The organism is Stenotrophomonas sp. AR029 (assembly GCF_047520695.2).
GTDB lineage: Bacteria > Pseudomonadota > Gammaproteobacteria > Xanthomonadales > Xanthomonadaceae > Stenotrophomonas > Stenotrophomonas sepilia.
Window position 1 is genome coordinate 684,985 of the sequence record NZ_JAXBQQ020000001.1, and the last position, 53,647, is coordinate 738,631.

Here is a 53,647-nt window from a genome sequence, read left to right on the forward strand (position 1 = left end):
GGTGCGCCGCCTGCACGGGGTGATGGACAAGCGCCTGGCCCAGCACGCCTTCCTGGCCGGCGACGCGTACACCATCGCCGACATGGCCAGCTACCCGTGGATCGGCGCCTACGACAAGCTGCCGGTGGACTTCGCCGCGTTCCCGAACCTCAAGCGCTGGCACGAGACCATCGCCGCGCGCCCGGCCACCCAGCGCGCCTATGCGCTGCGCCAGCAGGTGAACCCGAACGCCGGCAAGCCGCTCAGCGACGAAGAGCGCAAGCATCTGTTCGGCCAGCGCTGACCCCGGCATCTGAAGGTGGGTGCCGACCGTTGGTCGGCACTCGTCCGCACTGCTTATGGGCAGAAGGTCATGCTGCCTTCCCGCACGGGCTTGGTTAGGATGGGGGCACGACCGTCCCGCGCCCCGCGTGGAGGCGGACCTGCCGTTTGCCGGGATCCTCCATGCGCCACCTGTTCGCTTCGCTTGCCCTCATGCTCGCCACCAGTACCGCCGCCCACGCCGAAAAGCTGACCCTGGAAGCCATCACCGGCCCCCTGCCGTTGTCCGGCCCGACCCTGATGAAGCCCAAGGTGGCGCCGGACGGTTCGCAGGTCAGCTTCCTGCGCGGCAAGGACAGCGACCGCAACCAGCTGGACCTGTGGACCTACGACATCGGCAGCGGCCAGACCCGCCTGCTGGTTGATTCCAAGGTCGTGCTGCCCGGCACCGAGACCCTCAGCGATGAGGAAAAGGCCCGACGCGAGCGCCAGCGCATCGCCGCGATGACCGGCATCGTCGATTACCAGTGGTCGCCGGACGCGCAGCGCCTGCTGTTCCCGTTGGGCGGCGAACTCTACCTGTACGACCTCAAGCAGCATGGCCAGGCGGCCGTGCGCCAGCTGACCCACGGTGAAGGCTTCGCCACCGACGCCAAGCTGTCGCCCCAGGGCGGCTTCGTCAGCTTCATCCGCGGCCGCAACCTGTGGGTGATCGACCTGGCCAGTGGCAAGCAGCTGCAGCTGACCCGCGACGGCAGCACCACCATCGGCAACGGCGTGGCCGAGTTCGTCGCCGATGAGGAAATGGATCGCCACACCGGTTACTGGTGGGCGCCGGATGATTCGGCCATCGCCTTCGCCCGCATCGACGAGGCGCCGGTGCCGGTGCAGAAGCGCTACGAGGTCTATGCCGACCGCACCGACGTGATCGAACAGCGTTACCCGGCCGCCGGCGACGCCAACGTGCGCGTGCAGCTGGGCGTGATCGCACCGGCCGCCGATGCGCAGCCGCGCTGGATCGACCTGGGCAAGGAACAGGACATCTACCTGGCCCGCGTCGATTGGCGCGATGCGCAGCACCTGAGTTTCCAGCGCCAGTCGCGTGACCAGAAGCAGCTGGACCTGGTCGAAGTGGCGCTCGACTCCAACCGCCAGCGCGTGCTCGCCCACGAGACCAGCCCGACCTGGGTGCCGCTGCACAACAGCCTGCGCTTCCTTGAAGATGGCAGCGTGCTGTGGTCGTCCGAGCGCACCGGCTTCCAGCACCTGTACCGCATCGATGACAAGGGCAAGGCCACTGCGCTGACCCATGGCAACTGGCCGGTGGACGAACTGCTGGCGGTCGATGAGAAGGCCGGCAAGGCCTACTTCCGTGCTGGCATCGAGACCTCGCGCGAAAGCCAGATCTATGCGGTGTCGCTGCAGGGCGGTGAGCCGCAGCGCCTGTCGAAGGCGCCGGGCATGCACAGCGCCAGCTTCGCCCGCAATGCCAGCGTCTACGTGGACAGCTGGTCCAACAGCACCACGCCGCCGCAGATCGAACTGTTCCGCGCCAACGGCGAGAAGATCGCCACGCTGGTCGAGAACGACCTGACCGATCCCAAGCACCCGTATGCGCGCTACCGCGATGCGCAGCGCCCGGTCGAGTTCGGCACGTTGATGGCTGCCGACGGCAAGACCCCGTTGAACTACAGCCTGATCAAGCCGGCCGGCTTCGATCCGTCCAAGCGCTACCCGGTGGCGGTGTACGTCTACGGCGGCCCGGCCAGCCAGACCGTCACCGACAGCTGGCCCGGCCGCGGCGACCATCTGTTCAACCAGTACCTGGCCCAACAGGGCTACGTGGTGTTCTCGCTGGACAACCGCGGTACTCCGCGCCGTGGCCGCGACTTCGGTGGTGCGCTGTACGGGAAGCAGGGCACGGTGGAAGTGACCGACCAGCTGCGCGGCGTGGCCTGGCTGAAGCAGCAGCCGTGGGTGGACCCGGCGCGCATCGGCGTGCAGGGCTGGTCCAACGGCGGTTACATGACTCTGATGCTGCTGGCCAAGGCATCGAACCAGTACGCCTGTGGCGTGGCCGGCGCACCGGTCACCGATTGGGGCCTGTATGACAGCCACTACACCGAACGCTACATGGACCTGCCGGCGCGCAACGAAGCGGGGTACCGCGAAGCGCGCGTGCTGACCCATATCGAAGGCCTGCGTTCGCCGTTGCTGCTGATCCACGGCATGGCCGATGACAACGTGCTGTTCACCAACTCGACCAGCCTGATGAGCGCGCTGCAGAAGCGCGGCCAGCCGTTCGAGCTGATGACCTATCCGGGTGCCAAGCATGGCCTGTCCGGCGCCGATGCCCTGCATCGCTACCGTGTGGCCGAAGCCTTCCTGGGACGCTGCCTGAAGCCCTGATGCACAAACGGGAAGGAGCCCGCCGATGACACTGCCGCCGCCGATTCCCACCCATGGCCCGAAGCCTGCCGGCTGGTGGTCCCGTCACTGGCGCTGGGCGATGCCGCTGGCCGTGCTGCTGGTGTTGGCCGGTGCCGGTGGCGTGGTGGCCTGGAGCGTGCTGCGCTGGAGCGAGGCCGCACGCGAGAGCCCGCCGATGCGCGAGGCGATGCGCCGCGCTGGATGCAGCATCGAACTGGTGGAAGCCTTCGGCGAGCCGCTGCGTGCCGAGTCGATGCCGCTGGGCAGCATGCAGACCGCGATCAACGGCCAGCGCGACGTCGGCCTGACCGTGGCCCTGGAAGGCCCGCGCGCGCACGGCCGGCTGTTCGTGAAGGGCACCCGCAGCGACGACGTCTGGGACTATCCGGTGATGTATGTGCTGGGCGAGAACAAGCAGACGTTCGACCTGACCGCGCTGGATGATGACGAGGCCGCGCAGGAATGCGAGCTGCAGGCCTGCCGCGAACGCGGCGAATGCCCGCTGGCCGGGGCGTTGTGACCTCCGGCCGATTGTCGCCACAGCGCTGAGCGCGTAGGGTGCGGGCAACCCTGTCCTGGAGTGCACCATGAAGCCGATCGCGTTGGCCGTTGCCCTGGCCCTGACTGCCGCCCCGCTGATGTCCGCACCGCCGGCGCTGGCGGCACCCGCCGCCAAGGCCGCTACTCCGGCCAGCCCGGCCTGGGTGGCCCGCAGCAACGCACTGGCGCAGATCCTGCTTGATGCGCAGGGCCCGTTCCAGCCGGAAGAAACCGGCTTCTTCGGCGTGCCCGGCTATGACGACAAGGTGGCCGACCTCGGTGCGGACAATGGCAAGCGCTACCGCGCCGCGATGGCCAAGGCCCGCGATGAACTGAAAGCCAAGCTGGCCACCGAGCAGGATCCCAACGTCCGCCAGGACCTGGAGATCATGATCCACGCCGCCAACCAGAACATCGAAGGCAGCGAGCTCAACGAGAAGTACCTGCTGCCATGGAGTGACGCGCCGCAGACCATCTTCAGCGGCCTCAACCTGCTGCTGTCCGACCAGGTGCCGGCCGAGCGCCGGGCCAAGGCGATCGACCGCCTCAAGGCCTACGCCGGGCTGCAGCCGGGTGGCACCGCGTTTACCACGCTGGCCCGCCAGCGTTACGAAGAGCGCTTGAAGGACGGCAGCCTGCTGCAGCCGACGAAGATCGAAGTGCAGCAATCGCTGGACAATGTCGAGACGTACATCACCGGCATCGAGTCGCTGCTGAAGAAGTACCAGATCGCCGGCGCCGATGAGGCGATGAAGGCCCTGGCCGGGCAGATGAAGGACTACGCCGCCTGGACCCGCAAGGACGTGCTGCCGAAGGCACGCACCGACGCGCGCCTGCCGGCGCCGCTGTACGCCTACCAGCTCAAGCAGGTCGGCATCGATATCGACCCGAAGCTGCTGATGCAGCGCGCGCAGCTGGAGTTCATGGAAACCCGCTCGGCGATGCAGCAGCTGGCGCCGCTTGTGGTGAAGGACAAGGGCCTGAAGGTGGCCGACCCGAGCGACCCGGTGGCGGTGATCCGCGCGCTGAAGGCCGACAAGATCGCCGACGACCAGCTGGAAGGCCACTACCGCAAGGTGATCGATGCGATCGATCCGCTGATCCGCGAGCATGCCATCGTCGACGTGCCCAAGCGCGCCATGCAGATGCGCCTGGGTTCGGCCGCCGAGAGCGCGGCCAGCCCGGCCCCGCATTTCCTGCCGGCGCCGCTGGTCAACAACACCGGGCAGCAGGGCACCTTCGTGCTGCCGCTGGGCAACCCGGCGGCGGGCCCGGGCGCACAATACGACGATTTCAACTTCGGTGCGGCGGCGTGGACGCTGAGCGCGCATGAAGGCCGCCCCGGCCACGAGCTGCAGTTCACCGCGATGGTCGAGCGTGGTGTCTCGCTGGCGCGCACCATGTTCGCGTTCAATTCGGTGAACGTTGAAGGCTGGGCGCTGTATGCCGAGGCCGAGATGGTGCCGTACGAGCCGCTGGACGGGCAGATGATCGCCCTGCAGTTCCGCCTGCTGCGGGCCGCACGCGCAATGCTTGACCCGATGCTCAATCTCGGCCTGACCGACCGCGCCAACGGCGAACGTGTGCTGATGGAGCAGGTCGGCCTGTCCAAGGCGATGGCCACCCAGGAACTGGACCGTTACATGGTGCGCATGCCGGGCCAGGCGGGCAGCTACTTCTATGGCTACACCCGCATCCTCGAACTGCGCATGCAGACCGAGCTGGCACTGGGCGCGAAGTTCGACCGCCTGGCGTTCAACAACTTCCTGCTCGACCAGGGCCTGCTGCCGCCGGACCAGCTGGCCGACGCGGTGAACAAAGTGTTCGTGCCGAAGTACAAGTGATGCCCGCGCCGGGGTCGGATCCCTTTCCGCAGGAAAGGGCTCTGACCCCGTGCGTCAATGTCCATCCACGCATGGCGTGGATCTACTGCGTCACCGCTGCGGTTGCGGCGTGATCACCTGGGTCGGCAACCGTGCCGGCGGTTCCGGATTGGGTACCCAGATCGCCACGCCGGCGGCGCGCTTCTGCGTGGTCGGAATACCGATGCCGACGCCACCCCCCACATGCGAGCCGAAGGTGCCGGCGCCCACCGACATGCCCACCGGTGAGCCGCTGCTGCCCACGCCCATCAGCACCACGCCATTGGCGCCCAGTGCCGCCGCTTCACGCTTCAGGCGTGCCACCGCGGCATCGGTCTGGCCCTGCGTGCCGAAGCCCACGGCAGATGCCGATTCCAGCTGCGCGATTTCCTGCGAGCCGGCCGGTGGCGTGGAATAGATCTGCACCAGTGCCGGATCGATCGGCGCGCGGGCGCGCCCCAGCATGACCTTGGAGGTGCTGGCACAACCGGCGGCGACCAGCAGGATGGCCGCCAGCGCGGCCCAACGGATGTTCATGGCACGACCCCTGTAGGACTGGTTGCGATCTTCGGTGGGCCACTCTGAATCGGCGCCAACACCCGGGCCCGGGCACCCACGGCAGCACGCTAGCACGCGTCGGGTGACAGCCCCGCCAACGGCAGTAGGCGGCGACCGCGTGAACGACTATGGTGGACAGACAGGAACCAACTGCGGGAGAGCGGAATGGGCGTGATCAGTCTGTTGTGGGGCGTACTGGCGCTGTTGTGGATGATCCTGGCGCTGATTCCGCTGCTTGGCTGGGGCAACTGGTTCCTGATCCCGTTCGCCGCCGTCGGCGCGGTGATCGCCGCGCTGGGCATCCTGTTTACCCACCCGACCAAGCGCGGTCGGGCCTGGGCCGGGCTGGTGCTGAACGGCATCGTGGTGGTGGTCGGCATCCTGCGCCTGGGCCTGGGCGGCGGCGTGATCTGAATCCCGGCACCCGGTGCGACCGGGCGTCGCAGGTACACGGCTGCTGGCCGGGCAGGGGCGTACAATGAGCGGCTGCGCGAGCCCCCCGCGTGCCTGTGATTCCGCGCCTGGCGCGGCTGCCCGATGATCATCCGACCCCGTCCCCACGGCTGGCAACTGCTGTACATCCTGCGCGGCTCGATCGTCAAAGCGATCGCGCCGAAGGTGCTGGCCATCCTGATCCTGTCCATTGCCGTGGCGGCCGTGGTGGAACTGGCCCCGCCGACCGGCATCGAACGCGTGTCGGTCACGCCGTTCACCCTGCTCGGCCTGGTCCTGTCGATCTTCCTCAGCTTCCGCAACAGCGCCTGCTATGACCGCTGGTGGGAAGGCCGCAAGCTGTGGGGCCAGCTGGTCTACGAATCACGTTCGCTGGCCCGCCAGGTGCACCTGCTGCTGGCCGATGACAGCGGCCGCCGTCGCCGCATCGCGTACCTCACCACCGCGTTCGCCCATGCGCTGGCCGCGCGCCTGCGTGGACGCATCGTGGCCCTGGCCGCCTTGCCATGGCTGGACAAGCCGCAACGCGAGCAGCTGGGCCAGCGCGAGAACGTGCCGGATGCATTGCTGTCGATGATCGCTGCCGAGCTGGCCCAGGCGCTGCGCGCCGGCGAGCTCGATCCGATTCTCTACACCCAGCTGGAGGAGCGCCTGCACGCGATGTCGTCGATCCAGGCCGGCTGCGAGCGCATCCTCACCACGCCGCTGCCGTTCGCCTACACCCTGCTGCTGCATCGCTGCGCATGGATGTTCTGCGTGCTGCTGCCGTTCGGCCTGGCCAGTTCGCTGGGCTGGGGCACGCCGGTGCTGTCGGCGGTGCTGGCCTATGCCTTCTTCGGCCTGGACCAGCTGGGCGAAGAAATGGAAGACCCGTTCGGCCTGGAGCCGAACGACCTGCCGCTGGACGCGCTGGTGCGCACGATCGAGATCGACCAGCTCGACGCGCTCGGCGAACGCCCCTTGCCCGAACCCCTGCTGCCGCAGGGTTACCTGTTGCAATAGCCACTCCTCGGAGCCTGCCATGTCCCATCCGCTTTACCGCCCGCGCCGCATGCGCCACGACGAGTTTTCGCGCCGCCTGATGCGCGAGAACACGCTGACCACCGACGACCTGATCTACCCGGTGTTCGTGCACGAACTGGCGGGCCGCACCGCAGTGCCGTCGATGCCGGGCGTGGAGCGGCTGTCGATCGAAGAGCTGCTGAAGGTGGCCGAAGAAGCGCTGGAACTTGGCATTCCGGTGATCGACCTGTTCCCGGTGATCGACCCGTCGCTGAAGTCGCTGGACGCGTCGGCGGCGTGGGCCGAGGACGGCCTGGCGCAGCGTGCGATCCGCGCGCTGAAGTCGCGCTTCCCGGAACTGGGCGTGATGACCGACGTGGCGCTGGACCCGTACACCACCCACGGCCAGGACGGCATCATCGACGACAAGGGCTATGTGCTGAACGACATCACGGTCGAAGCGCTGGTCAAGCAGTCGGTGTCGCACGCCGAGGCCGGTGTGGACATCGTCTCGCCGTCGGACATGATGGACGGCCGCATCGGCGCGATCCGCCGTGCGCTGGATGCCGACAACCACATCAACGTGCGCATCATGGCCTACTCGGCCAAGTACGCCTCGGCGTTCTACGGCCCGTTCCGTGATGCGGTGGGCAGCGCGGCCAGCCTCGGCAAGGCCGACAAGAAGACCTACCAGATGGACCCGGCCAACGGCGACGAGGCCCTGCGCGAGATCGCGCTGGACCTGGAAGAGGGCGCCGACATGGTGATGGTCAAGCCGGGCATGCCGTACCTGGACCTGGTGCGCCGGGTGAAGGAGACGTTCGGCGTGCCGACCTTCGCCTACCAGGTCAGTGGCGAGTACGCGATGATGAAGGCCGCCTTCGCCAACGGCTGGCTGGACGAGCGCGCCTGCGTGCTGGAGTCGCTGCTGGGCTTCAAGCGGGCCGGTGCCGATGGCGTGCTGACCTATTTCGCGCCGCAGGTGGCGCGATGGCTGCGCGAGCGCTGACAATAGCGCCACGATAGACGGAGGACTGCGCGATGGGACCCGAACTGGGATGGATGCAATGGCTGATCTGGGGTACCGGTGTCCTGGTGTTCGGTGCCATCATCGTCGGTGTCTTCATCGCCGCATGGCGCGCGGGCAAGCGCCCACCGGAGCAGCTCTCCGCCGCCCGCCACGTGGCCCGTGAGCAGGCCCTTCCGGACAGCGTGCAGGCCGAGCTGGCTGCGTTGAACCAGCGCAAGGACAACGGCCAGCTGAGCGAGATGGAGTACGAGCAGTTGCGCGCCAAGGTGCTGTCGCGCTGACGGGCAATGCCCGGGGTCGGATCCCTTTCCGCAGGAAAGGGCTCTGACCCCTTCGCGGGCGCCATCCACGCGCGGCGTGGATCTACCGCACGCACCCGGCCACCGCCGCCACCTTCGGCACCGCCAACCGGTACACGTCCACGCCACCGGCGCGCGGCGCCTTTGCCGCGCTGCTGGCCACCATCATCTCGCCGGGCCTGGCGTTGTCGATCACCGGCGTGCCGGTCCAGCCGCCGGCCTGGTTGAACGATAGTCCCAGCGGCTGCAGCGCCACACCGCTCCACGCACAGCCGCTGCTCCAGACCTGCGCGGTACTGCCGTGGCCGCGGCTGAACACCACGGCGCCGTCATGGCCCAGCCAGTCGCCGTCGGTCTCGTCGTCGGCGCTGTTCAGCGCGCTCAGTGCGGTGGCCGGGCCACGCAGGCCCTGCGCATCCAGCGTCGCTACGAACAGGTCCCAGCCGGCGCCATGGCCCTGCTGGCGGGCAAACAACAGCTGCTTGCCATCCGCGCTCAGGGCCGGTCCGCGCTCTTCCCGGCGCCCGCCGTCACCGCCCAGCGGCTGCGCTGGGCCCAGCCGGCCATCGGTGGCCAGCGCAGCGCGGTACAGCGCCAGCGCGCCCTCGCGGCCGGCCGCGAACAGCAGCCAGCGGCCATCACGGCTGAAGTAGGGATCACGGGCTTCACCGGCCACGCCGACCGGCAGTGCCTGTGCCTGCTGCCAACGACCGTCGACCACGCGTGCCTCCCAGAGGCCCCAGCCGGCTTCGTCGCGGCGGGCGAAAACGATGCGCTGGCCATCGGCGCTGATCGTGGCGCGACCCTCGTCTGCGCGGGTCGAGACCACGCCCATGCCTTCGATGCCGTACTCGTTCAACGCCATCGCCACGGGGGCAGAGAGTAGACTGGCGGCAAGCACCAGCAGGGGCGGGGTGATGCGCATCATCCGGTTCCATGCACGAACAGAGCATCAGTCTAGCCAGCTTGAGGATTCCATGACCGACCGTTACGCCGTCTTCGGACACCCCGTCGCCCATTCGAAGTCGCCGCAGATCCATGCGTCGTTCGGTCGCCAGGAAGGCATCGCCATCGACTATCGCGCGATCGACCTGGCCCCGGAGGCGTTCCTGGCCGGCCTGGAGGCCTTCGCTGCCGAGGGCGGTGTCGGTGCGAACGTCACCCTGCCGCACAAGGAAACCGCGTTCTCGGTGTGCACCACGCTGACCGCAAGGGCGCGCCGCGCCGGATCGGTCAACACGCTGCTGCGCAAGGGCGACCGTTGGCACGGCGACACCACCGATGGCATCGGCCTGGTGCGCGACCTGACCGACCGCCACGGCCTGGACCTGCGCGGCCGTCGCGTGCTGATGATCGGTGCCGGTGGCTCGGCGCGCAGCGTCGCCCCGGCGCTGCTCGATGCCGGCATCACCGAACTGGTGGTGGTCAACCGCACGCCGGAACGTGCCGACGAGCTGATCGATGCCATGGGCGAACCGGGCCGCGCGATCAGCCGCTACTGGGAGGACCTGCGCGACCTGGGCGACTTTGAACTGATCGTCAACGCCACCTCGGCGGGCCGCGACCGCGATGTCGAGTTCAAGCTGCCGCTGTCGCTGGTCAACTCGATGACCACCGCCGTCGACCTGAACTACGGCGAGGCGGCGATCGCCTTCCTGGCATGGGCACGCGCGGCGAACTGCCGCAACACCGTGGATGGCCTGGGCATGCTGGTCGAACAGGCCGCCGAGAGCTTCCTGCAGTGGCACGGCGTACGCCCGCAGACCGACGAGGTCTACCAGGCGCTGCGCCAGGGCCCGGCTGTGTTGGCCGGCGAGGACTGATCGATGGACGGCACGACCTTGATGGTGACCGTGCTGAGCATGGTCGGTGTGCGCCTGCCGGTGCTGATCGCGCTGTGCGTCGGCCTGGTCTGGGTGGTCGGTGCGCCGCGCGATGCGACCCGCACCGGCGCCCTGGTCGGCCTGCTGCTGTTGCTGTTGACCAGCCTCGGTGGGATGGCGGCGGGCATCCTGCCGATGTGGATGGTCCGCAGTGGTGATTTCAGTGCCGTGTCGAGCCTGAGCGCCATCCTCGGCGTGCTGCATTTCGCGCTGGCAATGGTCGAGGCCATCGGCGTGGTGCTGCTGGTGTGGGCGCTGGTGCGCCTGCTGCGGCTGCGCGGCAACGCGGTGCAGTGACACCGCGGTGACGGCCCAGGGCCGTCGCCAGCAGCGTCCGGCGTGTTCATCCAGCCGCCGGGCGTCGCCGCTGCCCCGTTCAGGTAGCCAGCGGCGGCGGACATGGCCGGCCATGCGACAATGACCGGCCCGATCCAGCCACGGTAATTCCCGGCGTGACCGAAACCGTCGCCGCTCCGCGCACGCTCGATGACCCCTTGAAGGACGCGATCCGCAAGGCGTACACGACGCTGCAGGCCAATACTCCCGGCTTCTCCACCCGCCGCTCGCAGAGCCAGATGATCGGCGTGGTGTCACGCGCGCTGTCGAAGAGCGGCGGCGTTGGCGTGGTCGAGGCGCCGACCGGCGTCGGCAAGAGCCTGGGTTACCTCACTGCGGGCGTACCGATTGCGCTGGCCAGCAAGAAGAAGCTGGTGATCAGCACCGGCACCGTGGCGCTGCAGTCGCAGCTGGTCGAGCGCGATATCCCGAATTTCCTCAAGGCCACCGGCCTGGAAGCAACCGTGGCGCTGGCCAAGGGCCGTACCCGCTACCTGTGCACGCGTAACGCCGCCGAAGCACAGGGCGAGGGCTCGCAGGGCGGCATGTTCGAGGATGATGCACCACTGTTCGACCGGCCGCTGGCGCCGATCGAGATGGACATCGCCAAGCGCCTGACCGATGCCTTCACCGGCGGCAGCTGGGACGGCGATATCGACAATGCGCCGGAGACCATCAGTCCCGGCCTGCGCAGCCGCATCACCACGCCGGCCTCGGGCTGCGCCGGGCGCCGTTGTGCGTATTCGGCGCAGTGCGCGGTGCTGCGTTCACGCAACACCGTGCGCGATGCGCAGATCGTGGTCACCAACCACGCGCTGCTGCTGTCGGCGCTGTCGATCGGCGACAGCGACAACGGCCAGCCGTTGATCGCGCCGCCGTCGGACATGCTGCTGGTGCTGGACGAAGGCCATCACATCGGCAACGTGGCGATCGACCAGGGCGCGGCCAGCCTGGCGCTGGATGAAATGGCCAAGCGCACCGGGCGCCTGCAGATCCTGATTGCCGGTGCCTACCGCGCGGTTGACAAGGACCGCCTCGGCAACCTGCTGCCGAACGAAGCGATCGAGGTCGCCAGCAACGTCGCCAAGCAGCTGCGCGCGTTCCGCGATCACATCGAGCGGGTGTGGATGCCGGCGCCAGCGGATGAGGAGCCGATGTGGCGCGCGGCCAACGGCCGTTTGCCGGAGGCCTGGCGCGAGCCGATCGAGGCACTGGCCGACGAGACCCGCAGCCTCTACAACTGGGCGCATGCCGCTACCGCGCAGGTGGCCAAGGGCAAGCCGGACGACGCCGCGCGCGAGCGCCTGCAGCGCAACCTGGGCATGGCGCTGGAAATGATCGAGCAACAGTACAACCTGTGGCAGGCCTGGCGCCGCGAGGACAAGGACGGCGCGCCGCCGATGGCGCGCTGGGTCACCGCCACCCGCGACGGCGACCTGGTGCTGCACGGCTCGCCGGTATCGGCCGCGCACGTGCTGCGCAAGCTGCTGTGGGATGAGGTGGACTCGGTGGTGATGACCTCGGCGACGCTGACCGGCGGTGGCGATTTCCAGTCGCTGGCGATCGACAACGGCATTCCGGAAGAGGCCGAGATGGTCTCGCTGTCGTCGCCGTTCGACCTGCCCAACCAGGCCGAGCTGATCGTGCCCAGGTTCCCGGTCACCCCCGACGACCGCGAAGGCCATCCCCGCGAAGTGGCGCGCTACCTCGACACCGAGTTGGATTGGGCCAAGGGCTCGATGGTGCTGTTCACCTCGCGCTGGAAGATGGAAAAGGTGGCCGGGCTGATGCCGGCCGCGCGGCGCAAGCAGGTGCTGGTACAGGGCGAGATGTCCAAGACCCGGCTGATCGAAGAGCACCTGCGCCGCGTCGCTGCCGGCGAAGGCTCGGTACTGTTCGGCCTGAACTCGTTCGGCGAAGGCCTCGACCTGCCCGGCGAAGCCTGCACCACGGTGGTGATCACCCAGGTGCCGTTCGCGGTGCCGACCGATCCGCAGACCGCCACCCTCAGCGAATGGTTCGAAGGCCGCGGGCTCAATGCGTTCAACCTGATCGCCATTCCGCACGCGCTGCGCACGTTGACCCAGTTCGCCGGCCGCCTGATCCGCACCTCCACCGACACCGGCCGCGTGATCATCCTCGATTCGCGGCTGCTGACCCGCCGCTACGGCAAGCGCATCATCGACGCGCTGCCGCCGTTCAAGCGCGTGATCGGCTGAGACGGGGTCGGATCCCTTCCGAAGGAAGGGCTCTGACCCGACCACGCCCTCTGTCGCTCAATCGCCCTCCGGATTCCGGCAGGCCTGGTTGCCCATCGCATTGTGGTAATCGCGATCAAAGCAGCGCAGGAAGCCATCGAGCACGTCCAGGTTGGGCGGCCACGGCACATCCACCTTCTGCCCGCCGGCGGTCGTGAAATGATAACGCCCATCCTTCAGCGCCTTGGCAATCTGCTCCGGCGCAGGAATCGCAATCAACCTTGCTCGCGCTTTCTCCAGCGCCGCACGATCACGCTGCAGGAAGGCGATCGTGCCGTCCACGTAGGCGTTCCAGTAACCGGGGTCGGTGGCGGTGGGCTTGTAGGTGCGCTGCATCAGCGCCACCGCCTCCGGGTACTGGCCCGCCTCCGCACGCATCTGGCTTTCATGCCACAGAATCATGGTGTTGCCCGCAGCCTTGGGCAGCACAGCATAGGCGGCGAGCAGATCAGCGGCTTCACGGTGGCAGCCACGGTCGGCCAGCGTGCGCCAGCCACCTTCCAGGTCCTGATCGAACGCATCCGGTTCCATCGCCAGCATCGCTGCACGGTCGTAGCTGCAGTCGGGTGCTTTGGGTGGTTCTGCTGACGTGCCCATGGCAGCGGCCAGTGCAAAGAAAAGCAACATCCTCTCAACCTCCGTGTTGATGACCTCCTGGCCACCATAACGGATCACGACGGGTAGTGCCGGCCGCTGGCCGGCAACCTCAATGATGTGGGACGCGGCGTGCAGATGCCGGCCAGCGGCCGGCACTACCGCGCAGGGATCAATCGCCGAGCAGGGCGGTGTTGCGTACGGCGCCCTTGTCGGCGCTGGTGGCGAGCAGAGCGTAGGCCTTCAACGCGCTGGTGACCTTGCGCGGGCGCGGCGCACGCGGTTTCCAGCCGCGTGCATCGGCCTCGCTGCGGCGCTGGACCAGCGTGGCCTCATCCAGCAACAGGTCGATGCGGCGGGCCGGGATGTCGATGCGGATGCGGTCACCGTCTTCCACAAGCCCGATCGCGCCGCCACTGGCCGCTTCCGGCGAAACGTGGCCGATCGACAACCCCGAGGTGCCACCGGAGAAGCGGCCATCGGTGAGCAGCGCGCACTGCTTGCCCAGTCCCTTCGACTTCAGGTAGCTGGTCGGGTACAGCATCTCCTGCATGCCCGGGCCGCCCTTCGGCCCTTCGTAGCGGATCACCACCACCTCGCCCGGCTGCACCTCGTCGGCGAGGATGCCGGCGACGGCGGCGTCCTGGCTTTCGTAGACGCGTGCGGGGCCTTCGAACACATGGATCGATTCGTCCACGCCGGCGGTTTTCACCACGCAGCCATCGACGGCCAGATTGCCGCGCAGCACAGCCAGGCCACCTTCCAGCGAATACGCATGCTGCAGCGAGCGGATGCAGCCCTCGGCGCGGTCCAGGTCCAGCGCGGGCCAGCGCGTGGCCTGGCTGAAGGCCTCCTGGGTGGGGATGCCGGCCGGGCCGGCCTTGAAGAAGGTATGCAGGGTGTCGTTGTCGCTGCGCGCCACGTCCCAGCGTTCCAGCGCTTCGGCCAGGCTGGCGCTGTGCACGGTCGGCACTGTGGTATCGAGCAGGCCGGCGCGATCCAGTTCACCGAGGATGCCGAACACGCCGCCGGCGCGGTGCACGTCCTCGATGTGGTACTTCGGTGTGTTCGGCGCCACCTTGCACAGCTGCGGGACGCGTCGCGACAGCGCGTCGATGTGGGTCAGGTCGAAGTCGACCTCCGCTTCCTGCGCTGCGGCCAGCAGATGCAGGATGGTGTTGGTGGAGCCGCCCATGGCGATGTCCAGGGTCATCGCGTTGGCGAACGCGGCCTGGGTGGCGATCCCGCGCGGCAGCGCGCTCGGGTCTTCGCCGCCGTACCAGCGATGGCAGAGCTCGACGATCAGGCGGCCGGCGCGGCGGAACAGCGCCTCGCGGTCGGCATGGGTGGCCAGCGTAGTGCCGTTGCCGGGCAGCGACAGGCCCAGCGCTTCGGTCAGGCAGTTCATCGAGTTGGCGGTGAACATGCCCGAGCAGGAGCCGCAGGTGGGGCAGGCGCTGCGTTCAAAGGCCGCGACCTTCTCGTCGGAGGCGCTGTCATCGGCGGCCACCACCATCGCGTCGACCAGGTCCAGCTTGTGCTCGGACAGCTTTGTCTTCCCCGCTTCCATCGGCCCGCCGGAGACGAACACCACCGGGATGTCCAGGCGCAGCGCAGCCATCAGCATGCCGGGGGTGATCTTGTCGCAGTTGCTGATGCACACCAGCGCGTCGGCGCAGTGCGCGTTGACCATGTACTCCACGGCGTCGGCGATGATCTCGCGGCTGGGCAGCGAATACAGCATCCCGTCGTGGCCCATCGCGATGCCGTCGTCCACGGCGATGGTGTTGAATTCCTTGGCGACGCCACCGACCTGTTCGATTTCGCGCGCGACCAGCTGGCCGAGGTCCTTCAGGTGCACGTGGCCGGGCACGAACTGGGTGAAGGAGTTGGCGATGGCAATGATCGGCTTGTGGAAGTCGCCGTCCTTCATGCCGGTGGCACGCCACAGGGCGCGGGCGCCGGCCATGTTGCGGCCGGCGGTGGAGGTGCGGGAACGGTATTCGGGCATGGCTGGCGGAACGGGCGGGCCGTACGACGTGGGGGTCAGCCGATCATGGCCAATTTTTTCGGTTGCTGCTGCAACCACCTTCACCGCTTGCAGCGGCTTGGTGGTCCGCGCATTTCCCCTTATCCCCGCGCCTGCGGCGCGCCCCCTTGAACAACAAGGGGGCTTCTCGCCGGAGACTTGGCTGCGCGCGCCGGGCATAGCGCGGCGCCGCGGGGCGTGTGCCAACCAAGGTTGGCACCTACCAGTGCGGTGTGCCGCCCGGGGTCGGATCCCATCGCAGCGCGATGGGCTCTGACCCCAATGCCGACGAAAATGAAAGGCCGTTCATCTTTCCCGCTTTGCCGATTCCGGTTGTTGGTGAGGATTTGGCATCATTGGGCATTGATCCGTATACAGGGCATGAGGCCATGAAACGTTCCCGCACCACCGCGCTGCTGCTGATGAGCGCTGCGCCGCTGCTGTTCACCGCCTGCCAGAAGGAGCCGGAGGTGAAGGTGCAGGAAGGCCTGTACACCTCGGTCGAGGCCTGCACCGAGGCCACCGGTGATCCGTCGTCGTGCCGCAATGCCTTTGCCGAAGCGCAGAAGCAGGCCGCCGATGCGGCGCCGAAGTACGCCAGCAAGGAAGCCTGCGAGAAGGATTACAAGCCGGAGCAGTGCGTGCAGCAGCACACCTCGGCCGGCACCTCGTTCATCGGCCCGATGATGATGGGCTTCTTCATGTCGCAGATGCTGAGCAACCGCGGCGGCCTCGCCCCGCAGGCGCCGGCGTCGGCACCGGCATACCAGGACAAGAACGCTGGCTGGGCGCGCCCGGCACCGGGCGGCACCGGTGGCCTGAACACCGCCAGCGGCATCGGCGCCGGCAAGGCCGGTCTGGCACCGGTCACCAGCGAACCGAACCGTGCGGTCACTGCCAGCCGTGGTGGCTTCGGCAACACCAGCGCACGCCGCAGCACCAGCGGCAGCTACGGCGGCTGATCGACCCATGCAGCGCATCCGGATTGCCGAGCGTGCCCAGTGGCGGGCACGCGCGGAGGAAGCGGGTTTCCGTTTCCATACCATCGATGGCCAGCCCTACTGGGATGAAAGCGCGTACTACGCGTTCACCCTGCGCCAGATCGAACAGGACATCGAAGACCCCAGTGCCGAGCTGCACCAGATGGCGCTGGACCTGGTCGGTGATGTCATCGGCAGCGAGCGGTTGATGGACCAGCTGGCGATTCCGTCGCATTACCGCGACTGGATCGCCGACAGCTGGCGCCAGCGCCAGCCGCACCTTTACGGCCGCCTGGACCTGGCCTACGACGGCACCGGCCCGGCCAAGCTGTACGAGCTGAACTACGACACGCCGACCTCGCTGTTCGAGGCCAGCTTCTTCCAGTGGCAGTGGCTGGAAGACCAGCGCAACGCCGGCCGCCTGCCGCAGCATGCCGACCAGTTCAATGCGATCCATGAGGCGCTGGTCGAGCGCTTCGGCGAACTGGCCACGCAGCTGCCGCCGCCGTTGTACTTCAGCGCGGTGGGAAGCTCGGAAGAAGACCGTGGCACTGTCGATTACCTGCGCGACTGCGCGTCGCAGGCCGGCCTGCATGGCCAGGCCATCGCGATCGAGGACATCGGCCTGTCCGAGGACGGCCGCTTCACCGCGCTGGATGATTCGGTGATCGGCACGCTGTTCAAGCTGTACCCGCTGGAAGACCTGATGGCCGAAGAGTTCGGCCGCGCGCTGCCCGGTTCGGGCGTGCAGTTGCTGGAACCGGCGTGGAAGGCAGTGCTGAGCAACAAGGGCATCCTGCCGTTGCTGTGGCAGCGCAACGTAGGCCATCCGAACCTGCTGGAGGCGCACTTCGATGAGGGCAGCACGCTGGCCCCGGGCTGGGTGCGCAAGCCGCTGTTCTCGCGCGAAGGTGCCAACATCGAGATGCACCTGGCCGACGGCAGCACCCAGCGCAGCGACGGTCCCTATGACGGCCCGGCGATCATCCAGCGCGCCCATCCGCTGACCCGCTTCGAAGGCGGCTACCCGCTGATCGGCAGCTGGGTGGTGGGTGACCACGCCTGTGGCATCGGCATCCGCGAGGACGACAGCGCGATCACCCGCGACAGTGCGCGGTTCGTGCCGCACGCGATCGTCGACGAGGCGCCGACGCGGATCTACGTCTGATGACGGTGCGGCGTTGGCCTGGCCGGCATGGGCGTGCCACGCCCGCGCCGGGCCGGCATTTCGATGACGGGCGCAGCCTGCAGGCCTTCGCGGACCGCGTCGCGGTGCGTTGCCACCGCTGCGATGCCCCCGGTTGGGTGATCGCCCGCTGGGAACCCTATCGATGGACCGCGCGTTTCCGCTGCACAGCTTGCAGCGCTGCATTGGACAGCGGCGACTGGGTGGGTGCGGTCCGCATTCTGGGCCGCCAGCCCTGTGGATTCTGCGGGCATCAGTGGCTGCATGTGTGTCGGCCGATTCCCGCCGGCATCCCCGCGCCTGCATCCTTCCCCGCCCGATGCGCACAGTGCGGTCGCAGCACCGAGGTCACGGTGTTGACGCGTCCCCTGCGTGACGCCGAGCCTGCCGATCCGCATTTCGGTCTGCCGCTGCGCCTGGTCGAATCGACCCGCGCGGGCCTGCTGTGGGCCTACAACGCCGAACATCTGCAGGCACTGCACGAATACGCGGGCGCGACGCTGCGCGAGGGCCGCGGCCATCATCGATCCATGTTCTCGCGCCTGCCGCAGTGGATGAAGCTGGCCCGCAACCGGGCGCTGCTGCAGCGTGCGGTGGAGCGGTTGCAGCGTCGCTTGCTGCAAGGGTAGTGCCGGCCGCTGGCCGACAGCCGAGCATGGGCTCGGCGCTACAGGAATCAGGCCGTCTGTAGAGCCGAGCCCATGCTCGGCGCCGGTCAATCGCAGGGCTACAGCAACCCTTCGCGCTTCACCGCCAGGTAGCGCTCCACCAGCGCGCCCGGCAGGGCGTCGGCGGTGACGTCCAGCACCATCACCTTCTCGCTGCGCAGCGCTTCGTGCGCCTTCGCGCGCTGCTGCAGGTACAGCGCCGCGGCACCGGCCTGGGTGGCGTCCTCCAGCGTCTGCACGTCCCCCTCCAGTACGCCGTCCAGCTCGCGCTCGCGCAGGCTGGCCACGCACACCAGGTGGCGCCGTTGCAGCAGGTGCACCGCCGCCAGCAGGTCTTCGATGTCTTCATCGCGCACGTTGCTGACCAGCATCACCAGTGCTCGCCGGCGCTGGCGCAGCGACACCTCGGTGGCAGCGGCCAGGTAATCGGTGGCCACCGCGCGTGGCTGCAGGTCGTAGCTGGCGCGCAGCAGGTGCTCGACCGTGCCCATGCCGCGCTGCGGCGCGACCCAGCGGCGTTCGCCACCGGCAGCGAACAGGCCGGCGGCATCGCCCTGGCGCAGCGCCAGGTAGGCCACCACCAGCGAGGCATTCAAGGCATGGTCGAAGTGCGAGAGACCGCCTTCGCTGGCCAGCATGCGCCGGCCACTGTCGAGCATCAGCAGCAACTGCTGGTTCTTCTCGTCCTGGTACTCGCGCGAGATCAGCTTGCGCGCACGCGCGGTGGCCTTCCAGTCCAGCTGGCGCAGGCTGTCGCCGACGCGGTACTCGCGCATCTGGTGGAAGTCGGTGCCTTCACCACGACGGCGCTTCACGTGTGCACCGACCAGCCGCGAGGCCTGGTCGGCACTGAACAACGCAAAGCGCGTGAGCGGCACGAAATTCGGATAGACCCGCACGTCCAGTGCGGGCGGCAGCGTGCGTTGCTGCCACCACAGGCGCCAAGGCGAGCGCATGCGCAGGTGCACGCCTTCGAAGCGGAAGTGCCCACGCTGCAGCGGCTGCAGGTGGTAGTGCAGCGTGGAGGCGCTACTGGCCCGCAGGCGCACGCGCTGTGGCAGCGATTCCAGTGGCCAGCCGCCGGGGACCAGGTCGAACACCTGCACCGTCATCGATTGCTCGGCCTGCAGCCGCAGCGCCGCCTCGCGGCGCACGCCCAGCGCCAGCGCTTCGGGCAGTTCGCGCTGTACCTGCGGCGACGGGCGCTGCGACTGGCGCCACAGGTCGAACAGCGCAGGCAGCGCGATGGCCACGGCGGCCAGCGCCCAGCTCCAGCGCGGCAGCAACCCGCCCAGCACCAGGCCGCCCAGGGCGGCCCAGGCCAGCAGCAGCGCCAGCAGCAGCGGGGCAGGCCTCATCGGCGCGGTGCTTCCACCTTGGCCAGCAGTGCGCCCAGCACGTCGTCGGCGTCCTGGCCTTCGATCTGCAGCTCCGGGGCCAGTGCAATGCGGTGGCGCAGTGCCGGGCGAGCAATGTCGCGCACGTCGTCCGGCGTGACGAAGTCGCGGCCGGCCAGCACCGCCTGCGCACGCGAGGCACGCACCAGCGCGATGCTGCCGCGTGGGCCGGCGCCGACCGCGATGCCTGGCCACTGCCTCGTGGCCGCCACAATCCGCACCGCGTAGTCGATCACTTCGTCATCGACGGTGATCGCCGCGGTCGCACGCTGCAGTTCCAGCAGTTCGCCGGCACCGAGTACGCGTGGCACCTGGCTCAGGTCGAAATCGCTGGCGGCGCGGCCACTGGTGATCGCGGTCACCATGCGCTTCTCGTCCTCCAGCTGCGGGTAGTCGATCAGCACCTTCAGCAGGAAGCGGTCCAGCTGTGCCTCCGGCAGCGGGTAGGTGCCTTCCTGCTCCAGCGGGTTCTGCGTGGCCAGCGCCATGAACGGCGGCGCCAGGGTGAACGCCTTGCCTTCGATGGTCACCTGGCCTTCCTGCATCACTTCCAGCAGTGCCGACTGGGTCTTGGCCGGCGCACGGTTGATCTCGTCGGCCAACAGCAGGTTGGTGAACACCGGGCCACGGCGGATCTTGAAGCTCTCGCTCTTCGGGTCGTACACCGCATGGCCACTGACGTCGCTGGGCATCAGGTCGGGGGTGAACTGCACGCGGCCGTAATCCAGTTCCAGGGCCTGTGCCAGTGCGCGCACCAGCAGGGTCTTGCCCAGCCCGGGCACGCCCTCGATCAGCACGTGGCCACCGGCCAGCAGCGCCACCAGGATCTGGTCCAGTACATCGGCCTGGCCAATGAAGGCGTGGCCGACGGCATCGCGGATGGCATCGACGCGTTCGATCAGGCGGGCGTTGGCGGCCGCCGGCAGCTCGGGTACTTCGGTCATAGCAGGGATCTCATCTGGAGCAGCAAGCGGATGCGCTCGCGCAGGGCGGAGGAATCGTGCGGCGGAGGGGGCGTGAGCGCGCTGGCAACGCGGCCTTGCGGCCAGGACAGCAGTTCGGCGATGGCCTGTTCGCGCGGCGCGCCGTCCAGTGCGGCGGCCACCGGTGCGCGCAGGCGCAGGCGATGCAGGAACAGGGCGAGCACGGCGTCATACAGGCGCGCGCCTTGGCCGAAGCGCAGCAGCAGCTCGCCGCTGGCACGCACGTGTTCCAGCAGCGAGCGGCGTTCCAGCACCGGCGACGGCAGGCGGCTGCCGAAGCGTTGCGAACGGCCCCACAGCCAGCCCAGCAGGGCCAGCAGCAGCGGCGCCCACACCGGCCAGCCCTGGTAGAACAGGCGCGCCCACAGCGATGGCGGGCGGCTGGCGTAGACCAGCCAGAAAGTGCCCTTGCCGTAGTTCGGATCGAGCAGATAGCGGGTCAGGTCGCGGTGCGAGAGATCGTGCAGGCCGTCGCTGGCCTTGTCCGCAGCCGACGCCAGGCGTGCTGCCGGCGAATCCACCTCGCCGCGCATGAACGCCATGTCGGCCAGCACGCTCACCTTGCCCTGCCCGTGGCGCAGTCGCGCGAACACCAGGTTGCGCTCGTTGCCCCAACGCCGTTCGGCGCGTGTACGGGCGGCAAAGCCCAGCGTGAAGCGACGACCACCGCAGAACTCCACATGGCTGGGATCGTCGATGACGTGGAACGGCTGGCAGTCGCTCTGCTGGTACAGGCTGTCCACGCCCAGCTGGTCCAGCAGCGGTCCCTGCGTACTGCTGGCGTCGTCCTCTGCGGGTGGCGGCGTGCGCACCAGCAGATGGCCACCACCATCGACCCAGGCCAGCAGGGCCCTGGCCGCCGGTGCCGGCAGTTCGCTGCTGTCCTGCAGCAGCACCACCGTGTCGCGCGGACCCAGCGCCATCTGCTGCAGGTCCAGCCGCGGCCGCGAGTGCACGTCGATGCCATCGGCACGCAGGGCCTGTCCAAGCACGTACAGCGGGTTGTAGCCAGCTTCGCCCTGCGGCGGCAGCTGCACGGTCTCGGTCACCCGCTCATGCGTGCGCAGGTAGAGGATCGTCAGCGGTACGCCGAGCAGCACCAGCCCGCCCAGCAACAGCGACCAGAACAGGCGCGGGCTCATGCCAGCCACCGGTACTGCTGGCGCAGAGTGTCGGCCAGTGCATCGAAATCGGCGCGGCTGGGCAGGCGGCCACCGTAGGCGGCGTACTGCCACATGCGCACGATGCGCGCGAACAGGTCACGGTCGGTGGCATCGGGCATGCGCCGCGAGGCGCGAAGGCATTGCGCTTCGGTGGCACCGGGCGGAAGCGCGATGCCGCTGCGCTCGCCCACCGTGCGCACGCTGGCGCGGTACAGCAGGGCCAGCGCCTGACGCGGCCGGCCCTGGTCCCACAGCAGGCCGGCCTGGGTGGCCACGTCCGGCGGCAGCACGACCGGCAGCTCCACCTGTTCCTCCACCACCTGCGGTACAGCGTCGGCCTTGCGCCGGCCACTGCCGCGCAGCCACGGCAGCCACAGCCGTGCGGTCAGCAGCAGCACCAGCAGCAGGACGCCCAGCAGGGCCCACAGGCCCCACTCGGCCAGGCGCGCCAGCCAGGCAATGCCGGCCTTGCGGTTGCTGCGCTCGCCCTTGCTGCTGCCGTCGCTCTGCAGCGCCTTGTCTTCCTTCTTTTTTTCCTCGGCCTGTTCGATCGGCTTCCAGCGCGTGACCTGGCGGGTCGGGCGCTGCAGCGGATCTTCATAGGCGCGGTTCACCGCCTGGCGGAAACCGGCGGTGTCCACCGGCGCCGCACCGAAGATCATCGCCGGCGTATTGGCCGGGTCGTTGGCCGCAGTGGCGGGTTCTTCCGCGCTGTCCTCGTCCCCTTCGGCATCGCCGGCCTGCCCAGCGACCGTCTGCGCGTCCTGCGCATGCACTGGCGCGAAGGCCAGCGGCAGGGCAAGGCACAGCAGCAGCGCCAGCGTCGATGCTGCCGGCAGCAGCCGCTCGCGCAGGCGGCGCAGCGCGATCTCCACGTCCCACGCTTCCATCTGCGTACGCCGGTTCAAGTACAGGCCGAAGCCGGCGCCGACATAGAACGGTCCGATCAGCACCGATGCCAGCCAGCACGCCAGGTTGAAGCCCAGTTGCGCCCAGGCAGGCGTGTCCTGGCCGATCATGTCCCATGCGGCACGCCATGATTCGGACATCAGCTCCAGTGGCATGAACATGAACACCGCGCCGATCGCACCGGACACCAGCACCCCTTCAAAGGCCATGCAGGCCACGGTCAGCACGACGGCGGCGCCCGCAGCACCGGCCGCCACGGCGCGGCGGCGTGCACCGCGCTGGGCCGGCGCGTTGCCTTCCAGCAGGTTCACCGGCAGGCACAGGCTGCGCAGCACGCTGAAGCGGCGCCAGCCCAGGTAGCCCCAGAAGCCTGCATTGCCCCAGCTGCGCTGCGCGCGCAGCGCTGCCAGCGCGCCCACCGGCTCACCGAAGATGCCGCGCGACAGGACGTACAGCGGCGCTCGCTCGAACAGTGGCTTGCACCACCACATCGCCAGCCAGGCCCAGCCGAACGCATCCAGCCACCAGCCCAGCGCGTTGAAGATCACGAACAGCGGTGCACTGGCCAGCAGCCAGCTGCCCCATACCGCACGCGCGTGGCGGCGCGACAGGGCGCTGCCCAGCTCCATTGCTTCCCAGCCACTGCGCGCGCGCAGCGCCACGTCCAGGCGGTCAATGCGCATTGCCGCCTCCGCGCCCGCCGCGCCACAGCCACAGCAGCACGCCGGCCCACAGCACGCCGGCCACGCTGAACTTGCCCCACGCCGGCACTTCGGCAATCGACGACCAGAACGCTTCGATGAACGCGGCCACCAGCAGCATGAACGCCACGCCCAGGCACAGCCGGGCCCCGATGCGGCCGCCTTCGACCAGGGCATCCAGGCGGCTGCGCCGGCCGGGGGCCAGCAGTTTCATGCCCAGCTGCAGGCCGGCACCGCCGGCGATCACGATCGCGGTCAGCTCGAACGCACCATGGCCCGCGACGAAGCGCCAGAATGGATCGCCATGGCCGATGTGCTGCAGGTGGCCGGCCACCGAACCGATGATCACGCCGTTGAACAGCAGCACCAGCAGCGTGCCCAGGCCGGCCAGCAGACCACTGGCGAAGGTACGCAGGGCGATGCTGATGTTGTTCAGGATGTAGTGGCCGAACATCATCCAGTCCGTGCCGCTGTCACGCCCGAGGCGCTCGGCCGCTGGATCGTACATGCGCTCCATCTCGGCGATCTGGCGGTTGTCCATCACCATGTGGATCAGGTCCGGGTAGAGCTGCGCCAGCACGAAGCAGGCCACCGCCGGCAGCGCGAACATCGCCAGTGCCACCCACATGCTGCGCGCCTGGCTGCGCACCAGCAGCGGGAAGTCGGCCACCAGGAATTCAAGTGCACCGCGCCAGCGCGTCGGCGGCGTGCGGTACAGCACGCTGTGGCCCTGCTGCATCAACTGCTGCAGGCGCTGCACCAGCTGCGGGCTGTAGCCGCGCTCGCGGGCCAGTGCCAGCTGCTGGCACAGGCGCCGGTAGCGCTGCGGGAAGGCGGCGTCGTCCACTGCCAGCGCGCTGGCCTTGCGCCGCGTGCGGCGCGCAGCACCAGCACGCAGCAGCAGCCAGTGTTCCAGGTCCTGCCATTCCTGCTGGTAGCGGGCGACGAACTGCTCCTGCTTCATCGCCGCCCCAACAGCCAGTTGGCCATGGCATACAAGCGCAGTACGCCGACCTGGCCGTGGGTGCCGGTCAGCGGTTCGGCGATGCCGGCCAGTTCCTGCTGGCGGGCCGCCGACAGCCGTGGCGCGCGCTCGGCGAAGGCCATCAGCGCGGCCTGCTCTTCCGGTCGCAGCGGCTGCGGCGGGGCCAGCACGCTGTCGATGGTGGGCGGAGGCGGCAGGTACAGCACGGGCGCATGCACCACCACGGTGCCGGCCACCAGATCGCCCAGGCGACGGCCATGGGGATCGAACAGGCTGCTGATCAGGCCCAGTGCATAGCCGAACGGCAGCATGTCCACGGTGCGCAGCAGGTTGCGGGTGATGGCAGGCATCCAGCCTACCGGCGCGCCATCGCGCGCAAGCACGCGCAGGCCCAGCGCGCGCTTGCCGAGGGTACGGCCCCACAGCGCTTCGCAGACGATCGGGTAGGCCCAGTACACCAGGAACATCAGCACCAGGCCGAGCCCGGAGCCGAACGAATCCAGCAGTGCCAGTGGAATCGACATCACCACCAGTACCGCGATGCGCACGCCCAGATCCACCAGCCACGCCATCGCCCGTGGCACCGGGCCGGCTGCCGGCAGCTGCAGCGGCACACCCTCCGGCGTCACCACCTCGCGGTAGGTATCGAGCATCGGTGCGGCCATCAGTGCGATGGCCTTCGTTGTGGGCGCCGGAGTCCTCTCCGGCAGGCAGCCACAGGCATGGGGGTCTCGACAGGTCCTGGTCGGGCCCAGACTTTAGCAGAGCCGCATGGCGGCGTTGGCTGCTCAGCCCAGGTATTCGTCCTTCAGCCGCACGTAGTGGTCGGCCGAGTAGTGCAGCGACTCGATCTCCTTGTCGCTCAGCGTGCGCGCCGGGCGGGCCGGATTGCCCACCCACAGCTCGCCTTCGCCAACCACCTTGCCCGGGCCGACCACCGCACCGGCGCCGACGAAGCCATGGCGCTCGACGCACGCACCGTCGAGGATGCAGGCGCCCATGCCGATCAGGCTGTAGTCGCCGATCGTGCAGGCATGGATGATGCAGCCGTGGCCGACGGTCACGCCTTCGCCGATCAGGGTCGGGTAGCCGGCCTTGTTGTAGGGGCTGTGGTGGCTGACGTGGATGATCGTGCCGTCCTGCACATTGGTGCGCGCCCCGATGCGCACGTAGTTGACGTCGCCGCGGATGACCGTGCCCGGCCACACTGATACGTCCTCGGCCAGCTCCACGTCACCGATGACGGTGCAGGCCGGGTCGATGTACACGCGCTCGCCGAGGATGGGCATCTTGTCGCGGAAGGGGCGCAGCGGGTTCATCGGTGTCTCCGGAAATCAGGGCGTTCGCGACGATGATACGCGTGCGTCCGCTGGGGAAGGTACCGCCCTGGGGCCGCGCGGATACACAGTAGATCCACGCCATGCGTGGATGGTGATCTCGGTGCCGACCAAGGTCGGCAGCTACCAGAAACGGGTGCAACCGCTCAGGACGGCGCGTGCTCGGCCAGCATCCGCCGGAACAGCACGTCCAGCCAGGCGCTGTCGCCCTGTCCGGCCGGCAGCTGCGGGGCCTGCGCCGCGCGAACGGCCATCGCATGGTCAATGTACTCGCTGATGAGCGCGATGCGCGGACGAGCGCTGACCTCGGCGCTGGCGCGCTTGACCACCAGCAATGCGTCGATGGCGTGGCGCACCGGGCCGTCCGGCAGCAACCGGTCCAGCAGATCCTCGAAGGCCATCGGCGGCGGCGTGGGCTCGCTCTCGATCCACTGGCAGGCAAGCAGGGCGCGCAGCACATACAGGTACTTCTTGGTGCTGATGGTGGGCTCACCCAGGTGGCGGCTGTGTGTGGTCCTGGCCATGCTCATGTAGTGCCACCAGCTGCCCAAGGGTGAGTAGAAGCGTTGGGCCGCTTCCCACAGCAGTGCCACCGCAGCGTCATCCTGCCGGTACACGATCGGCGAACGCAGCCATTCGATCAGTGTCGGATTGGATTTTGAGACCAGCCGCAGTGCCTTGCGCAGGTCCCAGCCGCTGACATCGAGCTCATCGTCGATCGGCAGCTCGATCACATCGCGCTGCGCATCGCCCGGGCCGGTGCTCTCGTTGACGCTGAGATACCACGGCTGGCGATGCACGTAGATGAAGCGTGCATCGTAGTCGCTGTCCGGCGAAGAGAAGCCCCAGCCACGGCTGCCGGATTCGCAGGCCAGCAGCACACGCACATTGTGGCGCTGTTCGATGTCGGCGAGGCTGGAAAGAATGGCGGCGCGCTTGTCCGGCGCGATCGGGTGGATGTCGTCCATGCAGTTGTGTTCTTAATGTCGAGCGTTCTCGACTGTAGCGCAGGTCTGCATCGCTGCGCTCGCCGGGCATGGCCCGGCGCTACCAGAGGGTGACGTTCGTCGACGAGGCATGACGGGGTAGCGCCGGGCCAAGCCCGGCGAACGCGATCACGGCTCGTAGCTGTAGCCCATGCCATACACCGAACGGATCGGTTCGCCTTCCATGCCGGCGTCAGCCAGCTTGCGGCGCAGGTTGCGCACGTGGCTGTCGACGGTGCGGTCGACCACCACGCGGTGGTCCAGATAGAGGCGGTCGAGCAGCTCGTCGCGCGCCCAGATCCGGCCCGGCGTGGCCAGCAGCGTGCGCAGCAGGCGGTATTCGACCGGGGTCAGGTCCAGGCCCTTGCCGTTCCAGGTAGCGCGGGCTGCCGGTTCGTCGATATGCAGCCCGCTGTTGGCCCGCGCAACGGGGTCCGGGCGGTAGCGGCGCAGCACCGCCATCACCCGTGCGACCACTTCGCGCGGACTGAACGGCTTGCAGATGTAGTCGTCGGCACCGATGTCCAGGCCCAGCAGGCGGTCGATCTCTTCCACCCGTGCGGTGACCATGATCACCGGTACATCGCTGCTGGCGCGCAGTTCGCGGCACAGGTCCACGCCATCGCGCTGCGGCAGCATCAGGTCCAGCAGCACCAGGTCGGGCTGGTAGCGCGCGAATGCGTCGATCACCTGGCCGCCATCGTCCACCCATTCGCTGGTCATCCCGGCGGCGGCCAGGTAGTCGCGCAGCACCGAGGCCAGGCGTGGCTCATCCTCGACGATCAGGATCTTCGCGGACGCGGCGGGGGACGGGCTCATGCAGGCTCCGGCAGGGTAATGACCACGCGCAGCCCGCCCAGCGGCGATGGCTCGGCGTGGATGAGGCCGTGGTGGGCGAGGATGATGTTGTGGCTGATGGCCAGGCCCAGCCCGCTGCCGCCGCTGGCCCGGTTGCGCGAACTCTCCACCCGGTAGAAGCGCTCGAACAGCAGCGCGCATTTGTCGGCCGGCACGCCTGGCGCGGTGTCTTCCACGATCAGCTGCACGCCGGCAGGCACGCGCGCTGCCTGCACGCGTACGCGGCCCCCGGCGTGGGTGTAGCGCAATGCGTTTTCCAGCAGATTGGCCAGCACCTGCTGCAGGCGTCGTTCGTCACCGGATACCTGCAGCGGTGTGGCGGGCAGGTTCTCCTCCAGTGCCAGCCCCGCCGTGGAGAAGCGCACGCGCATGCCATTGAGCTCGCTGCTCAGCAGCGCCGCCAGGTCCAGCGGTGCGAAGCGGTAGGCCAGGCCGCCGGACTGGGTCATCGACAGGTCGTGCAGGTCGTCGATCAACTTGCCCAGTTGGCGGATCTCGCCCTGCAGGGCACCGAGGTTGGCGCGGTCCAGCGGGCGGATGCCGTCCTCGATGGCTTCCAGTTCGGCACGAACCACCGCCAGCGGCGTGCGCAGTTCGTGCGAGATATCGGCGATGAAGGCACGGCGGTTGCGCTCGGTGTCGTCCAGCGCCTGCGCCATCCGGTTGAAGTCGTTGACCAGTGCATCCAGCTCGTCATCGCTGGTGCGCTCGATGCGGGTGGCGTAGTCGCCAGCGGCGAGCCGGTGGGTGGCCGCCGCCAGTTTGGCAAGGCGCTGGCGCAGCGCGCGCGATACCAGCCAGGCCAGCAGCACCGTCACCAGCAGCAGCGCGATGCCGATCACCCACCACGCACGCATCTGGGTGTTGTAGAAATTCAGGTCGTTGGTGGCGATGACGGTCTGGAACGGCACCATGCCCAGCCAGCCGACCGTGTGCCCGTCCACCTGCACGGCGTGCGGCTCGTCGTCGCTGGTGGCGTCCGGGTTGCCGGCTACGAACCGATGCTGTGCATCGAACAGGCCCAGGCGGGAGGGAACGCCGGTCTGGTCGGACAGCGGTGGCACGGGCCCCTCGTGCCCATGGGCCAGATCCGGGCGCAGCAGCCGCGCCCAGCGGTCACTGTCGCCGCGCAGGTGCTCCCAGCCGCCGTGCGCACTGTACTCGCGCTGCAGGTGCGGCATCACGCGCTGCATGCGCAGGTCGCCCTGGTCATTGAGGTAGTCCAGGAAGCCGGTCTGGAACGCCACGCGGCTGGCAATACCGTTCACTGCCAGCACCAGCAGGCAGGCGGTGAAGATCGCGAGGAAGGTCTTCGCGGTCAGGCCGAATTTGAGTCGAATCTTCGCCATCGCGGGGCCATTAGCGGCGCATGCGGCGCCGAAAGCAAGCGCCCGCTGAGCCGGTCGCACAATCTCCATATTCTCTGCACAGTTCCACGGCAGCGTGCACGGGTCAACGAAAGGCCCCCACGCCCCCCTGTGCAGGGGTGAGATATATCAGGGGGGAGGCTGCGATATCTAGCCGGAAGACCCCGGAAGATGGCGGAAGTTGAAAGCCCGCCTCGCAAAGAGATTGCACTACGTGCAATTGGCTCAGGGGGCGAAAAGCCCCATCTGGCGGAGGTCGCGATCGCGCAGCTCGGCGCGTCGGAGCAGCTTACGGATGCCGCGTTCAGTCATGTCGTACTTCCTGGCCAGCTCCGCGTAGGAGGCTCCATCGCGGTGGGCGGCCAGTATCTCACGCTCTCGCTGGCTCAGCTTGAAGGCGTGATTCTTGGGGAACGATAGCACCTGGCCGGACCAGTTCTCGGCCAGCCGGTCAGCAACCGCTGCCCCTACCTGGTCGGCGCGGTCCTGGTCGAGCCCCAGCTCCCTGGCGACGTCAGCCGCCTGGGCGGCGGCATCGGCCAGAAGCTCACTGCGGCGCGCTTCCATCAGGTTCCTGCTCATGGGACGTCCTTCGGTACAGCATGTGCGCGACGGTTCGCATCGTACTGGAGAGCGGCAATCACCTTCTGCAGCTGCTCCTTGTTGCACCACTCGATGCGGGTGACCTTGCACATGCGCAATGCCAGGCTGTGGGCGTAGGCCCAAGGCCGACCGGCGTCGGCGAGGAGTGCCTCAACCTTGGCCAGCTGGGGAGCCAGATCGCCCTTGGGACGCCCGGCCCAGCGCTCTGCGGCACGGGCCGCGCGCGCCGGCATGCCGCCCAGGCGGCGCAGCTCATTGGCAATCGCGTCCAGCTGGCGCTGGTCGCAGCTGCCAGCGCTACGCTGCGGCTGGCCGCTCTGGCCGGACACGCGCTGCACCAGGTCGCGGTAGACGTCCTCGGCCAGGCCGAGCGCCTTGGCGGCGGCATGGATGGCCGCCAAGGTGCGCTTGCGGCGGTCGGTTGGCGGACGGCTGCGGGCCATTGCTCAGGCCTCCTCTTCCAGTTGGAACGTGAGCTGCAGGACGTCGAACAGCCTGCTGAGCTGGCCGGTCTGCAGCGCGAAGCGGGCGTCCATTTCCTGCCGTTGCTCGTCCTCGGCCAGTTCCGCCAATGAGTCAAAGGCGCCGTCGAGGAACTTGAGTTTCCGGATGACCAGGTCGTCGCTGATCACGAAGGACAGGGAGTCCTCCATGATCAAAGCCAGCCGATAGACCTGCTTGCCTGCCTCAAGGTGCTTTTCCACCTCATCGCAGCGCAGTTCCTGGTGCTGACAGCGGATCGTGGCACCGCCTTCAACCGGGTCGCGCAGCTCACATTCCTCGCCCAAGGACAGACCGGCCGGGAGCTGCTCGCCAGCAACCCAGCCGGTCATCACGGAACGGGGGGCGACCGCAGCGCGGAGCCTACTGGCCGGGAAGCTCCCAAGCAGGCCCCTGACTTCTGACACCGCGTCGCTCGCGGCCGTGCTGCTGCCGGTGTCCACGAACGCAATGCCTCGCTGGGTGTCCACGAACATGTCCACGCGGGCCGACTTGACCAGGGCGCGGGGCAGCAACTCATGCAGCAGGTCGTCCTTCATGCGGCGCCGCTCGCGGCCACCTGGACGCTGGCCATGCGCTTCCAGCGCCTGCAGTCGCGTCTCCAGCATTTCATTGACGCTCGCGGCCGGAATGATCTTGGTCTCGGTGCCGATCGCCAGCCAGAGAAACGCGCCAGAGCGGTGCGACAAGGCCGCACCGCTCTCACGCCCATACGGAGAAATGAACCCTCGCGACGACAGCTCCAGCGACCCCACCGGCTGCAGCTGAGACAGCGGCAGCAGTTTCTCCACCTGCGACCAGTCGATCACCGGCGAGAACTGGAACATCGTGACGTTCCGCATGAGCATTGATCAGGACTCCAGCTCGGTCAGCTGCAGAAGAGCGGAGTCAAGATCCGGTCGGCCGTCCCAATCGACCAGCTTCACGCCGTGCGCAGCAGGCCAGCCTTCCTGATCATCGAACTCCTCCTGCATGCCACGCGACGTGAGGTCGCCCCGAGCGTCCAGGACCATACCGATGAAGTCGGCTGCGGCCATCTTGATCACCGCGACCACAGGGTTGTCGTCGGCACCGGCCAAGCGAGCGTCTGCCCCCGTCCAGAATGCGTTGATCTGAGCGGCCACCTCCGGGGTCAGCTGGGCGTGATCAATCTCCAGGATCACCCACGCGTCACCCCACTCCTGCTCGATCCTGTACCGCTTCACCTGCTTGCATGCAGTGGTTTGCGCAGACATCAGTTCTTCTCCTTCAACAGTTGGGCCTGGGCGGCAGTAAGGGCGGTCTGCCAGGCGGGAACCTCCTCACCGAGCGAATCGAGCAGCCGGCGGATGCCCGGACGGTCACCGACAACGATCTGGCCGCCGGCCTGGACCACTGCGATCACCTGGGCCTTCTTGGTGAGCGGATCGCGGCGTTCCGGAGCTGCGGCCATCGCACCCCAGCGCAGGCCCTTCGGGGCCTGGGCGCACCAGGCGAGCCAGTGGCCCAGGGCATCACCCTTCGCGGCCTGGTCAGCCGCTTCGGGGACGCCGGGCACCAGCAGGCAGCCCCGGCTCTCGCCCTGGCCGTGACGGGCGCGGGCGCTGACGACCTTGCGCAGCTGCGCGGCTTCGCCGCTGGCAACGAGGATTGCGTGTTCCGGCAGGTGTTCGCCGAACTCGATCAGGCCGGTGGCCCAGCAGTAGGCGATCACGCCGTCACCCCCGGCGCCTGCAGGCGCTCGATAAAGGAGTACTCGATGCCACAGCCGCCATCCTGTTCCTGGCAGATCACATACAACACCAGCTGCTCAGGATCGCTTTCGACCGTGGCGAGGCTCGCGAACAGCGCGGCGACGCCGCAGCCGGGGCAGCATGTGGAAAGTCGCTGTTCACCGTTCATCGGAATGCTCCTTGTCGAAGAACTGAACCAGGGTCGGCGCGTCGATGCGCCGCTTCATGACCCAGGGGAACGCGGCGGCACCGCGTCGCTCGATGTAGGCGATCGCGTTGTTGACGCGCTGCAGGTCAGCCGGCGAATTGGCGCCCTGCCGCGTGTCGAACATCGGATGGCCGTTCTCGTCGCGCTGCTCGTAGGCGAACAGCTCAACCTCGGAGCGCACGGCGGCGTCGGCAATGTCGCTGGCCAGCACCGCCAGATAACAGGCGTCGTGGAGGGAGTGGTTAGACATGCTTCACCGCCGCGATGTCCAGGCTGATGGGCTGGTACTGACCCTGTGCATCGCGCTCGTAGAAGCGCACATAGGTCTTGCTGCCCACCACGGTCACTGCATCGCTGATCGCCGCCATCGCCTGCGTCCAGCGTGGGTCGTCGAACTTCAGCCGGCGCAGGGACAGTACCTCGCCGGTCTTGATGCTGCCGTCGTTGTCGACGCGGAAGGCGTTGTTCACCAGGGTGCGCAGCTCAGCCCGGGAGCCTTCGGTCCAGTCGTTGAGGCACTCATCGATCAGTGCCTTGGCCGCCTGCAGGCGCTCATCGAACTGGATCGAATCCTGGACCGCACGGACGATCTTGTAGCGGCCGTCATAGCTCATCAGGGTCACGTTGCCCTTGTCGCCGCCAATGCTGGCGCCGTACTGCTCTGCACTCAGCTGCACGAACGCGGCGATATCGCCGAAGGCAGTACCCCGGAACTCGGCCATCTGCTGATGCAGCTTCTTGGCGCCGCTGATCAGTTCAGCAACCAGCTGGTCGCGCGCGAGGTCGATCGCAGCGATCTGATTCTCCTGAACGAGGCGGCCCTTTCGATCCTCGCGGTAGCCTTCGGGAATGGTGCTGGTGGTCATTGGGTGCCTCCTTGGACGGCGGAATCGGTATGCAGGTACACGGGGCGCAGCTGCTCGGGGATACCCTCAACGTGGACAGGGCTGGCGGCGGTGAACCAGTCGGCCCTCCATCGGCGAGCGGCGTCGAGAGAAATGCCGAGCAGGCGCGCGATGCGTACTGGCGTTAGTGAGCGCTGGTCTTGCGCTATGGCCCACAGAGCGAAGCGCATCGCCCGCAGGTGGTCGTATCTGTGGCGTCCGGTGCGTGCCATCACTCCACCCCGCCGAGGATCCGATCGAAGTGCGAATGCAGGGAATCCACGATCCGGCAGCCCAGGTACGGAGGCAGCTCGCCCTCGCGCTCTTCCTGGGACATGCACGCGGTGCCGACAGATGGCACCAACGGCGCCGGGTTGATAGCTGGGCCAATGTTCAGCGGTGCGACCGCCGCGCGGGGCTCGGCTCCGCATCGCTTCGGAGCGTTACCGGTGTTCTTGGCGTACTGCGCCAATGCGGCGTCCAGTCGCTTCGGGTCGATCTGCCAGTCCTGATTCAGGCGGTACCGGCGCGAGAAGCGACCACCGACGCGTTCCACCATTCCGCAGTTGAGTGCGTTGGTCAGGCCGTGCTGCACATAGCCGCGATACTCGAAGCCGTGATCCATGACGCCGTCGATCAGCTCACGCGACTCCAGAGTGCGGGTGCCAAGCACGGCAGCGAAGGCAGCCTGCAGGCGGATGCTCGGCGCGGTCACAGCACCACCTCGCGGCTTTCGAAGGTGTCGCGCCTGGAGCGGATGGTGACGACCACCGGCGGTCGCTCGGTCCATTCCAGCTGCAGGCCCTGGTATTCCGCCGCCAGCACGCGATCGCGGCCGCCACTGCCATTGGGGCTCCAGCGCTTGAGGTGGCCTTCAATGTCGGCCGGCGGCTGGGTGATGATAAGCACCGGGCGGCGCCCGTTGCTGTAATGGGCCAGCACGTCGATGCCGGCGTTTTCCAGTTCGCGCGCGGTGTTGGCGGCAGCGAAAAGCATGTCAGAGCTACGATCAACGTTCATCGTTGGTGTCCTCGTCGGTGATGGGCTTGGTCAGCCCGAGTTGTCCGTACAGATCCGGCAGGGCTACGCGCTTCATGGCGCACACCTGCTGCAGGGAGGTCATGGCGCGACCGGTCAGGTACTCACAGCACCGGTCCAGTTCTTCCGCGCTGGCGGCCAGGTGGTAGCCGTTCGCTGGGTGGGCGCAGATGGGATGCCCATCGCGACGCAGCTTCTCGATGATCTGGCGCAGCCGCCGCTCGTCGGCTGTGTTGAAGCGCTGCGTGACGGCATGCACCAGGTCGCGGGCAGTGATGCCATTGGCGGCACCACGGCGGCCCTGCAGCTCCGCCAGCACCGCCTCGGGGGACAGCTCTTGCGGTAGCAGGGCCAGCTGCATGTCAGTCGGCCCCCCTATCGATGCCGGCAGCGATGGCCAGGTCGAGGATCTCGTCCAGTTCCAACAGCCAGCGCTTGCCGGTGGCGTGCGAAATCACCATCACACCGCTGTGAATCCAGACCTCGACCGTGTAATCGCGCCTGGTCTCAGGATCCTGGACCTGGACCGTTCCTACACGCGAAGCGGTTGGGAACAGGGGTGCATGCACCAACGCCCCAATGGCCTTCCTCCGCTGAGGATGCTTAGCGCTGTGGCGCTGGCGATTCCGCAACTGGCCAAGGCAGCGCTTTAGGGTGGGCACGGCCATCATTCCTCCTCGTCCTGGTCGTCATCGCGGAGCTGATCGATAAGGGCGCGCAGCTGCTGCTGGGACAGGCCGGCCAAGCAGGTGTCCATGCTCTGGCCATCCCGCCACTCGATGCCTGCGCGGCGGAAAATGTCGCGGTGCATGACCGTCACCTGGCGATGCGGCAGCTCCGCATCCCGCAGCACCTGGACAGCAAACCCGCGCAGGTACTGCGTGCCTTCGGCGGTGGAAGCGATCGCCATGCTCAGACCCCCCGGACAACGTCGGCAGTGACGGTCGGCACGCCCAGGTTGGCCGCACGGTTCATGGCTGCTGCCAGGGTGTTCTGGACCGCCAGCGGATACAGCAGCGTTCCGGTACCCCGTGGCGGCACCAGCTTCACCCGCAGCGCCTCGATCGCAGAGCGATCCATGATCTTTTCCAGCGGCACGCTCAGCTGGCGGAAGCGATGCGCGAGGTAGTTCTCCAGCTCGCCGTCGAGCGCCGGCAGGTGCATGATTTCAATGCGTTGCACGACCTCCCGCACTTCCGGGTTGTGTTCGGAGAGCTTGTCGCCCAGCTCGGGCTGGCCGATCAGGATTACCGACAGCAGCGGGCGCAGGCCGTCCTTCAATTCACGGAAGCGCTTGAGGTGCTTGAGCGTCGGCAGCGGCAGGCTGTGCGCCTCTTCGATCACCAGCACGTGGCTGTGGCCGGCGCGGGCGCTATCACGCAGGCTTTCGTGCAGCTGGCGGAAGCGGGCCTCCGGGCTGCTCTTTGGCTTGGCCAGCGGAGACACCGCTGCCATGATCGCCTCAGCGATGTGGTGGCTGCGCAGGGTCTTGCCGACACTGTCGCTGCCCTCGCTGGCCAGCACATAGGGCTGGATCACGATGACCGCCTGCTCCTCGCGCTGGATGCGGTCGACCATGTCTTCGCGCAGGGTCGACTTGCCTGCGCCGCTCTCGCCGATCACGGCAGCGAAACCGCCATTGCGGGCGATCTGATACATGCTCTCGCGCACGTACCGGATATCGGGGGACAGGAAGACCTCGTCGTGGCTGGCGGGGTCGGCGAAAGGATTGCCCGGCAGGCCGAAGTGCCTACGGGCCTGTGGGGTCAGTGCCTGGTATCGCAGTAGCATAGGGTCTTCCTCGTCGTTGATTTCGGTAGCGGTATCGGGGTCTTGCGGTGGGGAAACCGGGGCCGGCGTGTTAGCGCACGCCGGCTCCTCCTCCAGATGCCAGTCGACGGCCGGGGCGCCGCTTTCCAGCAGGAACACAGAGATGGCGGACCGGACTCGGGGCTGGTCGCAGCCAGTCGGCAGCACGCCGTGGTTGATCAAGGCATTCAGGGCCGGGCGGCTGAGGGACACTGCCTTTGCCAACGTCCCCTGCTTGATGCCGGCGCGGGCGAGGATCGATTTCAGACGCAGCGTCACGCGGCACCTCCGTTGATGACGCGCAGGCCGCCACGCTCGGGTTCGACCAGAGCGATCGCCCAGGCCTCGACCTCATGCACCGGCAGACCCTCGGGCCAGCGCTGGCTGGTGCGTGCATACATTTCCGGTGACCAGGTATTGCCTGACCGCTCGACCAGCGGCTTGAGGCGCATGGCCGCCTCAACGTGGTTGAGCGGTGGCAGCTCGGCCCTGACGACCTCGGGCTCGATGCGCTGAGCCGCCAGCACCTGGGGCGCGCCCAGCTCGGCCAGGGTTCCCGAGCGCGGCAGGCTGGGAGCGACATTCGCCTCGCGAATGTGCTTCATCGGGTCGACCTTGCCGCCGAATGGCACACGGCGGGCCTTGCGCGCGGCGATCGCCTCGGCGTCGCTCTTGACCTCCATCGCCAAGCGATCCAGTTCCTTTCGCGCCGCATCGGCGGGCGTCTCGGGCGCAGCCCGATACTCGGTGCCAACCTGGGCAGCGGTATCGAGGAAGCCCCAATCGTCGTGCTGCAGGCGCGGTGCAACGAAGTGAATCGGCGCACTGTCCTGTTCGCCCGGCATCAGCACACGCACGCTGTTGTCCGGTTCCAGCGCGTTGACCACCACGTCCACGCGCTGTCCGTTGATGAGCCCGGGAATGCCGCGCACGTCGTACTGCTTGCCACGGAAGCGGATGATGCAGTCACGCACCGTGCATGCCTTCGGCGTGCTGGTAGCCAGCTGCCGCAGCACCTGGACGTCCGGAGCAATGCGCAGCTGTTCCGGGGTGATGCGCAGCCATCCATCGCGCCTGGTCATGCCCGTGCGGGTGTGGATGCGGGTAGCGTTGTACGCCCGCGCCCACTGCTGGGCCAAGGTGTTCATCTCCTCCAGGCTGGTGACCGGCGCCCTGGTCTTGAGCATGGCTTCGAAGTGGGTCTCGATCAGGTAGTTCGCGTTCTCCACCTGGCCTTTCGCACGGGCGTTGCCGACCTCGTTGATGATCGGTTCGATGCCGCAGGCCGACAGGAAGCTGCGCGTTGTCGCCGCAACCATCGCACTGCCAGGATCCATCATCAGCAGCTTCGGGATACCGTGCATCGTGCCCATCTCGCGCCGCGTCATTGCGTGGATCAGGGCCGACAGCAGATTGGCGCTGCTCTCGGCACCCAGCACGTAGAACACCTCGATCGCACCGCTCGCGTGGTCGGTGATCGCATAGCGCCACAGGCGGTTCTCGGCGATCTTGGTGAAGTTCTCCGGCTTGCCGCGATAGAAGCGGCGCTTGTCCATCACCTCGGTGCCATTCGCTGCCAGATAGAACTGGCGGCTCACCGAGGCGTCGATCTGCCAGAGATGGTTCGGGTGCGGCGAGGCCAGGCGCGCAGCTGGAGTCGGTGCCGCCAGCTGGTCGCGATGGAAGCCGTAAGCGCGAATGGCGCGGCAGATTGAGGACACGCTCAACGGCACCAGCTCGCCGGTCGCCTTGTCGACGCGCAGCGCTTCGATGCGGTCATTGGCGCGCAGAATCTCCACGGCGTCCTCGACCGGCAGGGTGCCGGTGCCGGTGAGGCGCCGGGTCTCTTCGACCAGGGCGGCGATGGCGGCGGCTTCGTCGCGGGTGAGCGCGAGTTCACCCGCATCCGATCGCTTCTTGCGGGGCTTGATGCCACCCGTCACCTGCTGCAGGCGACGGTAGGCGGTCTGAACCGAGCAACCCATCTGCTCGGCCAGCTCGGCCGCGATGCGGCTCTTGCTACCGTGCGGCGCCGCCAGCAGTTTGCCGGCCGCCGCATGGATGAGGGCTTCGGCGGACATGCTCAGGCCTCCGAGCCGTCATGTACCAGCGGCAGGGAGAGCGGCAGCTCCTCGTCGTCACGCACGGTGCGCACTGCATTGAGCAGGCGGCCGATGGTGTCGCTGAGGAAAACCGCTGCGTCGGTGTCCTGGTCGGTCTCGGAGGCGTGCATGGCGCATGCACGGACTGCTGCCATCAAGCCGGCCTTGCCATTGCCCAAGGCAGCGAGGACAGCCTGCTCTGCTTCGGTAACGGCCTGCTTGAGGATGATCAGCTGCTGATCGGGTTCGGCGGTCTTCCAGCGGCGTTGTGCCTTGGTCGTCTTTTCATGTTCCCTGTTCAGGTCGTCGGACAACTTGCTGATTCGCTGGTCTTTTGCCTCGATATCGGCGCGAGCGTTACGGACCGCCTCGCGCAGTTCGCGCACGGACATGTTGCCGACGTCGTCGAGTTCCAGTTCGCCGGTCCCACCGGTCTCCGCCAGCTCCTTGAACTGTTCCTCCGGCAGCGAAAGCAGCTCGATGAGCTTGCTCTCGCTCTTGATCGCAGTGACCAATTGCGTCGACGTCGACGCATTTGGCAAGGCGGCCACGCGCCGCGCCGCCTCCATCATCCGCTGGGCCTGCCGCGATTCCATGCCCAGGCGCTGGAGCATTCCCGCCCACTCGCCGTGGACGCTGCACTCGCGAGCCACCAGCAGGTAGCTGCCAGCGCGCAGGAACGCCTCGCAGCCGCGATGCAGCTCGCGGCGGATCGCGGCCTCATAGTGGTCCGGGTGCCATGCCAGGCCTTCGCCGAACTGTTCCACCAGCGCAAGCTGACGCTCGCGCATCTCCTCCATCTGAGCCGCGTCATTGGCGTCGGTCTTGCCGATGAACTCCGGCCCCACTGCCTCGGCCTGTGCGACTGCCTTGCGGCCTGCGGTGTCTTTCTTGGTCATTGCTGTCCTCGTCGATCAGTTGGGGTTGCGGGAATAACGCTGCTCGGTCTCTTCCAGGCGTTGGCGCACGCGCGCCAGCTCCTGTTCGTGAGCGCGAGCCAGCTGGATCAGTCGGGGGGAAAGGCGCCAGTACTCGTCGCGGCCGGCGATCCGCTCCGCGATGCCTTCGTCAGCCAGCACCTCCAGGTCGCGGAGGACCGTCGAAGGCGTTGCCTTGATCGAATCGGCCAGCTGCTTGAGGCGCAGCCCGTCGAAGGCATGCCCCTGCAGGGCGAAGATGAGGCGCAATGCCCGCCGCACAGGCTGCTGTGCCGGGGCGTTCATGCCTGCACCCGGTCGATGCGGGCGGCCTTCATGATGCGGCTGCGCATGGCGCGGCCCTTGGGGCCATCCCAGGTGCCGAGCAAGGCGCCTCGGGCATTGGAAATGTGGGTTCCGTTCTCGCGGCACCACTGAGTGAGGGTAGTGCCCTGGAGCAGGAAGCCGGCGCGCACACGTTTGTGAAGATCAATGCCGGGGTCAGTGGAACGCATTGGGTTATCCTTCGGTTCTTATTGCCGGGGTGTAAAAGGGCCGTTGACGACTCCGGAACAATCCTAAGTGTAAAAAGTACACCTTGCAAGGGGTTCGTGTGGTTTCTTCACTCATCCGCCAGATCATGGAAGACGGGGGATTCAGGCAGGTCGACCTGGCTGAAAGGCTTGGTATATCTATCGATCGGGTAAAAAACCTGACCTCGGGGCGGGTCAAGAAGCTGTCGTCGGACGAAATGCGCGGCTTGGTGGAAAAACTACACGTGCGCGCCGAGTTCCTCGCCACAGGCGGCGGGCCGGTGTTCGCCCAACCAGCAGAAGTCGAGCTGGGCCGACGAATGAAGCTGCTTTCGGATGCGTCACAGAAGGCGTCGACCCTAGACCTGCCCGAGAGCTACCAGGCTCTCGTCCGCGACATCCTGGTCGGTGCCGCGCTGGGCCAGTCGGACCTGCTGAAGTCCACGATCGATGGGTTCGTTCACGACGTCCGTTCCGCTACGGATGAGTCCTGCGTCGCCGTCAAACCCCGCAAGACGACAAGGAGAAAGTCGCCATGAAGAAGTTGTACTTCGCTGTCATTGCTCTGCTGCTACTGACCGCCGCAAAGGCGACGGTTGGGCAGGAGTTCAACGCCAACAACCTGGCTCAGTTGGAGGTCGGAAAGACCACGCTCGCCGAAGCTGTCGCGTTGCTCGGTGCGGAGCCACAGAGTTCGACCGTGGGCAAGAGCGGAGCAACCGCGTACCTGTGGCAGCACGTTCAATCGAAGTCCAGTGTTTGGACCGGGCGCTCCGACACCCAGCTCAAGCACGTGATGCTGGTGTTCAACACGGATGGAACCTTCCAGCGCATCCTGCAGCTCCGTGGCGTCGACTTGGATCCGGACGCGCGGAAGAGATTGATGGAACAGCCCGCCGCACTGCACGCGGCGAACTGACAGAAGGCCACCTCCGGGTGGCCTTCTTCGTTTCCCGCCCACTATCTCGCGCGCGCGCGAGGAAGGCTTGGAACGCGTGCAAATGACCTGCGCACTGTCGAAATAGAGACTGCATCCCATCGATTCGGCGCGTTCGGGGCGCGCCTGGTCGACGGGCGCTCCTCGTCGTGTCCCGTCGGCCCTTCTATTCCAGGAGCAGGCCATGACGACCAAGAGCACGCGCGGCATCCGCAACAACAATCCGGGCAACATCGAGCGCAACTCCGCCAACAAGTGGCAGGGACGCATGCCCCGCGAGCGGATGACCGAGGAGCAGCGCAACGAAAAGCGCTTCGAAGTGTTCTCGGCGCCGGCCTGGGGTATCCGCGCGATGGCCCTGCTGCTGATCAACTACCAGGACAAGCACGGCTGCAGCACCGTGCGGCAGCTCATTGAACGCTGGGCGCCGCCGAGCGAGAACAACACCGACGCCTACGTTGGCGCTGTGGCTGGGGCCGTAGGCGTTGCTCCGACCCAGTTCATCAATACCCACGAATACCGCCGCATGCGCCCGATGGTCGAGGCCATCATCCGGCATGAGAATGGCCAGCAGCCCTACAGCTCGGACGTGATCGAGGAAGGCCTGCGCCTGGCCGGCGTCGTCAACCCCGGCACGAAACCGCTGGTTGCCGTGCCTTCGTCGGTCACCACGGCAGCCGCTACTGCAGCGGCAGCGGGCGGCACGATGGCCGCCGTGGAAGCCGCTCAGCAGCTGCAACCGGTCATCCAGGGCGTGCTGCCGGCGATACAGCAGGTCAATGCTGTGGCGCAGGCCACCACCGGCATGCCCAGCTGGTTACGCCTTGCGATCGCCATCGGCGTGATGGCACTCGCGGGCGCCAGCATCTTCACCTGGTGGCGCCTGCGCCGTGCCCGCAAGGCGGTGAGTGCGTGAACCCGCACCTGACCGCCAAGCACGTCGTAGGTGCTGCCACGGGCCCGGTCGTGGTGCGGTTCGCCTTGGCCGTGGTGGTTGTCGTCTTCTTCTTTGGGCTCTGGCTGGGCCACCGGTGGGGCGCGGGAAGCCAGGTCGATAGGGTCGACGCTTTGTCCGACCAGGTCATCGCAATCAGCGCGGAGCGCGACACCGCGCGCAACGTCGCCGCCGGCAACGCCGATGCCGTTGCCACATTGCGGGCCGCCCTCAAACGGGAGGCGGACACGAAGCTGGCCCAGCAGCGCGCAGCAATCGCCGAACTGGATGCCCGAGCAGGCCGCATCGCTCAACTCGAACGCCTGGCGGCACAGCGCCAGCAGGCCCTGACCAAGAAGGTGGATTCCGATGAAGACTGCAACGTGCTTCGCACCACTCCTGTGTGCGCTGCTCTTGCTCGCGGGCTGTGGGGAGACCAAGCAACCGCTGACCCGAACTGAACTGGTCGAGTGGCCAGTCCTGGTCTACGTCGAGCTGCCGTCTGCACTCACCGATCCGCTGCAGGCCCCGGCCCCACCGCAGCCGCTGTGCCGTCTACACGACGGCACGCTCACTCCATGCGCGATCGACGCGATCGTGCGAGAGGACGCATGGCAGCAGCTGCTGCAGCGGGCCAACGATGATCGCGCGACGTCGGGACGGCTCAGTGGCGCCAGAAAATTGTCACAACCCAATCTCAGTGGCGGAGACGCCACGAAATGAAGATCTCGCTTGAGTTGTGGCAGGCCCTTTCGCTTGTGCTCGCACTTCTCGGAACGCTGGTAGGCCTGGTCAAGTGGGGCATCAGCCAGATCAAGGCAAGCATCGACCAGCGCATGGCGGGATTTGAGAAGGCCGCCGAGGGCTGGCGCAAGCAGGAGCTGGACCTGCTGGGGCTGCGGGCGGAGCTGGCCAGGGAGTACGTGCGAAGAGACGACCACATCCGAAGCCAGACGGTCATTGAGGCAAAGCTCGACGCGATCAACTCAGAGATCAAGTCGATCCAGATCCAAGGAGCAAGACGTGAGCATTAAGTTGGACATGGACAAAGTTCGGCGGGAGAACCTGCGCTGGGTGATGCTGTTGGGTCTGCACAACGCGGCACCCTACGGTGCTTACGAGGAGATCCTCCTCAGCATCGCGCACGCCCTGTATCCCGATGCCACCCAGCTGGAGGTGCGTCGCGCCCTGGACTACCTGGAAGACCGCCGCATGATCGAGCTGGACAAGCGCCCGGACGGGCGCTGGCATGCCGACATGACCCGCCTCGGCACCGACATCGCCGAGTACACCGCGCAGTGCGATCCCGGCATCGCTCGGCCCGAACGGTACTGGTGACACCATGCCCCCGGCCAGCAAGATCGATCAGCTTCCCCAGGACATCCGTGCCGAGTTGGACACCCGCCTGATTGCCTCCGGCTTCGGCGGGTACGTCGGGCTGGCCGAATGGCTCACGGAGAAGGGTTTCAGCATCGGCAAGAGCGCCGTCGGCGCCTATGGCCAGAAGCTGGAACGGCGCCTTGCGGCAGTCAAGGCCAGCACCGAGGCGGCGCGCCTGATCAGCCAGGCAGCGCCTGATGATGCCGACGAGCGCAGCAACGCGATCATCAGCATCGTTCAGACCGAGATCTTCGATGCGCTGCTGGCCCTGCAGGAATTGGAGGAAGGCGACGCCGAGGGCATGGATCCTGGCAAGCGCATTGCTCTCCTGGGCAAGGCGGCCAAGAACATTGCCACCCTCAGTCGGGCCAGTGTGAACCGCCACAAGTGGGCGACTGAGGTGCGGGAGAAGGCGCTTCAGGAGGCCTCGCAACGGGTGGAGGACGCGGCACGTGCGCGCGGGCTTGGCGCCGACGACGTTGCCTTCTGGCGGAACACCGTCCTGCAGGGAGTCGGCTAAGTGTCCGATCTGACGCCACTGCCGGATACTGAGCGCGTTCTGGATTGGGATGACCTTCCGGAGAGCGTTCGCACCATCTCGTCCAACTTCGACCCACGTGAGGCCGGCGTACTGATGGCCCACCAGTCCGAATGGATCCGGATGCAAGAAGGGCTCGATATTGCGGTATGTGAGAAGGGACGCCGCACCGGCATCACCTTCGCGCAGGCGCTGACCGACACGATCACCGCCGCTTCCTCCAAGGAAGCCGGCGGCGACAACGTGTGGTACATGGCCGACACGAAAGAGAAAGGCCTGGAGTTCATTGGCTACGTTGCCAAGTTCGCGCCGATCATTGCGCGTGGGCAGGCATCACGTGTTGAACAGCACATTTTTCAGGACCAGGCGCCTGACGGGACAAGCCGCCAGATCCAAGCGTTCCGCGTCCGCTTTGCCAGCGGTTTCCGCGTCACGGCCTTGTCCTCGCGCCCTGAGAACATCCACGGCCTGCAAGGCGTGGTCGACCTGGACGAAGCGGCGCTCCACAAGGACGTCGCCAAGGTGCTGGAGTCGGCCACTGCACTGCTCATCTGGGGCGGTCGCATCCGGGTGTGGTCAACGCACCGGGGCAAGAAGAACCCGTTCAATCAGCTGGTGCAGGACATCCGCGCGGGGCGTTATGGCGCAAAGGCGAAAGTCATCCGGATCAGCTTCGACGATGCCGTGGCCAACGGCCTCTACGAGCGGGCCTGCGCCATGCGCGGCAAGATCGCCACGCCGGATGGGAAGCGCGAGTGGTACAACGCGATCCGTTCCGCCTACGGTCCGCGCAAGGCTGCGATGCGCGAGGAGCTGGACGTCATCCCCCGCGACGGCGATGGTTCAGCCATTCCTTCGGTGTGGTTGGATCGCGCAATGGCGGAGACCCGGCCGGTACTGCGGATCGTCTTCGATGACGACTTCCCGAAGCGCCCCGAGAAGGAGCGCGAGGTGTGGTGCGCGTCCTGGATTGCCACGCAGCTGATGCCGGCACTGAGGGCGGCCGCCAAGGGATTCACAGGCCGCTGGGCGGTTGGCATGGACTTCGCCCGCCATCGCCACTTCTCGGTGATCATGCCCGCCCGAATCGAGCAGGATCTGCGCCGCGTAGTGCCGTTCCTGATCGAGCTGGCCAATGCTCCCACCCGCCAGCAGGAGCAAATCCTGTGGGCGCTGCTGGACTTCCTGAAGACGGAAGCTGCAGGGCGCTGGACGTTCGCAGGGGATGCCACCGGCCCCGGCCAGACACTGATGGAGTACACCGGCGACCGATACGGTAGGGCCGAGCTGGACAAGGAAGCCGGGCGCTACAAGGGTGGCCCCATCCACGAGGTGACACTATCGCGCCCTTGGTACGGCGAGTGGATGCCCAAGTACATCTCGCTCTTCGAAGACGGCTTCATCAGCCTTCCCAGGGACGCCTCGCTGGAGGATGACCACCGAGCGGTCGAATACGTCGACGGCATCCCGATGGTGCCCAAACTGGAGCGCAAGGATCTGCAGGATCCCGACCTGGTGCGCCACGGCGACGGCGCTATCGCTGGTGCCCTGACGCAGTTCGCGGCGCTGAATCATGTACCCCGTGGCTCGATCGAGTTCCAGTCGACCGGGCAGCGCGTGTACGTGGGCGAGGCGCTTGATGATGGAGTTGTAGCAACCACTTCCGATAGGGGCTTCGGCACCGTGTCGGGTGGCAATGATTTTGGAGGCTTCGCATGACCACCGCCCGCCCTGAACTGAACCGCGAGGTGGCCACCACTGCGGACGGAATGGACATCACCCGCGGCTACACCGGCCCACTGATGCTTCCGTTCGACAGCGTGCTGCGCAATCGCGGCGGCTACGACCTGCAGATCTACGAGCAGGTGCTGTCTGATCCCGAGGTCAAGGCGACGTTTGGCTCCCGGCAGGATTCCGTCGTCGCCTGCGAATGGCAGGTTGAGCCTGGCGGAAAGCGCGCGATTGACCGCGCGGCAGCGGATCATCTGCGCGATCAGCTCCACGACATTGGCTGGGATAACGTGACCCGCAAGATGCACTTCGGTGTCTTCTACGGCTACGCCCCGGCAGAGATCATCTACAAGGCTGACGGCAACCGCATCGCGATGAGCGCGATCAAGGTGCGCAACCGCCGGCGCTTCCGCTTCGGCAAGGATGGGGATCTGCGCCTGCTCACTCAGTCCCACATGGCTGAAGGTATCCCGGCGCCGGCTCCATACTTCTGGAACTACTGCGCAGGCGCCGATCATGATGATGAGCCCTACGGCCTCGGCCTGGCGCATTGGCTGTACTGGCCGGTGCTGTTCAAGCGCAATGGGTTGAAGTTCTGGCTGATCTTCCTGGAGAAGTTCGGCATGCCCACGGCGGTGGGCAAGTACGACGAGAACGCCACTGCTGAAGAGCGGAATAGGCTGCTGGGCGCGACCCGCGCCATCCAGACCGACAGCGGCATCATCATGCCCAAGGAAATGGAGGTTGCCCTGCTTGAGGCAGGTCGTAGCGGGACGGCGGACTACAAGGCGCTGCAGGACTACATGGACGCCACGATCCAGAAGGTCGTCCTCGGGCAGACCGCCAGCACGCAAGGCACGGCCGGAAAGCTTGGCAACGACGAACTGCAGGCCGAGGTCCGCAGGGACATCATCAAGGCCGACGCCGACCTGATCTGTGAGTCCTTCACCAAAGGGCCGGCCCGTTGGCTGACGGAAATGAACTTCCCAGGTGCGGAAGTCCCGCGTGTCTATCGGGTCACTGATGAGGCTGAGGATCTTGATGCAGCGGCATCTCGCGACGAGAAGCTCTATCGCCTGGGCTATCGCCCCAAGCCCGTCTACATCGAGCAGACGTATGGACCGAACTATGAGCTGAGGGAGCCGCCAGCCGAGCCGCAGACGCCACCGACCGCCATCGACGACGCGCGTTTCGCCGACCCGGAAAAGTCGGTCCTGGCGCTGCTCCGGCGTCACTATCCGGCGGCGTTCGCAGAAGCGGACGGCCAGCAGGTTGGGAGCATGACGGCCCAGCTCGACCACTCAACGCGCGAAGCCGGCGCGGCGTGGGTTCAGGGGCTGCAGCAGCTGACAGAAAACGCCACCTCGTTGGAGGAGCTGTACGACCAAGTCCTGGCAGCTGCGCCGGAGATGAGCCTGGAGGAGTTCGCCAACGGCGTCGCCCTTGGCCTGAGCGCCGCCCACCTGCGCGGGCGAGACGACGCACAGCGCGCCGCCGGAGGCTGATCGATGGCGACCGTGGGCTATGGCCAAGTTCCCTTTGAGCAGCAGATCGCGTTCTTCCGTCGCAAGCGCAACATCGTCACGGAAAGCTGGCTGGACGTATGGGAGTCGGAGCATGACCAGGGTTTCATGGTCGCCGGCGCCAACCGTGATGAGCTGGTGGCGGACTTTGCCACGGCGATCCGCAAGGCCATCGACGATGGAGTGACGCTGGAGCAGTTCCGTCGCGATTTCGACCGCATCGTGGCCACGCATGGCTGGGACTACAACGGTGGACGCAACTGGCGCTCCCGCGTCATCTACGAAACCAACCTGCGCCAGAGCTACAACGCGGGCCGATGGCATCAGCTGCAGGCCCTGAAGAAATCCAGACCGTGGTGGCGCTACCGTCACAGCGACGCAGTCGAGACGCCCCGGCCTCTGCACCAGGCCTGGGATGGCATGGTTCTGCACTGTGATGATCCGTGGTGGCAGTGGTTCTTCCCGGCCAACGGCTGGGGCTGCCAGTGCTATGTCGAGGCGCTGAACGATCGTGACCTGGCACGGCTGGGTAAGGACGGTCCAGACACGGCACCTGCGGTCGAGTTTGAACAGCGCATGGTCGGGCAGCGCAGTCCTGGCGGCCCGTTCCTGGTAGAAACACCGGTGGGCGTGGATCCCGGTTTCGGCTATGCCCCCGGCCGCAGTCTGGACGGTTGGCCGACTCGCAGGGGCGGACCACAAACGCCTCCTGCACTGGGCAGCGGTATCGAGGAAGCGCTACAGGCTGCGCTGCGCCGAAATGTGAGCCTGCCGGCCGCGCCAGCAGCGCGTACTGCTGCTCAGGTGCTGGAGCGCCCCCGTGCGCTGGACGCGCTGCAGGCCGGCCTAAGCGAATGGCGCGCGGCTGCAGCAGCTGGTCGCGCGCATTCGAGCCAGTATCTCGTTGGCGCGCTCCAGGTCAGTGCAGTCGATGCTCTGTCAAGCAAGGCGGCCGAGCTGGGGTCGGCCGCGATCGCCGTTGAGGCGGCCGAGGTATTGGACCGGGTGCCAGCGGCATACCTTCCATCGCTGCCGAGCGCGCTGCGATCGCCATTCGCTCTTCTGTATGACGCCGCGAGCAGCATCGTGCGCTTCGTGCTTCAAGGTGATCGGCGGCAGCGCCTAGTCGTCGACGTTCGGATCCAAGGAAGCGCCGCCATGCCCAACCTGATCCAGGATGCCGGCGTGGTTTCGTCAGTGGATCTTCGTCGCTTGGTCGACCGTGGAAGCTGGCAGCTGATCCAGGGCGAGATTCCCTAATGGCCGCGCGCGTCGAGATCACCAAGGACACGGCAGGCCCCGCGCTTCGCAGCGCGGCCAAGGGCCTGCGCAACGATGCACTGCAGCCGATGCTGGAGGACATCGGCGAGTACCTCCTGCGTTCAACGCGGGACCGAGCAGCACGCCAGGTGTCTCCGGACGGCGCGCCTTGGGCGCCGCTGTCCCCAGGCTATCGGCGCCAGAAGGAGCGCAAGCGTCCTGGCGTTCCGATGCTGCGCTTTGATTTCCATATGCTCGGCGACCAGCTCGCGCATCAGGTGGTAGGCGACACGCTGCTGGTCGGCACCAACGCGCCCTACGGGGCTGTTCACCAGTTCGGCGCGACGATCAATCGCCCTGCACGATCCACGCAGGTGTACTTCCGGCAGGGCCGGGACGGCGAAGTCGGTACGCAGTTCGTGAAGCGCCGACAATCCAACTTCGCTCAGTGGGTCACCTTGCCGGCGTACACCATCGGCATTCCCGCGCGCCCTTGGCTCGGTCTGTCCAACGAGGACGAGCAAGAGGTCGTCCTCATTGCCTCCGATCACGTGGCCGGGTTGTTTTCCGAGTGAGCGCGACAGCGCGCCGCTGCGCCCGATGACGCGCTGAGTGGCACGGTGGTGCATCTCTCGGGTGCCGCAAGTGTCAGACACCGCTTTCTGCGCGATCCTTCCCGCATCGAACGCACCTCCGCCAGCGTGCGTATCGAAGCTGCCAAAACTCGCACGCGCGCGACGCCCGAAAAGCTGTGAACCCGTGCAAATGACCTGACGCGTTCGCGACAGGAACATGGCGGCATGAACCAGCCCGCCGCAGCTCTCGAGATCTTCAAGGCAGGAACGCACGTCGCCGAGGACGGTCGCTCCTTTACGTTCAGCGAAGCCGACGTTCAGCAGATCGCGCAGACCTATAGCGTCGACCTGCATGAGGCACCGATCGTTGTCGGCCATCCCAAGGCGGATCTGCCGGCATACGGTTGGGGTAAATCGCTGGAGTGTCGCGACGGCGTGCTGTTCGCAGAGCCGCACCAGGTCGACCCCGATTTCGCCAGCATGGTCAACAAGGGTCGTTTCAAGAAGATCAGCGCATCGATCTTCCTTCCCGACACGCCTGGCAATCCGACGCCCGGCAAGTTCTACCTGCGGCACATCGGTTTCCTGGGCGCACAGCCGCCAGCAGTGAAGGGGCTGAAGTCCGCGTCCTTCTGCGATGGCGAAGAAGCGGTCTGCTTCTCGCAACCGCTCGCCCGCTTGGGCTGGACCCTGGGCAGCTTGCTGCAGTCGATGCGCGATTACCTCATCGACCGAGACGGGCTGGAAACAGCCGACAAGCTCATCCCGCAATGGCAGATCCGCGAGGTCACGGAAAGCACGCGTGATCCGGACGAGCGTGTGGGAGCAACCTCGACCGCTTTCGCGGAACCCACCGATGAACGAACAACGGAGATTCAAATGTCCCAGCAGAACCAGGAACAGATCGCCCAGCGCCAGCAGGAACTGGACAACCAGACTGCCGCCCTGGATGCACGTGAGAAGGCACTGGCCGCCCGTGAGGCGGTTGCGCGTCGCGAAGACGCCACCAACTTTGCCGAGGGCCTGGTCAACGACGGCAAGCTGTTGCCGCGACAGAAGGCCGGTGTCGTTGAGCTGCTGTTGGCCCTCCCGGTGGGCGGCCAGCCGCTGAACTTCGCCGAGGGCGAAACCCAGGTTTCCAAGCCCGCCGAAGCGGTCCTGCGCGAGCTGCTTTCCAGCCTGCCCAAGACGATGGACTTCAGCGAGAAGTCCGGCGGCGGTTTGCCTGACACGTCGGCGCCCGCCGATTTCGCCACGCCGGGTGGTGGCCTGCAGGTCGATGCCGCCGGCATGGAGCTGCACCGCAAGGCAGTGGCCTACCAGCAGACCAACCCAGGCGTGAAGTACCTGGACGCGGTGAAGGCCGTCGGCGGTCGTTGATCGCCAACGACAGCCAGTCACCACCCAGACCATTCGCAGCTACAGGCGCCAGGAGCGCACGACCATGACCCAGAAGATTGCTCTGCTTTCCCTCTCCATCGCCGCCACGGCCGCACTGGCTGCCGAGCGCTTCGTCGGTGCCGGCGGCGCCTATGCCACCGCCGGCGGCAACACCTTCGGCGTGACGGCCACCGAAGCCAAGGTCGGCGAGCTGGTCAACACCGACGTGCTGGGCACGGCGGTCGCCACCGCCGGCGGTGTGATCGCGAAGAACGCCTACGTCCAGGTCGGCAGTGACGGCAAGGCGGTTACCCATACCACCGGCGTCGCCGTTGCACAGGCGCTGCAGGGTGCCGCTGCGGATGGCGACCGCATTGAGGTGCTGCTGATCCAGAACGCCCCCAGCGCGGCGCCGGCCGGCTAAGCGGCACGCCGCAGCGCTAAGCCCATCCCTCGTCGAATTCAAGAGACCCTGTCATGACCCAGCAAACCACTGCCCAGTCCCGCGTCATCGATCCCATTCTCACCACCCATGCGCAGGGCTACCTGCGGCCGGGCAACGTGGGCCGCTTCCTGTTCCCGATCGCCACGGTGCGCTCCTACGGCGGCCAGATTCTGGAGTTCGGCAAGGAGAGCTTCCGCCGCTACAACACCAAGCGCGCCCCCGGCTCGGCGACCAAGCGCATCACCTTCGGCTACGCCGGCAAGCCCTATGCCATCACACCGGCTGGCCTGGAGGCGCTGGTGCCGGACGAAAACCAGAACGACGCTGCCCAGGTGCCGGGCCTGGACCTGGCCAGTGACGCGGTCGACGTCGTCCTCGACACCCACGAACTGGCCCACGAGTACGAGTGCGCCGAACTGGCCCGCGACGCCTCCAAGTACGACAACGATCACAAGATCACGCTGGTAGGCGCGGATGCCTGGACGGGCGATGGCAGTGATCCGACTCAGGATATCGGCAAGGCCAAGAACGCGGTGCGTGGCTCGATCGGCGTGCGCCCGAATACCGTCCTGCTTTCGGCGTCGTCCTTCGCTGCTCTGGAATCCAACAAGTCGATCATCGACCGGCTGAAGTACACCGGCCGCGACTCGGTCACGGCGGAGCTGCTGGCCAAGCTGTGGAACGTGCAGAACGTGTACGTCGGCGAGGCGGTGGGTGCGAGCGGCCAGGACGATGACCTCAGCGACGTCTGGGGCAATGACGTGATCGTGGCGTATGTGGCTCCGCCGACCGGTGGCAACAGCCGCAGCAACGCGCGTCCGAGCTATGGCTACACCTACTCGATCACCGGCATGCCGCTGGTCCGCAAGCCGTACCGCGACGAAAACGCCCGCTCCTGGGTGTATCCGGTGGACGCTGATCGCGTGCCGGTGATGAGCGGCATGCTCGCCGGCTACCTGATCCAGGGTGCTGGCGCGTAAGGCACAACCGGCCGCTGGCGACAGGAGCGTCGCCAGCGTTGCCTACGCCACACCAAGAGCGGCGGCGGCACCAGGCGAACGCGGGCCTGGCAGTGCGGAGCACAGCGAACCATGCGTGACAGCCGGAGAGCACGGCACCACACCTATTCGGAGACCCCGTCGTGGCCAAGCCCCGCACCGCGCCGTCCAGCGCACCCAAGACCGTCCAGGACAGCAAGCCGGCCGCCGCGCCGGCCGTCACGGAAGAGAAGCCCGCAGAGACCGCCACGGCACAGTTGGATCCTCCGGCCGATGCCGATGCCGATGCCGATTCCAAGATCGATGTCGACGCCGCCGCATCGTCGGACTTGACCGCCGACCCGGCGCTGGCACCGGCCGAGAACGATCAGGCTCTTGGCGCCGGCGGCGACGTTACCGCCTCTGCACCGCCGGCCACCGCTGAAGCCAGTGGCGCGGCCGGTGCCGCTGAAGGCCCTGTCGCCGGCGTGAATTCGCCTGATGACGACGCGCCGGCACGCGTCTGTTTTGAGGTGCTGACTCCGTTCAAGTTCAAGGGGCACCCCGTCAAGCCGCCGGCCTGGATCGAAATCTCCGAAGACGACGCGGCGATCTACCAGGCCGCTGGCGTCCTCGGCAGCGAGCCGGCCGAACCCTTCGACCACGTCTGAGGGCCGCCATGTCTTACTGCACGCTGCCCCTGCTGTCGGCCGCCAAGCTCGCCAGGGAATTGGCCGAGGTGGCCACCCCGGAGCGCTTCCGCATCGTCGATGAGGCGCTGATGGACGCCACGCTCCTTGGCGAGGACCGCAGCGCCTACGATCCTGCAGACGTTGCGATCGCCGACCAGGCCGCAGCGCACGTGCAGCGCGCCCTGGACGACGCCGACGGCGTGATCAATGGCTACCTGGTCGTGCGCAAGCCGGTGCCCTACACCGTACCGCTCAACCCGGTGCCAACGATCGTCCCAACCTGGGCACGCTGGATCGCCCGCTACCTGCTGCACAAGGATCGGGTCAACACCGAAGACCGGACGGACCCGGTGGTGCGCGACTACAAGGAAGCACTGCGCTTTCTGGAGCTGACCAGGGACGGCAAGTTCTCGCTCGGCGTTGACGACCCGCTTCCACCTCCGAGCAGTGGTTCGCCTGAGTGGTGCGCGCCGGCGCGACAGTTCACCCACGCCACGCTGGAGGACTACGGCAAGTGAGCGCCGCGCCCTTCGACGTCGAGCTGGTCCGCGAGCGCCTGGTGGCGGCCAAGCTGCTGGAGAACCAGACGCTGCGGTCCATCAAAGGCGCGGCCGACTACCACGCCGTGCAGTCGCTCCAGGACTTCCCGGCGCCGTGTGCCTACCTGGTGCTGGCCCGAGAAAAGGCGGTCTCGCAGCAACAGGGCGTCGCCCCTCCGGGACAGCAGGTGCCGAGCAGCCAGATTGCCTACGCCAGCTTTGCCGTCGTGGTCGCGGCGAGGAACTACCGCGATCAGCGCGGCGAGCAGGTCACCCAGGATTTGCAGGCAGTGCTGGCCGCCATTCGCGGAGCGCTGATTGGCTGGGTTCCGGATCTGCCGGGCGCGCGCGCCTGTCAGTTCGTCCAGGGCGACATGCAGGACTACAACGCGAGCATCGCGCTGTGGGCCGACATCTATCAAACGCAGCACATCATCAAAGGAGCAGCGCGGTGAACGAAGCACCCGTCCAGAAGCTGGTCGAGGTCACGCTCGACAAGCCCCACACCCACGCCGGCGTCCAGTACGACGCCAAGGCCAAGATCAAGGTGTCCGAAGCGGATCGCGAGTGGTTGATCGCGAACCGCGTGGTCGCCGATACGAAGGAGAAGTGACGATGTCCGGTACCGGTTCCCTTTTCTCGCTGCAGGGTTACATCCGCAGCGCCGACGTCCTGGCCGATGGCAAGATCGGTAAGCTGCGCTGGCTCGGCAACGTTCCCGAAGCCACCCTGGAACTGTCCACCAACAGTACCGACAAGACCGATTCGTTCTCCGGCAAGCGCCTGCAGCTCGGCCGCCTGGACACCGGCACGACCGCCGCGCTGAACCTGACGCTGGACTACTGGTCCTCCGCCAACCTCGCGCTCGGCTTCCAGGCAACGGTCGCGGACATCGCCGCCGCCACGGTGACCGGCGAGGTGTTCCCGACCGGCCTGGTGGCGGGTGACCAGGTGCGCCTGGACCATCCGTTCGCGTCCGCCCTGGTGCTGACCGACAGCGCCACCACCCCGGCCACGGTGCCGCCGGCCAACTACGGGTTGGTGGGGCACAGCCAGAGTGTCGTTGAGCTGAAGGACATCGGTACCTTCCAGCAGCCGTTCAAAGCGGCCTACAGCTACGAGGGCGTGGAGAACACGGTGCTGTTCTCTGCTCCGGGCAAGGTGCAGTTCCTGCAGTTCGACGGCATCAACACCGAGACCGGTGAGTCTGTGGTCATTGAACTGTGGCGCGCGCGCTTCGCCCCTGTGCAGTCGCTGGGCCTGATCAACCAGGAATACGGCAACCTTGCCCTGTCGGCCGCCATCCTGTTCGACCCCGCCCGTGCCAACGACCCGGCGCTGGGTGGCTTCGGTCGCCTGCTGCAGAAGAAGGCC

General features: G+C 67.2%; 64 protein-coding genes (2 of these 64 running past the window's edge). 33 read left to right on the forward strand and 31 right to left on the reverse strand.

The features are described from left to right. The 4 genes from ACM0PB_RS03260 to ACM0PB_RS03275 form a co-directional block, all read left to right on the forward strand. A protein-coding gene (locus ACM0PB_RS03260) for a glutathione binding-like protein (RefSeq protein WP_053496792.1) crosses the window boundary here: on the forward strand, positions 1-283 show its final stretch. The gene continues 407 nt to the left of window position 1, outside the view; only the last 283 of its 690 coding nucleotides appear in the window; its start codon lies off the left edge, out of view; it ends in the stop codon at positions 281-283. A 161-nt stretch (positions 284-444) separates the two neighbouring features. Further along, positions 445-2,670 carry a S9 family peptidase gene (locus ACM0PB_RS03265; RefSeq protein ID WP_065177872.1) on the forward strand — a complete coding sequence of 742 codons (2,226 nt, stop codon included), beginning with the start codon at positions 445-447 and terminating at the stop codon, positions 2,668-2,670. Between the two features lie 25 nt (positions 2,671-2,695). Continuing rightward, positions 2,696-3,211: a cytochrome c oxidase assembly factor Coa1 family protein gene (locus tag ACM0PB_RS03270; RefSeq protein ID WP_065185883.1), complete on the forward strand. Its 516-nt coding sequence runs from the start codon at positions 2,696-2,698 to the stop codon at positions 3,209-3,211. A gap of 67 nt (positions 3,212-3,278) precedes the next feature. Next, positions 3,279-5,075 carry a DUF885 domain-containing protein gene (locus ACM0PB_RS03275; protein WP_065185882.1) on the forward strand — a complete coding sequence of 599 codons (1,797 nt, stop codon included), beginning with the start codon at positions 3,279-3,281 and terminating at the stop codon, positions 5,073-5,075. A gap of 90 nt (positions 5,076-5,165) precedes the next feature. Here the strand turns inward: ACM0PB_RS03275 and ACM0PB_RS03280 are convergent, their stop codons facing one another. Continuing rightward, positions 5,166-5,630, reverse strand: a complete 465-nt coding sequence (locus ACM0PB_RS03280; protein WP_049439393.1) for a hypothetical protein — start codon at positions 5,628-5,630, stop codon at positions 5,166-5,168. A 186-nt stretch (positions 5,631-5,816) separates the two neighbouring features. Here ACM0PB_RS03280 and ACM0PB_RS03285 point away from each other — a divergent pair, with 186 nt between their 5' ends. The 4 genes from ACM0PB_RS03285 to ACM0PB_RS03300 all read left to right on the forward strand — a co-directional run bounded on the left by ACM0PB_RS03285 (position 5,817) and on the right by ACM0PB_RS03300 (position 8,417). Further along, entirely contained in the window at positions 5,817-6,065 is a 249-nt protein-coding gene (locus tag ACM0PB_RS03285; protein WP_005420185.1) for a hypothetical protein, read from the forward strand. A 123-nt stretch (positions 6,066-6,188) separates the two neighbouring features. Then, a complete protein-coding gene (locus ACM0PB_RS03290; protein WP_065177874.1) occupies positions 6,189-7,106 on the forward strand; it encodes a bestrophin family protein in 918 nt (305 codons plus the stop codon). A 19-nt stretch (positions 7,107-7,125) separates the two neighbouring features. Then, complete coding sequence (hemB, locus tag ACM0PB_RS03295) at positions 7,126-8,115, forward strand: porphobilinogen synthase (protein ID WP_006400669.1); 990 nt, start codon at positions 7,126-7,128, stop codon at positions 8,113-8,115. Positions 8,116-8,147: 32 nt separating this feature from the next. Then, the gene (locus tag ACM0PB_RS03300; protein WP_005420179.1) at positions 8,148-8,417 is read left to right on the forward strand and encodes a hypothetical protein; all 270 of its coding nucleotides are present in this window, start codon (positions 8,148-8,150) and stop codon (positions 8,415-8,417) included. A gap of 82 nt (positions 8,418-8,499) precedes the next feature. Here the strand turns inward: ACM0PB_RS03300 and ACM0PB_RS03305 are convergent, their stop codons facing one another. Beyond that, on the reverse strand, positions 8,500-9,363 hold the full coding sequence (locus tag ACM0PB_RS03305; protein ID WP_065185881.1) for a TolB family protein: 864 nt from the start codon (positions 9,361-9,363) through the stop codon (positions 8,500-8,502). A gap of 49 nt (positions 9,364-9,412) precedes the next feature. On the opposite strand from ACM0PB_RS03305, the gene aroE reads away from it, so the two are divergent. From aroE to dinG, 3 genes are all read left to right on the forward strand, one after another. After that, the gene (aroE, locus tag ACM0PB_RS03310) at positions 9,413-10,258 is read left to right on the forward strand and encodes a shikimate dehydrogenase (protein WP_005420177.1); all 846 of its coding nucleotides are present in this window, start codon (positions 9,413-9,415) and stop codon (positions 10,256-10,258) included. A 3-nt stretch (positions 10,259-10,261) separates the two neighbouring features. After that, positions 10,262-10,615, forward strand: a complete 354-nt coding sequence (locus ACM0PB_RS03315) for a hypothetical protein (RefSeq protein ID WP_005420176.1) — start codon at positions 10,262-10,264, stop codon at positions 10,613-10,615. 155 nt (positions 10,616-10,770) lie between these two features. Continuing rightward, a complete protein-coding gene (dinG, locus tag ACM0PB_RS03320) occupies positions 10,771-12,873 on the forward strand; it encodes an ATP-dependent DNA helicase DinG (RefSeq protein ID WP_005420175.1) in 2,103 nt (700 codons plus the stop codon). A gap of 57 nt (positions 12,874-12,930) precedes the next feature. Here dinG and ACM0PB_RS03325 read toward each other — a convergent pair whose 3' ends face one another. Together ACM0PB_RS03325 and ilvD are read right to left on the reverse strand one after the other, a co-directional pair. Further along, positions 12,931-13,539 (reverse strand): hypothetical protein, encoded by a 609-nt coding sequence (locus tag ACM0PB_RS03325; RefSeq protein ID WP_058979311.1) that lies wholly within the window; start codon positions 13,537-13,539, stop codon positions 12,931-12,933. A 139-nt stretch (positions 13,540-13,678) separates the two neighbouring features. Next, complete coding sequence (gene ilvD, locus ACM0PB_RS03330) at positions 13,679-15,517, reverse strand: dihydroxy-acid dehydratase (protein ID WP_065185880.1); 1,839 nt, start codon at positions 15,515-15,517, stop codon at positions 13,679-13,681. A 407-nt stretch (positions 15,518-15,924) separates the two neighbouring features. On the opposite strand from ilvD, the gene ACM0PB_RS03335 reads away from it, so the two are divergent. Genes ACM0PB_RS03335 through ACM0PB_RS03345 form a run of 3 tightly spaced genes read left to right on the forward strand, consistent with a single transcriptional unit; the run spans position 15,925 to position 18,330 of the window. After that, positions 15,925-16,497, forward strand: a complete 573-nt coding sequence (locus ACM0PB_RS03335) for a DUF1190 domain-containing protein (protein ID WP_005420172.1) — start codon at positions 15,925-15,927, stop codon at positions 16,495-16,497. A 7-nt stretch (positions 16,498-16,504) separates the two neighbouring features. After that, positions 16,505-17,683 carry a glutathionylspermidine synthase family protein gene (locus ACM0PB_RS03340; RefSeq protein ID WP_065185879.1) on the forward strand — a complete coding sequence of 393 codons (1,179 nt, stop codon included), beginning with the start codon at positions 16,505-16,507 and terminating at the stop codon, positions 17,681-17,683. Then, positions 17,683-18,330 carry a hypothetical protein gene (locus tag ACM0PB_RS03345; protein ID WP_005420170.1) on the forward strand — a complete coding sequence of 216 codons (648 nt, stop codon included), beginning with the start codon at positions 17,683-17,685 and terminating at the stop codon, positions 18,328-18,330. The genes ACM0PB_RS03340 and ACM0PB_RS03345 overlap by 1 nt, the downstream gene beginning before the upstream one ends. 98 nt (positions 18,331-18,428) lie before the next feature. Here ACM0PB_RS03345 and ACM0PB_RS03350 read toward each other — a convergent pair whose 3' ends face one another. From ACM0PB_RS03350 to ACM0PB_RS03480, 27 genes are all read right to left on the reverse strand, one after another. Further along, positions 18,429-19,727, reverse strand: coding sequence for a DUF58 domain-containing protein (locus ACM0PB_RS03350; RefSeq protein ID WP_414604313.1), 1,299 nt, complete (start codon positions 19,725-19,727; stop codon positions 18,429-18,431). Further along, positions 19,724-20,710 (reverse strand): AAA family ATPase, encoded by a 987-nt coding sequence (locus ACM0PB_RS03355; RefSeq protein WP_005411535.1) that lies wholly within the window; start codon positions 20,708-20,710, stop codon positions 19,724-19,726. The genes ACM0PB_RS03350 and ACM0PB_RS03355 overlap by 4 nt, the downstream gene beginning before the upstream one ends. After that, positions 20,707-21,891, reverse strand: coding sequence for a DUF4350 domain-containing protein (locus ACM0PB_RS03360; protein ID WP_414604314.1), 1,185 nt, complete (start codon positions 21,889-21,891; stop codon positions 20,707-20,709). The genes ACM0PB_RS03355 and ACM0PB_RS03360 overlap by 4 nt, the downstream gene beginning before the upstream one ends. After that, the gene (locus ACM0PB_RS03365) at positions 21,888-23,504 is read right to left on the reverse strand and encodes a DUF4129 domain-containing protein (protein ID WP_139727960.1); all 1,617 of its coding nucleotides are present in this window, start codon (positions 23,502-23,504) and stop codon (positions 21,888-21,890) included. Before ACM0PB_RS03365 ends, ACM0PB_RS03360 begins: the two co-directional genes overlap by 4 nt. After that, positions 23,494-24,486 carry a stage II sporulation protein M gene (locus tag ACM0PB_RS03370; RefSeq protein ID WP_065177881.1) on the reverse strand — a complete coding sequence of 331 codons (993 nt, stop codon included), beginning with the start codon at positions 24,484-24,486 and terminating at the stop codon, positions 23,494-23,496. Before ACM0PB_RS03370 ends, ACM0PB_RS03365 begins: the two co-directional genes overlap by 11 nt. Then, positions 24,483-25,172 (reverse strand): RDD family protein, encoded by a 690-nt coding sequence (locus ACM0PB_RS03375; RefSeq protein WP_005420157.1) that lies wholly within the window; start codon positions 25,170-25,172, stop codon positions 24,483-24,485. The genes ACM0PB_RS03370 and ACM0PB_RS03375 overlap by 4 nt, the downstream gene beginning before the upstream one ends. Before the next feature lie 123 nt (positions 25,173-25,295). After that, positions 25,296-25,826: a gamma carbonic anhydrase family protein gene (locus tag ACM0PB_RS03380; protein ID WP_065185876.1), complete on the reverse strand. Its 531-nt coding sequence runs from the start codon at positions 25,824-25,826 to the stop codon at positions 25,296-25,298. Between the two features lie 164 nt (positions 25,827-25,990). Further along, complete coding sequence (locus tag ACM0PB_RS03385) at positions 25,991-26,812, reverse strand: nucleotidyltransferase domain-containing protein (protein WP_005420149.1); 822 nt, start codon at positions 26,810-26,812, stop codon at positions 25,991-25,993. A gap of 147 nt (positions 26,813-26,959) precedes the next feature. Then, positions 26,960-27,649, reverse strand: a complete 690-nt coding sequence (locus ACM0PB_RS03390) for a response regulator (protein ID WP_065177883.1) — start codon at positions 27,647-27,649, stop codon at positions 26,960-26,962. Then, positions 27,646-29,037, reverse strand: coding sequence for a sensor histidine kinase efflux regulator BaeS (gene baeS, locus ACM0PB_RS03395; RefSeq protein ID WP_065185875.1), 1,392 nt, complete (start codon positions 29,035-29,037; stop codon positions 27,646-27,648). The genes ACM0PB_RS03390 and baeS overlap by 4 nt, the downstream gene beginning before the upstream one ends. 243 nt (positions 29,038-29,280) lie before the next feature. After that, positions 29,281-29,637, reverse strand: coding sequence for a Mor transcription activator family protein (locus ACM0PB_RS03400; RefSeq protein ID WP_088431800.1), 357 nt, complete (start codon positions 29,635-29,637; stop codon positions 29,281-29,283). After that, positions 29,634-30,101, reverse strand: a complete 468-nt coding sequence (locus ACM0PB_RS03405; RefSeq protein ID WP_046428405.1) for a regulatory protein GemA — start codon at positions 30,099-30,101, stop codon at positions 29,634-29,636. Before ACM0PB_RS03405 ends, ACM0PB_RS03400 begins: the two co-directional genes overlap by 4 nt. Positions 30,102-30,104: 3 nt before the next feature. Further along, positions 30,105-31,007 carry a recombination-associated protein RdgC gene (locus tag ACM0PB_RS03410; RefSeq protein ID WP_414604315.1) on the reverse strand — a complete coding sequence of 301 codons (903 nt, stop codon included), beginning with the start codon at positions 31,005-31,007 and terminating at the stop codon, positions 30,105-30,107. 3 nt (positions 31,008-31,010) lie between these two features. Beyond that, complete coding sequence (locus ACM0PB_RS03415; protein ID WP_414604316.1) at positions 31,011-31,394, reverse strand: DUF2528 family protein; 384 nt, start codon at positions 31,392-31,394, stop codon at positions 31,011-31,013. Beyond that, positions 31,394-31,852, reverse strand: coding sequence for a hypothetical protein (locus ACM0PB_RS03420; RefSeq protein WP_414604317.1), 459 nt, complete (start codon positions 31,850-31,852; stop codon positions 31,394-31,396). Before ACM0PB_RS03420 ends, ACM0PB_RS03415 begins: the two co-directional genes overlap by 1 nt. After that, positions 31,849-32,040 (reverse strand): hypothetical protein, encoded by a 192-nt coding sequence (locus ACM0PB_RS03425; protein WP_414604318.1) that lies wholly within the window; start codon positions 32,038-32,040, stop codon positions 31,849-31,851. Before ACM0PB_RS03425 ends, ACM0PB_RS03420 begins: the two co-directional genes overlap by 4 nt. Beyond that, positions 32,030-32,329, reverse strand: coding sequence for a hypothetical protein (locus ACM0PB_RS03430; protein WP_414604319.1), 300 nt, complete (start codon positions 32,327-32,329; stop codon positions 32,030-32,032). Before ACM0PB_RS03430 ends, ACM0PB_RS03425 begins: the two co-directional genes overlap by 11 nt. Further along, positions 32,322-32,945 carry a DUF3164 family protein gene (locus tag ACM0PB_RS03435; RefSeq protein ID WP_088431786.1) on the reverse strand — a complete coding sequence of 208 codons (624 nt, stop codon included), beginning with the start codon at positions 32,943-32,945 and terminating at the stop codon, positions 32,322-32,324. The genes ACM0PB_RS03430 and ACM0PB_RS03435 overlap by 8 nt, the downstream gene beginning before the upstream one ends. A 250-nt stretch (positions 32,946-33,195) precedes the next feature. Continuing rightward, positions 33,196-33,678, reverse strand: coding sequence for a hypothetical protein (locus ACM0PB_RS03440; RefSeq protein WP_414604320.1), 483 nt, complete (start codon positions 33,676-33,678; stop codon positions 33,196-33,198). After that, positions 33,675-33,959 carry a Kil protein family gene (locus ACM0PB_RS03445; protein WP_046428383.1) on the reverse strand — a complete coding sequence of 95 codons (285 nt, stop codon included), beginning with the start codon at positions 33,957-33,959 and terminating at the stop codon, positions 33,675-33,677. Before ACM0PB_RS03445 ends, ACM0PB_RS03440 begins: the two co-directional genes overlap by 4 nt. 13 nt (positions 33,960-33,972) lie before the next feature. Beyond that, entirely contained in the window at positions 33,973-34,362 is a 390-nt protein-coding gene (locus ACM0PB_RS03450) for a hypothetical protein (protein ID WP_414604321.1), read from the reverse strand. 306 nt (positions 34,363-34,668) lie between these two features. Further along, positions 34,669-34,911 carry a hypothetical protein gene (locus ACM0PB_RS03455; RefSeq protein WP_046428377.1) on the reverse strand — a complete coding sequence of 81 codons (243 nt, stop codon included), beginning with the start codon at positions 34,909-34,911 and terminating at the stop codon, positions 34,669-34,671. Positions 34,912-34,913: 2 nt separating this feature from the next. After that, positions 34,914-36,089, reverse strand: coding sequence for an ExeA family protein (locus tag ACM0PB_RS03460; protein ID WP_125430050.1), 1,176 nt, complete (start codon positions 36,087-36,089; stop codon positions 34,914-34,916). After that, positions 36,086-37,891 carry a hypothetical protein gene (locus ACM0PB_RS03465; RefSeq protein WP_414604322.1) on the reverse strand — a complete coding sequence of 602 codons (1,806 nt, stop codon included), beginning with the start codon at positions 37,889-37,891 and terminating at the stop codon, positions 36,086-36,088. Before ACM0PB_RS03465 ends, ACM0PB_RS03460 begins: the two co-directional genes overlap by 4 nt. Before the next feature lie 2 nt (positions 37,892-37,893). After that, positions 37,894-38,811 carry a hypothetical protein gene (locus ACM0PB_RS03470; RefSeq protein ID WP_414604323.1) on the reverse strand — a complete coding sequence of 306 codons (918 nt, stop codon included), beginning with the start codon at positions 38,809-38,811 and terminating at the stop codon, positions 37,894-37,896. Positions 38,812-38,826: 15 nt separating this feature from the next. After that, positions 38,827-39,135 carry a helix-turn-helix domain-containing protein gene (locus ACM0PB_RS03475; protein WP_032960500.1) on the reverse strand — a complete coding sequence of 103 codons (309 nt, stop codon included), beginning with the start codon at positions 39,133-39,135 and terminating at the stop codon, positions 38,827-38,829. Then, entirely contained in the window at positions 39,132-39,344 is a 213-nt protein-coding gene (locus ACM0PB_RS03480) for a helix-turn-helix domain-containing protein (protein ID WP_125892656.1), read from the reverse strand. Before ACM0PB_RS03480 ends, ACM0PB_RS03475 begins: the two co-directional genes overlap by 4 nt. Positions 39,345-39,442: 98 nt before the next feature. Here ACM0PB_RS03480 and ACM0PB_RS03485 point away from each other — a divergent pair, with 98 nt between their 5' ends. The 19 genes from ACM0PB_RS03485 to ACM0PB_RS03575 all read left to right on the forward strand — a co-directional run. Next, positions 39,443-39,901, forward strand: coding sequence for a hypothetical protein (locus ACM0PB_RS03485; RefSeq protein WP_414604324.1), 459 nt, complete (start codon positions 39,443-39,445; stop codon positions 39,899-39,901). Continuing rightward, positions 39,898-40,281, forward strand: coding sequence for a hypothetical protein (locus tag ACM0PB_RS03490; RefSeq protein WP_414604325.1), 384 nt, complete (start codon positions 39,898-39,900; stop codon positions 40,279-40,281). The genes ACM0PB_RS03485 and ACM0PB_RS03490 overlap by 4 nt, the downstream gene beginning before the upstream one ends. 202 nt (positions 40,282-40,483) lie before the next feature. Beyond that, positions 40,484-41,215 carry a hypothetical protein gene (locus ACM0PB_RS03495; protein WP_414604326.1) on the forward strand — a complete coding sequence of 244 codons (732 nt, stop codon included), beginning with the start codon at positions 40,484-40,486 and terminating at the stop codon, positions 41,213-41,215. Then, positions 41,212-41,694 (forward strand): hypothetical protein, encoded by a 483-nt coding sequence (locus ACM0PB_RS03500; protein WP_414604327.1) that lies wholly within the window; start codon positions 41,212-41,214, stop codon positions 41,692-41,694. Before ACM0PB_RS03495 ends, ACM0PB_RS03500 begins: the two co-directional genes overlap by 4 nt. Positions 41,695-41,952: 258 nt before the next feature. After that, positions 41,953-42,267: a hypothetical protein gene (locus tag ACM0PB_RS03505; RefSeq protein ID WP_046428354.1), complete on the forward strand. Its 315-nt coding sequence runs from the start codon at positions 41,953-41,955 to the stop codon at positions 42,265-42,267. Beyond that, positions 42,257-42,571, forward strand: a complete 315-nt coding sequence (locus tag ACM0PB_RS03510; protein ID WP_225792080.1) for a DUF4423 domain-containing protein — start codon at positions 42,257-42,259, stop codon at positions 42,569-42,571. The genes ACM0PB_RS03505 and ACM0PB_RS03510 overlap by 11 nt, the downstream gene beginning before the upstream one ends. Positions 42,572-42,575: 4 nt before the next feature. Beyond that, a complete protein-coding gene (locus ACM0PB_RS03515; protein WP_088610845.1) occupies positions 42,576-43,133 on the forward strand; it encodes a DUF3486 family protein in 558 nt (185 codons plus the stop codon). Next, positions 43,134-44,870: a hypothetical protein gene (locus ACM0PB_RS03520; protein WP_414604328.1), complete on the forward strand. Its 1,737-nt coding sequence runs from the start codon at positions 43,134-43,136 to the stop codon at positions 44,868-44,870. Beyond that, positions 44,867-46,387 carry a DUF935 domain-containing protein gene (locus tag ACM0PB_RS03525; RefSeq protein ID WP_414604329.1) on the forward strand — a complete coding sequence of 507 codons (1,521 nt, stop codon included), beginning with the start codon at positions 44,867-44,869 and terminating at the stop codon, positions 46,385-46,387. The genes ACM0PB_RS03520 and ACM0PB_RS03525 overlap by 4 nt, the downstream gene beginning before the upstream one ends. A gap of 3 nt (positions 46,388-46,390) precedes the next feature. After that, on the forward strand, positions 46,391-47,665 hold the full coding sequence (locus ACM0PB_RS03530; RefSeq protein WP_414604330.1) for a phage head morphogenesis protein: 1,275 nt from the start codon (positions 46,391-46,393) through the stop codon (positions 47,663-47,665). After that, on the forward strand, positions 47,665-48,240 hold the full coding sequence (locus ACM0PB_RS03535) for a phage virion morphogenesis protein (RefSeq protein WP_125430080.1): 576 nt from the start codon (positions 47,665-47,667) through the stop codon (positions 48,238-48,240). The genes ACM0PB_RS03530 and ACM0PB_RS03535 overlap by 1 nt, the downstream gene beginning before the upstream one ends. Before the next feature lie 225 nt (positions 48,241-48,465). Continuing rightward, positions 48,466-49,620, forward strand: a complete 1,155-nt coding sequence (locus ACM0PB_RS03540) for a hypothetical protein (protein ID WP_414604331.1) — start codon at positions 48,466-48,468, stop codon at positions 49,618-49,620. A 64-nt stretch (positions 49,621-49,684) separates the two neighbouring features. Further along, on the forward strand, positions 49,685-50,044 hold the full coding sequence (locus ACM0PB_RS03545) for a capsid cement protein (RefSeq protein WP_088431744.1): 360 nt from the start codon (positions 49,685-49,687) through the stop codon (positions 50,042-50,044). A gap of 53 nt (positions 50,045-50,097) precedes the next feature. Further along, positions 50,098-51,045: a major capsid protein gene (locus tag ACM0PB_RS03550; RefSeq protein ID WP_125892632.1), complete on the forward strand. Its 948-nt coding sequence runs from the start codon at positions 50,098-50,100 to the stop codon at positions 51,043-51,045. Between the two features lie 161 nt (positions 51,046-51,206). Next, positions 51,207-51,713, forward strand: coding sequence for a hypothetical protein (locus ACM0PB_RS03555; protein ID WP_414604332.1), 507 nt, complete (start codon positions 51,207-51,209; stop codon positions 51,711-51,713). Between the two features lie 8 nt (positions 51,714-51,721). After that, positions 51,722-52,252, forward strand: a complete 531-nt coding sequence (locus ACM0PB_RS03560; protein ID WP_414604333.1) for a phage protein Gp36 family protein — start codon at positions 51,722-51,724, stop codon at positions 52,250-52,252. Next, positions 52,249-52,728, forward strand: a complete 480-nt coding sequence (locus ACM0PB_RS03565) for a phage tail terminator protein (RefSeq protein ID WP_414604334.1) — start codon at positions 52,249-52,251, stop codon at positions 52,726-52,728. The genes ACM0PB_RS03560 and ACM0PB_RS03565 overlap by 4 nt, the downstream gene beginning before the upstream one ends. After that, entirely contained in the window at positions 52,725-52,886 is a 162-nt protein-coding gene (locus ACM0PB_RS03570; protein ID WP_155029304.1) for a DUF7210 family protein, read from the forward strand. Before ACM0PB_RS03565 ends, ACM0PB_RS03570 begins: the two co-directional genes overlap by 4 nt. A 2-nt stretch (positions 52,887-52,888) precedes the next feature. Further along, on the forward strand, positions 52,889-53,647 hold the 5' portion of the coding sequence (locus ACM0PB_RS03575) for a phage tail tube protein (RefSeq protein ID WP_414604335.1). The gene runs 6 nt beyond the window's last position; only the first 759 of its 765 coding nucleotides appear in the window; its start codon is at positions 52,889-52,891; its stop codon lies beyond the right edge, outside the window.

Bases quoted from the DNA above. Each gene is read 5' to 3' on its own strand.
- ACM0PB_RS03265 (WP_065177872.1), top strand. From the start codon at position 445: ATGCGCCACCTGTTCGCTTCGCTTGCCCTCATGCTCGCCACCAGTACC.
- ACM0PB_RS03270 (WP_065185883.1), top strand. From the start codon at position 2,696: ATGACACTGCCGCCGCCGATTCCCACCCATGGCCCGAAGCCTGCCGGC.
- ACM0PB_RS03275 (WP_065185882.1), top strand. From the start codon at position 3,279: ATGAAGCCGATCGCGTTGGCCGTTGCCCTGGCCCTGACTGCCGCCCCG.
- ACM0PB_RS03280 (WP_049439393.1), bottom strand. From the start codon at position 5,630: ATGAACATCCGTTGGGCCGCGCTGGCGGCCATCCTGCTGGTCGCCGCC.
- ACM0PB_RS03285 (WP_005420185.1), top strand. From the start codon at position 5,817: ATGGGCGTGATCAGTCTGTTGTGGGGCGTACTGGCGCTGTTGTGGATG.
- ACM0PB_RS03290 (WP_065177874.1), top strand. From the start codon at position 6,189: ATGATCATCCGACCCCGTCCCCACGGCTGGCAACTGCTGTACATCCTG.
- hemB (WP_006400669.1), top strand. From the start codon at position 7,126: ATGTCCCATCCGCTTTACCGCCCGCGCCGCATGCGCCACGACGAGTTT.
- ACM0PB_RS03300 (WP_005420179.1), top strand. From the start codon at position 8,148: ATGGGACCCGAACTGGGATGGATGCAATGGCTGATCTGGGGTACCGGT.
- ACM0PB_RS03305 (WP_065185881.1), bottom strand. From the start codon at position 9,363: ATGATGCGCATCACCCCGCCCCTGCTGGTGCTTGCCGCCAGTCTACTC.
- aroE (WP_005420177.1), top strand. From the start codon at position 9,413: ATGACCGACCGTTACGCCGTCTTCGGACACCCCGTCGCCCATTCGAAG.
- ACM0PB_RS03315 (WP_005420176.1), top strand. From the start codon at position 10,262: ATGGACGGCACGACCTTGATGGTGACCGTGCTGAGCATGGTCGGTGTG.
- ACM0PB_RS03325 (WP_058979311.1), bottom strand. From the start codon at position 13,539: ATGTTGCTTTTCTTTGCACTGGCCGCTGCCATGGGCACGTCAGCAGAA.
- ilvD (WP_065185880.1), bottom strand. From the start codon at position 15,517: ATGCCCGAATACCGTTCCCGCACCTCCACCGCCGGCCGCAACATGGCC.
- ACM0PB_RS03335 (WP_005420172.1), top strand. From the start codon at position 15,925: ATGAAACGTTCCCGCACCACCGCGCTGCTGCTGATGAGCGCTGCGCCG.
- ACM0PB_RS03340 (WP_065185879.1), top strand. From the start codon at position 16,505: ATGCAGCGCATCCGGATTGCCGAGCGTGCCCAGTGGCGGGCACGCGCG.
- ACM0PB_RS03345 (WP_005420170.1), top strand. From the start codon at position 17,683: ATGACGGTGCGGCGTTGGCCTGGCCGGCATGGGCGTGCCACGCCCGCG.
- ACM0PB_RS03350 (WP_414604313.1), bottom strand. From the start codon at position 19,727: ATGAGGCCTGCCCCGCTGCTGCTGGCGCTGCTGCTGGCCTGGGCCGCC.
- ACM0PB_RS03355 (WP_005411535.1), bottom strand. From the start codon at position 20,710: ATGACCGAAGTACCCGAGCTGCCGGCGGCCGCCAACGCCCGCCTGATC.
- ACM0PB_RS03360 (WP_414604314.1), bottom strand. From the start codon at position 21,891: ATGAGCCCGCGCCTGTTCTGGTCGCTGTTGCTGGGCGGGCTGGTGCTG.
- ACM0PB_RS03365 (WP_139727960.1), bottom strand. From the start codon at position 23,504: ATGCGCATTGACCGCCTGGACGTGGCGCTGCGCGCGCGCAGTGGCTGG.
- ACM0PB_RS03370 (WP_065177881.1), bottom strand. From the start codon at position 24,486: ATGAAGCAGGAGCAGTTCGTCGCCCGCTACCAGCAGGAATGGCAGGAC.
- ACM0PB_RS03375 (WP_005420157.1), bottom strand. From the start codon at position 25,172: ATGGCCGCACCGATGCTCGATACCTACCGCGAGGTGGTGACGCCGGAG.
- ACM0PB_RS03380 (WP_065185876.1), bottom strand. From the start codon at position 25,826: ATGAACCCGCTGCGCCCCTTCCGCGACAAGATGCCCATCCTCGGCGAG.
- ACM0PB_RS03385 (WP_005420149.1), bottom strand. From the start codon at position 26,812: ATGGACGACATCCACCCGATCGCGCCGGACAAGCGCGCCGCCATTCTT.
- ACM0PB_RS03390 (WP_065177883.1), bottom strand. From the start codon at position 27,649: ATGAGCCCGTCCCCCGCCGCGTCCGCGAAGATCCTGATCGTCGAGGAT.
- baeS (WP_065185875.1), bottom strand. From the start codon at position 29,037: ATGGCGAAGATTCGACTCAAATTCGGCCTGACCGCGAAGACCTTCCTC.
- ACM0PB_RS03400 (WP_088431800.1), bottom strand. From the start codon at position 29,637: ATGAGCAGGAACCTGATGGAAGCGCGCCGCAGTGAGCTTCTGGCCGAT.
- ACM0PB_RS03405 (WP_046428405.1), bottom strand. From the start codon at position 30,101: ATGGCCCGCAGCCGTCCGCCAACCGACCGCCGCAAGCGCACCTTGGCG.
- ACM0PB_RS03410 (WP_414604315.1), bottom strand. From the start codon at position 31,007: ATGCTCATGCGGAACGTCACGATGTTCCAGTTCTCGCCGGTGATCGAC.
- ACM0PB_RS03415 (WP_414604316.1), bottom strand. From the start codon at position 31,394: ATGTCTGCGCAAACCACTGCATGCAAGCAGGTGAAGCGGTACAGGATC.
- ACM0PB_RS03425 (WP_414604318.1), bottom strand. From the start codon at position 32,040: ATGAACGGTGAACAGCGACTTTCCACATGCTGCCCCGGCTGCGGCGTC.
- ACM0PB_RS03430 (WP_414604319.1), bottom strand. From the start codon at position 32,329: ATGTCTAACCACTCCCTCCACGACGCCTGTTATCTGGCGGTGCTGGCC.
- ACM0PB_RS03435 (WP_088431786.1), bottom strand. From the start codon at position 32,945: ATGACCACCAGCACCATTCCCGAAGGCTACCGCGAGGATCGAAAGGGC.
- ACM0PB_RS03445 (WP_046428383.1), bottom strand. From the start codon at position 33,959: ATGCTTTTCGCTGCCGCCAACACCGCGCGCGAACTGGAAAACGCCGGC.
- ACM0PB_RS03450 (WP_414604321.1), bottom strand. From the start codon at position 34,362: ATGCAGCTGGCCCTGCTACCGCAAGAGCTGTCCCCCGAGGCGGTGCTG.
- ACM0PB_RS03455 (WP_046428377.1), bottom strand. From the start codon at position 34,911: ATGGCGATCGCTTCCACCGCCGAAGGCACGCAGTACCTGCGCGGGTTT.
- ACM0PB_RS03465 (WP_414604322.1), bottom strand. From the start codon at position 37,891: ATGTCCGCCGAAGCCCTCATCCATGCGGCGGCCGGCAAACTGCTGGCG.
- ACM0PB_RS03470 (WP_414604323.1), bottom strand. From the start codon at position 38,811: ATGACCAAGAAAGACACCGCAGGCCGCAAGGCAGTCGCACAGGCCGAG.
- ACM0PB_RS03475 (WP_032960500.1), bottom strand. From the start codon at position 39,135: ATGAACGCCCCGGCACAGCAGCCTGTGCGGCGGGCATTGCGCCTCATC.
- ACM0PB_RS03480 (WP_125892656.1), bottom strand. From the start codon at position 39,344: ATGCGTTCCACTGACCCCGGCATTGATCTTCACAAACGTGTGCGCGCC.
- ACM0PB_RS03490 (WP_414604325.1), top strand. From the start codon at position 39,898: ATGAAGAAGTTGTACTTCGCTGTCATTGCTCTGCTGCTACTGACCGCC.
- ACM0PB_RS03495 (WP_414604326.1), top strand. From the start codon at position 40,484: ATGACGACCAAGAGCACGCGCGGCATCCGCAACAACAATCCGGGCAAC.
- ACM0PB_RS03505 (WP_046428354.1), top strand. From the start codon at position 41,953: ATGAAGATCTCGCTTGAGTTGTGGCAGGCCCTTTCGCTTGTGCTCGCA.
- ACM0PB_RS03515 (WP_088610845.1), top strand. From the start codon at position 42,576: ATGCCCCCGGCCAGCAAGATCGATCAGCTTCCCCAGGACATCCGTGCC.
- ACM0PB_RS03525 (WP_414604329.1), top strand. From the start codon at position 44,867: ATGACCACCGCCCGCCCTGAACTGAACCGCGAGGTGGCCACCACTGCG.
- ACM0PB_RS03530 (WP_414604330.1), top strand. From the start codon at position 46,391: ATGGCGACCGTGGGCTATGGCCAAGTTCCCTTTGAGCAGCAGATCGCG.
- ACM0PB_RS03535 (WP_125430080.1), top strand. From the start codon at position 47,665: ATGGCCGCGCGCGTCGAGATCACCAAGGACACGGCAGGCCCCGCGCTT.
- ACM0PB_RS03540 (WP_414604331.1), top strand. From the start codon at position 48,466: ATGAACCAGCCCGCCGCAGCTCTCGAGATCTTCAAGGCAGGAACGCAC.
- ACM0PB_RS03545 (WP_088431744.1), top strand. From the start codon at position 49,685: ATGACCCAGAAGATTGCTCTGCTTTCCCTCTCCATCGCCGCCACGGCC.
- ACM0PB_RS03550 (WP_125892632.1), top strand. From the start codon at position 50,098: ATGACCCAGCAAACCACTGCCCAGTCCCGCGTCATCGATCCCATTCTC.
- ACM0PB_RS03560 (WP_414604333.1), top strand. From the start codon at position 51,722: ATGTCTTACTGCACGCTGCCCCTGCTGTCGGCCGCCAAGCTCGCCAGG.